Consider the following 56,076-nt stretch of genomic DNA (forward strand, 5'->3'; position numbering starts at 1 on the left):
TGGAAGAGCAATCGTTCCAAGTAACGCTCTCCTCCATGAGTGACTTCAAACCGAACAATCTGAAAAAGGTACAAAACCTACTCTTGATTGTCAGTACACACGGAGAAGGCGATCCGCCTGATAACGCGATCTCATTCTACGAATTCCTTCATAGCAAAAGAGCCCCTCAATTGGAAGAACTGCGTTATTCCGTTCTATCTTTGGGAGATACGTCTTATGAATTCTTCTGCCAAACGGGTAAAGATTTTGACAAGCGTTTGCAAGAGCTTGGCGCAAAATCATTAACTGACCGTGTCGATTGCGATGTTGACTTTGATGAGCTAGCCGCAGCTTGGGTTTCTGGTGTTCTGAATGCTCTAAATGCAGCATCTGCTACGGCTTTCGTCGGCGGAGCAACAACTGCGGTTGGAAGTGCTGCTTCCTCCGAGTCGGAGTACTCCAGAACAAACCCGTTCCAAGCAGAAGTGCTTGAGAACTTGAACTTGAATGGTCGCGGTTCCGATCGTGAAACGCGCCATGTGGAAATTTCCTTGGAAGGTTCGAACTTGCAATACGAACCAGGGGATAGCTTGGGTGTATTCCCAGAGAACCATCCGCGCCTTGTTGAAGAAGTCATTGGGGCGATGGGTTGGAATGGTGCTTCTCTTGTTGCCGTAAATAAAAATGGCGAAGAGCGTTCTTTACAAGAAGCACTTACTCGTTTTTATGAAATTTCTGTCCTAACGAAACCTTTGCTTGAGCAAGTGGCGAAGCTTACAAACAACGATAAACTGCAAGAATTAGTTGCTGTAGGTAATGAAGCTGAGTTGAAATCATACATCTCAGGTCGCGATCTGCTGGATTTGGTGCAAGATTTCTCCCTTGAGGGAGTATCAGCAAGTCAATTTGTATCGGTTCTTCGCAAATTGCCTGCTCGACTTTACTCGATCGCAAGCTCATCCAAGGCTTCACCGGATGAAGTGCACATCACGGTTCGTGCTGTACGTTACGAAGCCAATGGACGTAATCGTTATGGAGTATGCTCCGTTCACCTTGCAGAGCGCTCACCAGCGGGTACAGCATTGCCTGTGTACATTCAAAGCAATCCGAACTTCAAGCTCCCTTCGAATCCTGAAACGCCAATCATCATGATTGGGCCAGGAACAGGGGTGGCACCTTTCCGTTCTTTCCTTGCTGAGAGAGAAGAAACGGGAGCAGAAGGGAAATCCTGGTTGTTCTACGGCGACCAACATTTCTCCACGGACTTCTTATATCAAGTTGAATGGCAGCGTTGGTTGAAAGATGGCGTTCTTACGCAATTGGATGTGGCTTTCTCCCGGGATACGGATCAGAAAGTGTACGTTCAGAACCGCATGTTAGAGAAGAGCCGTGAGTTGTATCAATGGCTGCAAGAAGGCGCTGTTGTGTACATCTGTGGTGATGAGAAGAAGATGGCACATGATGTCAATGCCGCTCTGATCACAATTCTTGAGCAAGAGGGCGGATTAAGCAATGACGAGGCCTTGCAATATTTGGCTAACATGCAACAGCAAAAACGTTATCAACGGGATGTTTATTAAACCGGGATCCCCGCGATCACGAGAGGAGAAAGCTCAAGATGTCAGAAAATAATTTACTATCGAAGAATAGTGCGCCACATAGTGATGTTGAACAAATCAAAATCCGCAGTAATTATCTGCGCGGCAGCCTAGAAGAAACGCTTGAAAACCGTATCACGGGTTCCATCCCTGAGGATGATAACCGTTTGATGAAGTTTCATGGCAGCTACATGCAGGATGACCGTGACTTGCGAAACGAGCGTGCGAAACAAAAGTTAGAGCCAGCTTATCAGTTCATGCTTCGCGTACGTGCTGCGGGTGGGATTGTAACGCCGAATCAGTGGCTGATGATGGACCGCGTTGCACAGAACTATGCGAATGGAACCATTCGTTTGACGACACGTCAATCATTCCAATTGCATGGCGTGATCAAATGGAACATGAAGAAAACGATTCAAGAGGTTAACGCATCCATGCTGAGCACGCTAGCTGCTTGTGGTGACGTGAATCGTAACGTGATGTGTAACCCGAATCCATACGAATCCGAAGTTCATGGTGAAGTGTACGAATGGGCGAATCGCATTTCGAACCACTTGGATCCGCGTACGAGAGCTTATCACGAAATTTGGCTGGATGGCGAGAAAGTGATCGATAGCCGCGACGCAGAAGAGCAAGAGCCAATCTACGGACCTGTTTACTTGCCGCGGAAGTTCAAGATCGGTATTGCGGTACCTCCATCCAACGATGTAGACGTCTACTCACAGGATCTTGGTTTTATCGCAATCGTTGAAAATGGCAAATTGGTTGGCTTTAACGTATCCGTCGGCGGCGGTATGGGGATGTCCCATGGCGATGTCAAAACGTATCCGCAAGTTGCTCAAGTGATCGGTTTCATTAAGCCAGAGCAAGCTGTTGATCTTGCTGAGAAAACCGTCATGATTCAACGTGATTATGGCGATCGTTCCGTTCGTAAACATGCTCGTTTCAAATATACCATCGATGATCGCGGGATTGAGTGGTTCGTCAACGAACTACAAACGCGTCTTGGTTGGAACCTTGAGCCAGCTCGCTCCTTCCATTTCGAATCCAACGGGGATCGTTATGGTTGGGTGAAGGGAAGCAACGGGAAATGGCATTTCACCCTGTTCATTCAAAACGGCCGCGTGAAAGACGATGGCGACTATCGTTTGATGACGGGTCTTCGTGAGATTGCCAAGATTCATACAGGTGATTTCCGTCTAACGTCGAACCAGAACTTGATCATCGGTAACGTTAGCGCGCAGAAAAAGAAGAAGATTGAAGAGCTGATCAAAGATCACGGCATTACGGATGGTCTTCACTATTCCGCCCTTCGTAGAAGTTCGATGGCGTGTGTAGCGTTCCCAACTTGCGGACTTGCCATGGCGGAATCCGAGCGTTACTTGCCGTCTTTGATCGATAAAGTCGAAGCGATTCTGGAAGGTGTTGGCCTTCGTGAGCAAGAAATTACAATCCGTATGACGGGTTGTCCGAATGGCTGCGCACGACCTATGCTGGCTGAGCTTGCTTTCATCGGTAAAGCAGCAGGGAAGTACAACATGTATCTAGGCGGTGGATTCGCAGGAAACCGTTTGAATAAGTTGTACAAAGAAAACATCGGTGAATCCGAAATTTTGGATTCCTTGCAAACGATCATCCCGCACTACGCCAAAGAGCGTCAAGGGGAAGAGCACTTCGGTGACTTCGTCATTCGCGCAGGCTATGTGAAAGAAGTTCGTTCCGGTCAAGATTTCCACGCTTAACAAAGAAAACCCTGTAAGACTCTCGTGAAAGAGAGTTCTTACAGGGTTTTTATTGTAGAGAGGCTGTGGCTCGACCGGTATACATCGATGAACGAGGTACTCGGGATGTAGATAGTCGGAAAATCCGATTAAATCAACGAGAAACGAGGCCTGAAGCCGTGAGATAGTTGGAAAAGTCGATTAAATCAACGATGAAAGTGGCCCGAAGCCGTGAGATGGACGGAAAATCCGATTATCTCAAGGAGAAACGAGACCTGTAGCCGTGAGATAGTCGGAAAATCCGACTAAATCAACGAGGGAAGTGGCTCGAAGCCGTGAGCTAGTCGGAAAAGACGATTAACTCAACGAGGGAAGTGACTCGAAGCCGTCAGATAGTCGGAAAGGCCGACTATCTCAACAAGAAGCGTGGCCCGATGCCGTGAGATGGATGGAAAAGCCGATTAACTCAACGAGGGAAGTGGCCCGAAGCCGTCAGATAGTCGGAAAAGCCGATTAACTCAACGAGGGAAGTGGCTCGAAGCTGTGAGATAGTCGGAAAATCCGATTATCTCAACAAGAAGCGTGGCCCGATGCCGTGAGCTAGTCGGAAAAGACTATTAACTCAACGAGAAATGAGGCTCGAAGCCGTCAGATAGTCGGAAATGCCGACTATCTCATCAAGTGACATGGCCCACATGCCGCTGAAATGCAGCGGAATCAACATGCCACTCTGTGAGCGGGATCAAACGCGATTCAGAATCGCGAAACTAAATCAAATAAATGGAAAACATCCATCTATTTCCTTCGATTTCCCGATTCCCAATCAAATAACTGGAAAAACTCCAGCTATTATCGAGGTTTGCATGCGAAATGAGCAGAAACCTGAAAAATAGCTGGAGTTTTTCCATCTAAATGACTTATTCGACTGAATTGTTTTGAATTAACTGTAGGTTCTACAGTTAACTCACATTACGCAGGGTGGAGAGTTTGAAAGGGTCACTATTTGGAGATGTCCCCGCCTACTGCGCACCCTTACTCACCCAAAAAGTCACATTATCACCCTGCAGGCCGTTCGTACCAGCCTTGGGGTCTTGCTTCGTTACGATGCCTTTGTCAAGCGTGCTGACTTCGATCACGAAGTTGTAATGGAGCCCCGCGGCCAGTGCCAGCTGCTCCGCATCCTCTTGCGTTTGGCCTACCAAATTAGGCACAACGGTTTTCTCAGTCCCAGGATTCGTACCCGTCAAGACGGTACTCGCTGTGCTGCTGGGACTAGCTGTTGAAACAACGGTTGGCGCTGGTGAAGGTGTCACGACAACAACGGTCTCAACAATCTTCGTCTCCGGCCAGACGGCCCAAACGACGATAACGCCTGCGACTAGCGCCGTCACGGCGCCTAGCGCAATCAGTTTAGCCGAGCGAGGGTTACGCGCTTGGATTTCAGTGTCATCGTACACACGATGTGGTTCGGCTTGTGGAGCGGGCGCCTTTTCCAAGCTGGGAACCGGTTCCTCAGCAGGTGGATCTGTACGAGGAGCGGAAGGCGGTAAACTCCGCAACCCAAAAACGAGCGAAGAAAGCGATGACTGCCCATGACAAATAAATTTAATAAGCCGTATTAAAGCTAATTTTTGCTCCATGGTCGCGCTTGGAACGTTGGCGCGCTCTAATGTCGTATGCATGACCTCGAAGGTGTCAGAAACGGTTTCGCCTCCCGTGAGCAGCTGAATCATCAATCGGCATAGGCCGACAGCGCCTTGCTCCTGAGGATCATCTTCCTCCCAATAGTTGATAACCGAAAGTTTGTTATGATCGGACAACCATAAGTTGTCTGGTCGTACGGAGAAGCCTGTAATCCGTTCCTCCATGGCATCCAGCAGGGAAACGCCTAAGTCGCTAATCATCGTGACCACGTCAGCGTAGGACCATTTGCGTTTATGAATAGGATTGGCGAACAGTGAGCCTGGCTTGGCTTGCAAAATAATCGTAACGGCTTCGTCCGTAATGGACGTATCTAACATATGATGAAATCCGTCATGGATAAATGCCGCTTTATCCTGAAGAGCACTTATGTAATCGACACCGCGTTGTTTGTGAAGTACCGTTTTACGATACAGGAGTACTTTGCGTGTTAGAAAGACATCATCACCATAATGGAGAGTTCCATGAGGGAAAGAGACGATTTGTGTACTTGGCACGTATCGTGTACCTATTCGATCGGGCATGGATTAACCATCCTCTCTGGCAGCTATGATTAGTATTGACCTTATTATAAAGGATTCGAAGGCAGATAGGAATTTAGGAGCAGATCTTATGAAAAATAACATAAATGCGCGAAAATTTTGTGGAATTTTATCAAAATAGTTCGAATTGCCTGTATTTTGTTAAAATTCGTTGTAAGATGGGTCCATATCGTGTTTCGTGTTAGGAAAGCTTACGCGAATAAAGGAGTGGGCCAGGATGAAAGCGAGCAGTCTCAATAAACCTAGTGTATCAACTCTTTTTAAACCTGCTATCTATGTACTGAATAAGCTTAGGTACCCGCAAAAATTTATGATGATAGGTTGTGTGTTCGTTATTCCCATTATGTTGTTAGCGGAGCAATTGCTAGCAGGGACGACGCAAAGTATGCGTGCGGCTAAGTTAGAGATGGATGGGATTTCAGTACAGAGAGAGTTGGGTGAGCTGCTAGTTAATTTGGATCAATTCGGACAAAGCCTTCCGTCAGCAGATGGTGCTCAAGTGCCAAACGGTATGGATTCCAAGCACATTCATTCACAAATTGATGAACGCATGGTTTGGATGAAAGCGGAAGTTGAAAAGACCAAATCTCCTTTGCTGCAAGCCAAGCTTGTAGCGAGTATCCAAGAACAATGGCAATCCATTTCATCGAATGGAGAAGGTCTAAGTCAGAAGTACTATGAACTGCAGCATGAGCAAATGGAACAAAATGTGATCCAGCTCATTCACGCAGTAGAGAAAGGTGCAAAACTTAATCTGGATCCTGAAGAAGGCAGTAGTTCCCTCATAGACTTTACTGTACATCTTTTTCCGTCATTTTGGAATAATCTTGAGAAAATTGAGCGAAGCGGCATTGAAGTTGCGGTTCGTCGTCAGATCAAAAACCCGGAAGAACAAGAAGAAATCATTCATTTAAGCGGTGAAGCGCAGTCGATGTTAGCTGACATTCAAACGTCGGAGGATCAGTTCAAAGAGCAAAATCCAGATCTGGCCGCTACCCTTCTGGAGCTTCAAGTGAAAAACCATAAGACAACATTGGCTGTGATCAGTACTTTAAACGAGAAGCTAGTCAACACGGGTGTTATTCAAATTACACCGGATGAATTTGCTGCAACAGTTCGATCTGCCAAAGCATCTGCGCTTGACTTATATCATAGTCAGTTAAATCTGCTAACGGATCAGTTGCAGACGCGTGTGGATGATTATACAAGGAGTCTGACGCTAGATGCGCTTGTCGTGCTGGCTGTACTGCTGTTTGCGGCGTACTTGTTTATGGCTTTTTATGTGGCGATGAAAAAAGGTATCGAGGACCTCGCACGAGCTTCGCAGCGCCTTGTACAAGGGGATATGACCGTAAGGGTCCAATCCGACTCCAAAGATGAGTTTAGCAGCGTTGTAAATGCTTTTAATCACATTGCAGATAGCTTCACGCAAGTCATTCGTCAAAGTAGGCTCGTTGTGCAGAGGGCATTTGAATCTTCGGTGCAGCTTCAAACCAGCGTCAAGGAAACATCGGCGGATTCGAAAACGATTCAGCGGATTATGACAGACATGGCACAAGGTTCGCAAGTATTGATGAAGGGCTCCGAAGAGACGTCATCTGCGATGAATGAAGTGGCAGCGGGGGTGCAGCGCATTGCTGAAACATCATCGACCGTTGCTGAAGCGGCGAATGAAGCCGCAGTTGAGGCCAGACAAGGCTTCGAAGATATGAGTTTGGCGGTTGGACAAATGTCGTTGATCAAACACAAAGTAATGGAAACCGCATCAACGATTTCCGAACTTGTCGATTTATCCACGAAGATTGATCGCATGCTGGATGTGATTACGGATATTTCGGAGCAAACGCGGCTGCTTGCACTGAACGCTTCGATTGAAGCCGCTAGAGCGGGGGAATATGGGCGAGGCTTTCAGGTGGTAGCAACAGAAGTAAGGAAGCTGGCCGATCAATCCAGTGAGTCAGCCAAGCAAATTGTGCAGCTGATTGCAATGGTGAAAAGCAGCTCTAAGTCAGTTGTAGAGAAGGCGCAGATGGAAATTAACGAAGTAGAGAAAGGGAGCTTGCTGATAGCCAAAGTAGGCGTCGTCTTTGAATCTATTTTGAACGCGGTGGACCAGGTTGCCGAACAGATCCAAGAGGTATCCGCTGCCTCGGAGCAAATTTCTGCAAGTACGCAGGAGGTATCGGCGTCCATGGAGGACAGTGTGCAGATTTCACGCAAAGCAACCTCGTACACGCAAGATGTAACGTCATCATTACAGAAGCAGGCTGCTTCCACGATGGAAGTGGAGTCTTCGTCGACAACACTGAACCACATTTCAGAAGAATTACTCCATTCGCTAACCCATTTTCAGCTTGACTAAAATAGGACAAGGTATCTACCTTTCTATGCTGATAGACTCAGCTTATGGAAAGGTATTTTTTTTCATAGTTTGCTAGGATACTTCTATGCTTCATAAGGCCTAAATGATATTATATAGAAATCAGATAAACTTACAAAAAACACCATTATGAGGGGGAAACATGTTGAAAAAAGTCGCTATTTTAGGTGGCGGAGTTGCTGGATTAAGCGCTGCGCATGAGCTTGTTGTACGTGGGTATGAGGTATCCGTTTACGAGTTTAAGACGATTCCAGGCGGAAAGGCAAGGAGTATGCCGGTTGTGGGCAGTGGTATCGGTGGGAGAAGAGACTTGCCGGGTGAACACGGCTTTCGACTATTTCCGCGTTTCTATCGCCATGTGATAGATACCTTAAAGCATATTCCTTACGAAAATGGCACCGTTTACGATAATTTAACAGAAGTAACACGCTTAGATATCGCCACATATACAGCGCCATTGTTGCCATTGTTGGCCAAAATAGAATTTAGCCTAGACAATTTTTTGGTACTGATCAAAGATCTTTTCGATAATGGATTGGGTCTTACGATGGATGATATGGAGCAATATGGCCGCAAGTTATGGCAGGTTATGACCAGCTGCGAGGAACGTATCCGTGAGGAATACAACTTAATCGATTGGTGGGAGTTTATCCAAGCTGAGCAGCAATCGCCTGCTTTTCAGAAAATTTTTGCTGGCTTTACCAAAACATTAGTCGCATGCCAGTCCAAGATTGCCAATACACAAACAGTAGGACCTGTAGCTGTTCAGATGACGCTGGACATTACAACACCAGGCACAAGCTTCGTGCGGCTGTTGAACGGCCCGACCAATGATAAATGGATTTACCCTTGGCTGTCATTCCTACAAGATCAAGGTGTTGACTATCATCTAGCTGCTAAAGTCGAGAGCATTAACTGTGTGGATGGGATTATTCGGAGTGCAACCATTACAGAGCATGGTGAAACATTCGATATCGAAGCGGACCATTTCATCGCTGCTTTCCCTGTAGAGGTTATGGGTAAAATGATTACGGATTCTATGCTCGAAGCGGACCCATCGCTACATGGTATACAGAAGCTTGTTGACTCCGTCGCTTGGATGAATGGCATTCAGTATTACTTGAAGGAAGATGTAAAGATTACGCATGGACATGTGATTTATTTAGATGCACCATGGTCACTCACTTCGGTTTCACAGAAGCAATTCTGGCCAGACGTGAATTTAAGTGAATATGGTGATGGAACGGTCAAAGGCATTCTGTCTGTTGATATTTCAGATTGGGACACGCCGGGCATTCTATTCGGCAAAACAGCAACACATTGTACGGCAGAAGAGATTAAGGCTGAGGTTTGGGCGCAAATGAAGCTAAGTCTCAACGTAGATGGTGCCGTTATTCTGGAGGACTCAGTCTTACATTCGTGGTTCCTGGATACAGATATTCAGTTCAGTAATCCAGATGGAGCCTGCACGAATATGGAGCCGCTGCTCATTAATCGTGTTGGAACGTGGGACGATCGACCAGAAGCATTTACAGGGATTCCGAATTTATTCCTTGCTTCTGATTACGTTCGTACCAATACGAATCTCGCAACGATGGAAGGTGCCAATGAGGCGGCGCGTCGGGCTGTAAATGCTATTTTGCAACGAGATGGTTCAAAGGAAAAGCCTTGCAAAATTTGGGAGATGTACACATTTGAAGTCGCGCATGTTGATTTACTGAAATTCTATCATATCCACGATAAGCACCAATTCGAGAAGGGACTTCCATGGGATGGAAAGATGTCAAAGTTCCTGTAACTAGCAGCGAGATTTACTAGGAGGATAAGATGTTAATATTGCCGGATTATGAGATGATCAGACAAATATATCAAGGTGAGCGTAACGTGTTGTACCGCGCCGTTCATAAGCAAACAGGCGAGAAGGTAATCATTAAGACGCTGCGATCCGACTTTCCGGTTGCAAGGGATCTGACCAGATTAAAGCGCGAGTATGAAATCGGGAAGATGTTGGATTTCTCTGGTGTCGTTCAGCCTCTCTCGCTGCCGAAGTATCATAATAGCGTCGCCTTAGTGATGGAAGATTTCGATGGGGAAACCCTTTCAACCTACTTCCCGTTGTTCCGGCAATCCGTCAAGGACTTCTTGCAAGCAGCTATTCAACTAGCCAAAATTGTAGGAGAAGTCCATCAACGTTATGTGATACATAAGGATATCAAGCCTAGCAATATTATTATGAATCGTAGTAAACAGATTATGAAGCTTGGCGATTTCAGCATTTCGTCGTTCACGAGAGAGCGTCAAGAAATGCTGGATCCTTTATTACTAGAAGGAACGCTCAGCTACATGTCGCCCGAGCAGACAGGGCGCATGAATCGTATCATCGATTATCGGACGGATTATTACTCCCTGGGTGTCACGTTCTACGAAATGATTACAGGACACCTTCCCTTCCAAACGGATGATGCGGTGGAACTGCTGCATTGCCATTTTGCTGTCACGCCGGTACCGCCGCACAGCTTGCGAATGGCGATCCCGAAGCCGATATCGGATATTACCATGAAGCTGCTATCGAAAGACGCGGAGGACCGCTATCAAAGCGCCTACGGGATTATTCATGATCTGGAACACGTCTTGATGCTTAGTCAATCAGGCGAAGAGATGCAGGAATTCACAGTGGGTCGCTATGATATGACCGATATGTTCCAGATTCCCCAAGGGTTATATGGCCGATCCAAGGAAATTGAAAGACTGCTGCGTGTATATAGTCATGCCGTGCATGGGTCCTTGGAGGCGGTGTGGGTCACTGGGGAATCAGGATATGGAAAATCCTTCCTTATTGCAGAAACCATGAAGACGATCATGAAGGATAATGGCTGGTTTTTATCCGGTCGTTTCGAGCCCAATAAACAGCATATCTCGTATCATGCGATTGCGAGAGCGCTGCGAGAGCTAGTTCGTCAGCTTTTGACCGGGAAGGATCAGCAGCTTGAAGAGTATCGCACGCGGCTGCTCCAGATGCTGGGTACGAGCGGGAAAGTTTTGACGGATCTCGTGCCAGAATTGGAGATGCTGATCGGCGAACAGCCGGCTGCAAGGCCGCTTCCGCCACAAGAGACACAGAATCGTCTCCACTTTTTACTGCAGCAATTTCTATTGATTTTTTGCGCGAAGGATCGGCCGATTGTTTTGTTTTTGGATGATTTGCAATGGGCGGATGCAGCGTCACTGCAGGTATTGGATCTGCTATTGAACGATTCGCAACTGAAATATTTCTTATTCATTGGCTCTTATCGCAGTGAATATGAGAGCAACTGGCTGTCGGCTATGCACATCCAATTATTAAGCAAGCTGCCTGCGCGGCTAATCGAGGAACGTATTACACTCAAGGCGTTTGAGATTCACGATGTGAAGCAGTTGGTGGCCGAATCTTTGAAATCCGAGCAGGAGCAAGTCGCTGAATTAGCTGAACTCGTTCTGGTGAAAACCGGAGGCAATCCCTTTTTCGTCAAACAATTTCTAACCGCCTTGCACGAGCAAGATTTGCTTTCATTTAATTATGAAGTCAATCGTTGGCTTTGGGATATGAACGAGATTCAGAAGCTTCGCATTACGGATAACTTAATGTTCTTGCTCGCAGACAAGCTTGAGCGCATGCCTTCACAAACACAAGATGTCTTACGTTTGGCATCCTGCTTAGGTGTTTCCTTTGACTTAGAGGCACTGGGTATTATTATGAGTTCCTCTTTCACTGATGCACTACATAAGTTGGAGGGCACCATTCAGTCCGGTTTAATCATCCCCGTGGGTATGGATTACAAGTTTTATAACGAAACACTAGGCGAGTCCGCAGCGCGCGATATCCGATTCATGTTTGTCCACGATTCAATCCAAGAAGCGATTTATGGCTCGATTGAAGAGACTAAGCTAACAGAGATGCACTTAAGTATAGCGCAAATGCTGCTAACAACTCTGTCGGAAGCGGAGATCGAGCGCAGACTCTTTGAAATTGTCAATCACATGAATATGGGGTCCGATTTGGTCGAGGAGCGTCCAGCCCTGATCCAGCTTCTCGAATTTAATATGGGAGCAGCGCGCAAAGCGAGAGCTTCGAATGCGTATCGATCAGCGCTACAATATTACAATAAAGGCTTGTCTATGTTGAGTCAGATCACGGGGATGGAACTAGAGGAGCTAAGCTATACGCTTCGCTTGGAGAAATCAGAGGTGCTCTATTTGAACGGTCAGGCAGATGAAGCCGAAACCTCCTATGAGCAGCTTCTGCAAGAAGCCAAATCCAAGGAGCAAAGACTGGAACTCTATAATCTTCAAGTGATTCTGTACACGAATGTAGGGAAGCAGCATCAGAGCGTCAAGTTAGGCTTGAAAGCGTTGGCGGAGCATGGTATCCGATTATCAGAAGCGCCAACAAGCGCGAATATCTTAGTTGCATTTTTGGACGTGAAGCGGAAAATCGGGCGTAAAAATACGCTCCAACTCTACGATTTACCGATTATGGAAGATGATTATCGCTACAAGCTCATGAATCTGATGATGAGCGTTGCCATCTCAGCGTATTTCGTAAATACGAACTTGTTCGTTCTTTTTATGCTAAATATGACCAAGCTCGCTTTGAAATACGGGAATTCACCAGCAATGGCCTATGTGTATGGGGCGTATGGCCTTATTCTGGGTTCAGGTTTCGGGGATTATCAAAGAGGTTATCTCTATGGTCAACTGGGCAACCGTATGAACGAGCGATTCCAATCTCATCAATTTCGGAGCAAAAGTTATTTCTCGTTCGGCTTATTTGTTACCCCATGGGTGAAGCCGCTTCAAAATGCCCTTGAACTTCTGAAAGATTCGTTCCGAAGCGGGATTGAGGATGGTGACTTGGTATTCGCAGGCTATGCGCTCACGTACCAGGTTTTGGTTAAGGATTTCCAAGGGGTTGCGCTTGCGGAGGTGTACGATGATCTAACGAAGAACTACCGGATTCTGGAGCAGACGAATCATCACGATACACTTCTAATGATGGAAATGCTTCGGATGGTGATCATGAATCTGGAAGGGAAAACGCATAACTCATTGCTCATCGGTGAAGATGAGTCGGAAGAAGAAGCGTTTGTCCGCAAGCTTGACATACATTCAAACCAAGTCATCATTCATGTCTATACGGTGAAAAAGATGATGCTCTTTTACTTATTTGGCCATTATGATGAAGCGGTGAAAATGTGCAGAGAAGCAGAACGGAGACAATCCGCATCCTTTGGTTTGTTCCACATGCCAGAGCATTATTTCTATGCGGTTCTGTCCTTGACTGCTAAGTTCACTGAGGCATCGATTGAAGATCGAAAATGGTCTGCCAAGCAAGTGAAGAAAATGCTCAAAAAAATGGAGAAATGGTCAACAAATGCGCCAGAGAACTACCTACATCTTAGCCTACTGATGCGAGCTGAATGGGATCGTGTGCAAGGGCATGCTCAGAGAGCAGAGCAAGGGTATGAGAGTGCGATTCGTCAAGCGCGGGAGCAGGGTTTTATTCAGCATGAGGCGATCGCGACAGAGCTGGCGGGGAAATACTATAAGCAGGCTGGCCGCGAGAAGATTGCCAAAACCTATCTCATTGACGCCTATTTGGGTTTTGTAAGCTGGGGGGCCAAGGCTAAGGCTGATGAGCTCATTGCGCGATATCCCGGCTACCTATCCAGCCTGCATGAGTCCCCAGATTGGGCGACAACCAAAATCAGCGACTATTCGCTGCAAGCGCTGGACTTTATGACCATCATGAACACCTCGCGGTCACTGTCCAGTGAAGTGAATTTGGAGCAGTTGATCAAAAGACTGATGGAAATCGTTACGTATTCCTCGGGTGCGGAGCGAAGTATTCTTGTTTTGAAAGATAAGGATTGCTTATATGTTGAAGCGGAGATGCTGGCGAGTGAAGGCAAAGATTCCTGCACCGTGAGTCCGGTTCTATTGGAATCTCGTGATGATCTGCCGCGAGCGGTCATTCAATATGTGGCCCGCATGAAAGAAGGAATCGTGCTTGATGATGCGGAGAACGAAGGGTTCTTCACGAATGATCCGTATATTCGGCAAGCGGAAAGTAAGTCGATTTTCTGTGAGCCTATCTTACATCAGGGGAATTTAGTCGGGGTTTTCTATTTGGAAAATAATTTAATTCGAAATGCCTTCACTTCAGATCGACTGGATGTGATCAAATTATTATCTGCACAAGCTGCGATTTCGATCGAAAATGCTAGGCTCTATAATGATCTCGAGTCCAAGGTAAAGGAACGTACGAATGAATTGATTCTGATGGAGACATCGCGGCGAGATTTGTTATCGAATATCTCACATGATCTAGGAACACCGCTTACGTCTATTCAGGGATACGTTGAAGCGATCCTAGATGGTGTGATTCATGAACCTGAGGAGCAGAAAAAGTACTTGTCGGTTGTGCATATGCGCATCGTTGGTATTCAACGCTTGATCACGGATTTATATCAATTAAGTCGGCTTGAAACCAAGCAGTTCCATTTCCAATTGGCTCCAACGTCTTGTGTGACGATGGTTCGCCAGCTTTTTGCCAAGTATGAACTAGATGCGGCGAATGCAGGAATCATCTACACGTTAGATATGGGACACATCGATGGTCAACAAGAAATGCTGTTAACCGTTGATCCGGATCGGATCGAACAAGTCTATGCGAATCTGATCTATAATGCGATTAAATTCTCTACTAGCGGCGGTTTCATTGACGTTCGTGTGGAAATTAGAGATGAACCCTATGAGCTGGTTATACGGGTGTCGGATACTGGCGTTGGGATCAGTGAGGAAGATCTGCCCCATATTTTTGAACGCTTCTATAAGGCATCCAAATCGCGCAGTAATTCAGGCGGCAGTGGCTTAGGACTTGCAATCGCCAAGGAAATTATCCAATATCACGGTGGGCAAATTTGGGCGGAAAGCCGCTTAGGCCAGGGCTGCAGTATTTCGTTCTCACTCCCTTTACACCGCATATAAGTTCTCCAAACCGTACATCTTACTTAGAGGTGTACGGTTTTTGTTTGTAGTAGAATCGTGTCTACCCAAAAGGTGTTACCAATGATATTGAATACGACTTGTGATATACTTCTGTAGATATTAGTCATCGAAGGAGTTTACACACATATGCAATCATTTATTCAATGGAATCCAACGAAATTATGGTTTGGCGAAGGCCAGATCAAACAACTGCAACAAGAGCTAGGTACGACTGGCAAACGAGTGCTGCTCGTGTACGGTGGAGGAAGCATCTACAAGAATGGGGTATACGATGCTGTTCTCAAGCAGCTGCAACATATGGAAGCGACTGTGATCGAAATGTCCGGTGTAGAGCCTAATCCAAGGCTGACAACGGTTAAAAAGGGAATTGCCCTCTGCCGTCAAGAACAGATTGATCTCATTCTTGCCGTGGGTGGCGGCAGCGTGATTGATTGCGCGAAGGCGATCTCAGTTGGCGCCTATTATGAAGGTGATGTGTGGGATATCATCACCAAGAAAGCCGAGCCAGAGAAGGCCCTTCCACTAGGCACGGTACTAACACTTGCCGCGACAGGCTCTGAAATGAATAATATTTCGGTCATTACCAACTGGGAGCGTAACGAGAAGCGCGGTTGGGGCAGTCCATTAGCGTATCCGGCATTTTCAATTTTGGACCCTGCCTACACGGTGTCGGTTCCTCTTGATCAGACCGTATACGGGATTGTGGATATGATGTCCCACGTACTTGAGCAATATTTCCACCGCACGGATAATACGCCGATGATGGATCGCTTCATGGAGGCTGTCCTTCTCACAGTTATAGAAACAGCTCCTAAGCTTTTGGCTGATCTTACGAATGTGGAGCATCGCGCTACCATCATGTATGCCGGTACAACGGCATTCAATGGCTTGCTTTCCAGTGGTACGGATGGAGGCGACTGGGCTTCTCACCAAATTGAGCATGGCTTATCAGCCGTTTACGACATTCCGCATGGCGGGGGTTTAGCAATCGTATTCCCGAACTGGATGGCGCACTGTGCGGAGGAAGATCCATCGCGAATGAAAAAGCTGGCTATGACGGTTTTCGGAATCGATGCTGCTGGCAAAACAGATCATGAAGTGGCGGAGGAAGGCATTCAGGCACTGAGGCAGTTCTGGGATTCACTTGGAGCACCGAGTCGACTTGGGTATTACGGAATCGATGACCAGCGTATCGAAGAATTGGTGCATAAATCATTCATGAAACCGAGTATTGGACAATATAAAGTGATGACCAGAGATACGGTTCGAGACATTTTGCTCAGGTCATTAGCATGAAGTATTATGTGTATGTGCTAGCAGGCGCTTGCAGCTTCGGTCTTCTGTCAACTTTCGTGAAGAAAGCCTATGAATCCGGATTTCATGTAGGTGAGGTTGTTGGCAGTCAAATTTTATTTGGTCTCATCATGCTGTGGTTGATGGCTTTCGTAACAGCGAAATCTGCACGAGAAGGATCCGCTACACATTTGTTTCGTGTAACACCGCGTCAAGTGCTTCCCCTCATGCTAGTGGGAACTAGCTCAGGTCTTACCGGTATATTTTATTATGCAGCATTACAATATGTATCAGCGTCTTTTGCTATTTTATTATTATTCCAATTTACATGGATCGGTATTGTGCTAGAGGCTGTAATCGATCGTAAACGACCAAGCAAGGAAAAATTAATTGCACTTATTTTCTTATTTATAGGGATTATCATGGCTAGTGGTTATCTAAAAGGAAATCTCGAAGCGCCTTCTTGGCTCGGCGTTGGTTTAGGCCTGCTATCGGCCCTTACGTATGCTGTGTTTATCGCCATGAGTGGCAGGGTCGCTAAGCAGGTTGCTCCGATCACTCGAAGCGCTGTGATGCAAACGGGCTCGTTCCTCATTGTCATGCTGATCTTTCCGCCGCATTTTCTATGGAATGGCTCGCTGCATGAGTCGTTATTACCATGGGCGCTGCTGCTAGCCTTGTTCGGCGTTGTGATCCCACCGTTGTTTTTTGCAATCGGTGTGCCGCGAATTGGCGGCGGGATGGCAACCATTATGAGCGCTGCGGAGCTGCCGACCGCTGTTGTTATGTCGTTTGTTGTCCTGAACGAATCCGTGAATGGGCTTCAATGGATAGGTGTGATCGTTACTATGCTCGGCATAGCATTGCCGGAATTACTGAAACGAAGGAAGCGACAGCATCAGCTTCAGGTGGAATGAATAAGGTGGACTTCCCTTTTGGGGAGTCTGCCTTTTTTTTGATTTTACCCAATAAAAAAAGGCCAGTTGGCCTTTGACTTTCCATCTATGGATTTATTTCACTCATCATTCACTTACTTCACACACACTCACTCTCACGCATGTGCGAGTTCTTTCAACTCCAGCTTCACCGTAGTAAGGTGGGTCAGCTCTGGCATATTGAACATTTCAGCTAAGCGCCGAAGACGCATATAGATCGTTCGTAAAATGACCGAATCCAATTCCGTAATCATCGCCCGATTGGCGATGTAGTCGCCCATGCTCATTTTAATCAGAAAAGGGCTCTTTCTTAAGTCAGTTAGCTTATGCTGCGTGAAGTGGTCGCCACTGCTGGTGACATATTTCGTTTGCTTGAGCGCGGATTGAAACCGTTCCACACAGGTTTTGGAGACTTGCATGTGCCTTTTGACGCCGAGGGCATCAGAGACAGTAAGTATTTGGTTTTTTTCATCTAAGGAAGTACCTTTTAAGTACACAATTTCATGTGGAGCGACTCCCTCAATAAGTAGACGAATAATAATGGCATCTTGTGGGTTCATACATTGTGTCTCAATGAATTGAATTTGCTCTAGAGTAAGAATACGAAATCAACATCCCTTCAAGTTTGAACTTAGTTTTCTGTAAAATTTCACTTGGTTTTCAGAAATAAGCAACTATACATCTTATGTGAGGGGAGAAGGGAATATGCCTACTTTCAAGCTGATTAAATTGTAATTACAACAAGGTGGCGATACTAGCTTTGAGCTCCTTGGTGAATTCTTTGCAAGTCTGTGATAGATGACGACTTTTGAGACGAATAGTGCGAAATGAAACGCCGAAATCCTCTCCTGTAATCTCCAGAGCAATAATTTGGCCTGTTTCTACATAAGGGTCTTTTCTCATTCCTGTTTCGGTGTAAAAACCGATAGCGATTCCTTCGGTAATAAATCGTTTCGTCGCTTCCGAATTTCCGAGTTTGAATAAAATATTAGGTTCACCGTGTTTTTTGAAAGTTTTAATTAAATAGTCGGAGCTGACAAGTAGAGGATGTTCCAATAATTCTTTAATGGAAATGCTAGACTTGTGTGATAGTGGTGATTTTCTACTAACATAAGCCATGATGCGACAATCCATCAAATGTTCCATGATGAGTTGAGGATACTTGCATTCATGATCTCGTGAGACAGAAACAAGTCCGATATCTACTTGTCCACATAGAACTTCTTGGAGAACCTGTGGATAATCCAATTCCAACATCACAAGATCGACATCCGCGTATTTATCTTTGAAAATAGCTAACGTAGGTGGCAGTACACTTAAGCAAAGACTAGGTACTGCTGCAATCGAAAGGGAGCCAGAGAGTTGGTTGAATTGAAAATTGGCTGTTTCTCGAAGCTCTTCTACTTTATTCATGATCTCAATCGCCTTGGTAATGATGAGTTTACCGTCTTCAGTGGGAACAGCCCCGATGCGTGAACGGTTAAAAAGCTTCACGCCAAGCTCTTCCTCTAAGCTGCCAATCGCTTGAGAGATGTTTGGCTGGGAAACGTGAAGCTTTTCAGCTGCTAATGAAATAGAACCCGTCTGATTAATTTCAATGATATACAAGAGTTGTTCAATTCGCATATTTCACCTTTTCTGGAAGCCGGTTATGAAGCTACTATATCCAAATTAGGTGGAATGAACAATGAGAGAGAAGCACTATTTTAAGAGATACCCAGTTCGACATGAGGGGAATTCGACTTTTTCGTGTGTCTGTTGTCGACGACACGGGATAAGAGAATGCTGATCTCATATAAAGCAAATAAAGGGATTGCTACCATAAGATGTGAGATTAGATCAGGCGGAGAAATTAAGCTGGCGGTAATGATCAGGATGAGGTACGCATATCGGCGAACTTTATGCAGCAGTTTAGGGTTCAACAGCCTCAGTTTCGTCAGAAACATAACCACAATAGGGAGCTCAAACGCCAATGATAACGGTAATATGATGTTGAACATAAAGCTGAAATATTGAGATACGCCATACGTTTGAGTTAATCCAAGATTCTCAGTAATGCCAATCGTAAACTTCATACACATCGGGAAGACAATGAAGTAGCCGAAGGCTACACCAATCAAGAAACATAAGCATGTATAGGGGATATAGCGTAGTGTGGCCGTTTGTTCTTCCTTGGTTAATCCCTTTTTGACGAAGGCCCAAAGTTGATAGAGGATGAAGGGGAGGGTCAACGTAAGGGAGATGGCAAAGGCAATCAACATATAAATGCGAATCCCATCCATCGGTGAAAAGACGTGCCAAGTTATCGTTGTTGCAGGTGGGGTTTGCTTGAGAAAGAGTAGAATCTTCTGAGCAAAGGCGAATCCAACGAGTAAGGTGAGGATAATGGCGATAAGAATGCGAATTATGCGTGTGCGCAGCTCATCTAAATGTTCTACGAGTGACATCATTTCTTTCATTTGCATACGAGTCCTCCAATCTAGAGTAAGAGATAAATTATAAGCTTGCCAGCATTCGTCGTAATTCAACCGTATGATAGCCGTCGATTAATTTTGTGTGAATATCCATGATGGTTTGTATATCCTCGAAGGAATATTTACGAACTCCGCCCTTGCTTCGCTCTGGAAAAATAAGTTTACGATCCTCGTAGTACCGAATTTGTCTTTCAGATAGCCCTGTTAGTTCACACGCGATACCAATCTGTATCACTTTCTTTTTTGTCATCATCATTCGTTTATTCCCTCCATTTTAAATGTTAGATAATTTAACGTTAATATGACATTTATTAGAAAAACCTTATCATCATATGGAAAAATGATCAAATAACCGTTGATTATCTCGGTATAATTATTATTTATGTCAGATAGTCTCACATAAAACGATGACGAATAGCTTACTCACTGGTACGTTTAAGTAGCGGATAGCCAAACTTAAACGAGGAGTTGGAAGCATGGAGAAGACGCCGATCCAAGAAGATCAAATCACACGTAGACAATTTTTGACAACAGTCGGGAAAATAGGTGGGTCAGCTGCACTATTTAGTGTGATGGGAACATTAGGACTGCTTTCACCGGAAACGATGAAAGCGGCTGACTATACGCCGCCATCGAAATGGGATCTTACTTCGACGAACCGCAATGGAAAGAAAATTATTATCCTTGGCGCAGGGATCGCCGGAATGACAGCAGCGTATGAGCTTGGCATGGCAGGATATCAATGCACGATTCTGGAGGCAAGAGCGCGTGCCGGCGGAAGAGCATGGTCCGTACGCAGAGGAACAACAGTAACTGAAATTGGTGGTACGAAGCAGGTTGCTCGCTTTGACAATGGGATGTACTTCAACGCGGGGCCGATGCGGATTCCTCAATTTCACGTGACACTGGACTATGCTCGCAAATTTGGAGTGCCAATTGAGCCCTTTAATAATGTGAATGAGAGCGGGTATTACTACAATGAAGGTGTCGGTGAATTGTCAGGAGTGAAAATACCAAAGCGTCAGGCCAAAGCTGATGTTCGGGGCTATGTCGCTGAAATGCTGGCAAAGGCTGTTAATCAGAATGCGTTGGATCTGCCTCTAACCTCAGAAGAGAAAGCTAAGCTGGTTGCCTATCTCAAAACCGAAGGGGATTTAAGTGCTGATTTGTTCTATAAAGGATCAGAACGAGCCGGCTATGTAGAGGAACCAGGAGGTAAATTTGATGCAGGTGTCCGTAAGGATCCTTTTAGCTTAAAAGCAATTATTAATTCAGGCTTTGGGCAATTTTTTAGCAGTGAATATAGCTATGATCAGCAAATGATGATGTTCCATCCAGTAGGTGGTATGGATCAAATTGCAAAAGCTTTTGAGAAACGAGTAGGCGATCATATTGAATATCACGCGGAAGTGCAAGAGATCAAGCAATCCTCAGAAGGTGTTCGTATTCTGTATAAGGATTTGAATAGCGGTGCCAATAAGGAAGTCGCAGGTGAATTCTGCATCTGTACGATTCCACTTCCAGTGCTCAAAGACATTAAAGCTGACTTCTCGCCCGAAATGTCAACGGCCATCTCGAAAATTAGCTATGCTTCGGCGGGGAAGATTGGTCTTCAGTTTAAGCGTCGGTTCTGGGAAGAAGATGAACAGATCTACGGTGGAAGCTCTTTGACGAATATGGATATTGCCAATATCTATTACCCGCCGACAGACTATTTTGCCAAAAAAGGGATACTGCTAGGTTATTACACGTTCGGTGGCAGCGCCGATAAAATCGGTAAAATGTCATTAGCAGCGCGGGAAGATTATGCTATCAGTCAAGGGGCAAAGATTCATCCGCAATACTATAAAGAATTCGAGACTTCCTTCTCGGTCGATTGGAAGAAAATAAAGTATAATCTAGGCGGATGGGCCTCTTACACGGCAGATGATCGCAAAAACTATTACCCAACACTTTGCAAACCAGATGGCCGTATTTATTTGGCTGGGGAGCACATTAGTTATATTACCGCATGGCAAGCTGGTGCGATTGAGTCTGCGCGGAAAGTCGTCACTGAAATTCATGAGCGCGTAATGAAAGAGTAGAAAGAGAAGGAGAAGGAGTGAAATAGGATGAATGTAACGAACATAACAAGGAAGTGGAAGACCATTGTTGCTGTCACAGTGGGTTCATGCCTGATTTGTGTAAGCGCCTATGCGGCAGGGGCGGAGAAATCCAATAAATACCCAGCAGAACCGATTAATGAAGTTGAATTCTACGGAAATCCGGCCTCTTCGATTGCTACTGGTGTGTCCATTCCTGCTGGCTCATCTACGTTATTTACAAGTGGAACCGTGCCGCCAGTTCTCAATAAAGATGGGAAGACAATCTACGAGAAGTATGGCGATACGAAAGCACAAGGCGTGGGCATCCTGAAAGAAATTGAGAAGCAATTAAATGATAAAGGGTTAACACTGGCGGATGTCGCTTATCTACGTGTTTACGTTGCAGCTGATGCAGCGAAAGAGGGCAAATTTGATTATCAGGGCTGGTTTGACGCATATGCACAATTCTTCGGTACTGAAGCGAATCCTGTGAAGCCAGCTCGCTCTACCGTCGGTGTGGCAGGCCTCGTGAGCTCGGATTGGTTAATTGAAATTGAAGCTGTTGCTGTCTATCCCAAGCACCATAACCAAGACTAATGAAGGGGAGTTGATGATTGTATGCTGCAAAATATAGGTTTCCCAGGCATCATGTTAATTTTATTGGTTGTCTTAGTCTTGTTTGGACCCTCCAAGTTGCCAGAGCTTGGTCGTGCAGTTGGAAGAACGCTGCATGAATTCAAAAATTCAGCGAGAGAGCTGGTTGGGGAAGGGAAAGAGTCGCCAGAGCACCTGGAAGTCTCGGACAAGAAAGTGGATAAGGCGAACGTGTAGAGAAGTAGTAAGGTTCATAGCTGGGAAGGCAGATCCTGTATATTCTCCCTAGGGAGACATATAAGGGATCTGCTTTTTTTTTCAAAACCTATAGAAAACACAGGTTTTTCTATTTTTAATACAAGCAGGAAGCCTGAGGATGTGATAAAGTGTGCTCACGTTTAGATGATCCAACTATTTCCAATATAGGGAGGGAAGGCTGTTGAAGCTCAGCACTAATGTGGATGTGATCAAAGAACCCTTTCATCTTAATCATGAAAAGTCGAGTAGGAATCCGAATTGGGAAGTGTATCATGCGCATACCTGTATGGAGTTCCTCTATGTCTATGAAGGGTACGGACGTGTGGAAGTAAACAAAAGGTGGTTCAATATTGAGCCAGGATGTCTGCTCATTTTTCAGCCCTATCAGCTGCATCGCATTCAAATAAAAGGGCCTTTTGTCCGTTCCGTCCTCATGTTTGATCCGTATCGACTAGATGCAGGGCTTCGGGCTTTTCGCGGGATTCGCACGTGGTTTAACACCCTCTGGAAGCTTGCGCTAGTTTGTCCTGTATTGCCGCAACAACAGCACGCAGCCAAGTTATATGAGCATTTATCTAGCAAATTAAGGCGTTTGCCCCCTCATAAACAGCAAGAGGAGTTTGTTCTCTGCTTACTAGCTCTGCTTCAGCAAATCGAGCCATTCGAAGGTGATCTCCTTCAGGGTCATAAGGAATTGCGCCAAGTGAATAGCAACCATACAGCAGGACAGATCACAGAGTGGATTGAACGACACTACAGAGATAAATTCGACTTACAGCGCATGTCGGACGATTTGCACCTGTCTACCTTTTATTTATCTCATATTTTTCGTCAATCAATGGGTTGTACGATTACTGAATTCATAATTTCGCGAAGATTAAAGGAAGCTTGTCTGCTATTGGAAACGACATCGAAGACAGCGAGTTTCATTGCGCAAGAAGTGGGGTTCCAGAACGGTTCTTACTTTTCACGCGTGTTCAAAACGGTACTAGGCACCACGCCCAAAGCTTATCGCATGCAAGTATAAAAGACAGCAATACCGTGCAAGTTCTGAACAATAGCGGAAAACACGGGCTTAGGATTCTCTCCTATAATTTGAAATGTAAGCGCTAACCATAAGAATCGTAGGAGGAATAATGATGAACACATTTTTCAAGAATTTCAAAGGCAGGAAGCGTATGATTGTGCTGCTCTCATCTGTCATGGTCTTGGCGATTCCCTCAGTAGCGGGTGCAGCTACGACCACATTAGGGCCATTTGATGATTCTTATGTTCATGAAGGGAACCCAACTAGCAATTTCGGGACAGCGACATCATTATATGTCAAAAATGACCCCGGTGCCTCTCGGTATACGTACCTCAAATTTAGCCTGGCAGGCCTTTCGGGGGTTACGAGCGCGAAACTGGGGGTGTACGGCAGTGCCTCATCGTCGACTGTCTTGTCGGCCTATCAAACGACGGATAGCTGGACGCAATCCGCTATTACTTGGAACACGAAACCGACAGTGGGTACATCAGCAGGGAGTGTTGGCATCAATACGACGAACACGTACAACGAAATTGATGTTACCTCGTATGTCACCGCAGAGGCAGCTGGGGATGGTGTCGTTTCATTTGCTCTGCAGGAAAGTGTAGGTAAATACACGACTTTAAATAGTAATGAGAATGCGTCGAATAAACCGCAGCTTGTTATTGTCAGTGGCAGTGGAGGCAGCGGTGATACACAGGCGCCAACCACACCAACAGGTCTGACTGGCACAGCGGCTTCTAGTAGTCAAATTAACATCAGCTGGAGCGCTGCATCCGATAATGTGGCTGTAACGGGGTACGATGTGTATCGTAATGGTTCGCTGCTCAAAACGGTCACTGGCACTTCGACGTCAGATGCAGGATTATCGGCTTCCACGTCTTACAGCTACTATGTCAAGGCGAAGGATGCTGCGGGTAATGCCTCCAGTCAGAGCAGTACAATTAATGTGTCCACTTCAGCAGGATCAACACCAACAGGTTGTACGAATGCACTCAATACTACGGCAGCTATTCAAAATGCGCTGATTAACGCGACAGCGGGGTCCACCATTTTACTGGCACCAGGCACGTATGTGGGGAATCGGTCAACCAGCGGTGACCCTGGCGGCCAAGGTCTCTTTTATTCGGGACAAAGCGGCACAGCTTCGAATCCCATTAAGCTTAAAAGTTGTGATGCCGCCAACCCGGCTGTTCTGAAAGGAGCAAACGTGAATGATGGCTCGTATGGTATTCATTTGACAGGCGACAACTGGCAAATTCGCGATATCGAAGTTACGAATGCGCAGAAGGGCATCATCATCGACAATGGGAATAATAATCTACTGAATAATGTCAATGTTCATTACGTCGGCGACGAAGGTGTTCATTTCCGCGATGGCAGTTCGTATAATACGCTGACGTATTCCCTCATCTATGATACAGGCAAATACCAAGCCGGTTATGGAGAAGGCGCTTATGTTGGATCAGATTCCAGCTCTGACTATGAGCATGTTGTGATAGGGAATACGATCAGTCATACGAATTTTAACGGTGGGATTACCGCGGAACATATTGATGTAAAAGAAGGGGCGAGTGACACAATCATCGAATATTGCACGTTTAATGGCACGGGAATTAGCGGAGCGAACAGTGCAGACAGCTTCATCGATGTCAAAGGCGTGAATACCATAATTCGTTATAACCAAGGGTTCCGAAATGGAAACGCGAATGTGGTCGATGCTTTTCAAGTTCGTACGCATGGAACGGATTATGCCACGGGCACGAATAACGCATTTGACCATAATACGGTGAACTTGGATAACTCATCGGGCTATGTTGTCTACGCAACAAGTGCAGCTACAGGGACGACAGCAGCGAATGATACGCGGACAGGTGGAGGAAATCTGTATAATACGAACGTGAATTAGTCGACGAGCGCGTCTATGTATGTGAGGGGGCCCTGAAAGGGGCTCCTTTTGCCCTATATACAAGCTAAATATCGACATTCGGTCCTAAGTATGGGATTATGAGAAGATGAGAGTGGAGACGCCATATGGCATCTGCTCAGACAAGGGTAACTACTACGCAGGGAGTGAAAGGCATGTCACGCAAGTGGGAAAGAATGGTTAGCAAAAATTCAAAAAAGGTGAACCAGACCCGTTCTAAACAAGGGAAAGCACCGATTTCAACGGATCCGGATCGTCCAGTGGTATTCAAAGGGAGAAGCATTATGTTAGCTGCGTTTTTCATCGTAGTTTCAATCTTCTTATTGATTACGTTGACCAAAACCGAAGGGGACAAGATGTACTGGTATACAACACTCAGTTATCTGGTTGTTGGGGTGTTAATTTATTTTGTACGTAGACCTTACTTGCGCGTAACCAAAACGAATCTCTCGAAGAGAGGTTTAGCTAGGGAACTTGTGCTTGGTGCGGAAAATATTAAAGAAATTGTCCATGCACCTGGTCAAATCATTATTGAGCTGACGGGCAAATCGCCGCGTTGGGTATACAACAAAACCTTCAACCGCTTCGATATTCCTGCTATGGCAGCCAAATTGAAAAAGTTCGCTGAGCAGAATCGCATTGCTTATGTAGATAAAACCGTCTAAAACATAGAAATGGAAGATAACCTTCAGTGCCACAGTGTGGTGTTGGAGGCTTTTTTCTGTCTGCATGGCAAATGGCAGTCATTTTTCTGCTAGATTCGGAATACTAGTTTAGGAGGGAGAAAAAGGGGGAATACGCCATGCTCACATTAAAATCCTGGACAGGTTTATTTCATAGGGGAGCGGGAACCGTTGCCGCTGATATTTACCATACGGTTAAAGTGCGAGCGCCTCGCGATTATTTCAGTCGGGCTGATGCATTCTTAGAGGATATTGTGTATACCTCGCAAGAAGAGTTGGAAGGAATTAACAAAACCTTTCTCGTGAATCTGTTATTTGATAATTTTATGGATCATGTCCGCAAGGGGAAGGATCTATACAGCTATATTTTACAACTCCGGAGTAAATTCGGTGGTATCGTCGCAAGCAGTAATAGCAACGATCGTCCTTCTGGAGGCAACGTGCCTGGCTTTCAATGGGGACTCTCCTTTCAGGTAGGGAACACGGATCGAACGGGTCATTTGACACTGAACGTCCGATTACACCCGGCCGAGGTCAATCGGATGAGGGTCTTCTTCGACGATATGAATTGGAAACATCATCATCCACTCAATATGGAAATGAATGAACTCCTGTCGCTCCTCTTTATTGAATTCATTACGGAGCTCCGGAATGGATTAAGTGAGGAGACGAAGGAGGAGATCATTGCGGCTATTGTTCATAAATGGGGAGACCAATAGCTTGCTTGTCCTCCGTATGGAAATACCCACTCTCAACGGTTTGTTGGAGAGTGGGTGTTTGTGTTGTCATTTTCAATTGTCTATACGGGATTCCTCGATCCAATTGATTCTTTTGGTCAGCATGCCGGAAAGTGCTGCCTCTGCGGCAGTATGCTCCGTTTGCAGCCGATTAACGACAGGTCGAATGTGATTCAACGCGGAGAGCGTTTGGTTTTGCGAGTTGTTGATGCGTCCTTGGACAATCCAGTCGGCAATGAGTCCATCAAACCAATAGTCAGCCATTTTCAATGTGGAGCTGATATCAATCTCAATTTGGAAACTATGATGCAAGTCTTTCAGTTCGCTTTGGAAATTCAGAATCTGATGATTCGCCTGCTGAATAAACGTTTTGGCATCATCCACATGACTATGCTTGGCATGGGTACTTAACATACCACCACCCCATAAGTCCCACTTTCCCCAATTCTCAGCTTTATCCAAGCTATTGGAGGCATCCGTTAAGGAAGCTAGTACGAGCCTTCCTGCGGTTAAAGCTTCTTGAAGCTCTTTGACGAGTAGTTTCTGATCGGCGATGGATTCGTTCATAGACGCTAGCTCATGCGATGAAGCGGGGACGTGAAGGAGTGCGTCTTCCTTAAGAGCCATCAGTTTCTCGTATTCGACTTCCGCAAGTTGAAATTTAGCTAGATCATCACCTACTTGGATCAATGCGTTCTTCGTGTCTAGCAGCGCCTTCTTCGCCGCATCTAATTGCAGTGCAGAGGCAAGTACTTGTTGACGTTCCATGTCCAGTTGTTCCGCTTTACTGCGAAGTATGGTGTGAAATAGATTAACTAATGATAACCGAGTCAATTTGTCAACATCTGCTTGCTCTGATTCTAGCTGTAATTCAAGTCGTAGGATAAGGCGTTCTTGCTCGTTTACTCTGTTCAGAAGCTCTTCTCTTCTGCGCTCGGCTTTGTGCAGACGAAACATGCGTTCTTTCGCATCTCGTAATCGAAGGTTCAAATCATCCGGCATCGTAATCCCTCTTTTCCCAACATTTGTTAGATGTTCCCTTTTTCAATACGTTCGAGCTGGTTGCGGGTTTCGAAAATCGAATGATTTCCTATGCCAAATAGCACTTCTCTATGCTATAATACATTCTTTGCGAGTTTGGTTTTGCTAGAAAGAGCGGCAATACCAGAAAAAAAGATAGAGAGAAATAGGAGAAGAGATACCATATGATTACGAAACAACGATCACCACTCGTGCAAGCTTTGGATTTAAAACCTCATCCTGAAGGCGGCTGGTATAAAGAGCTATGGAAGGCCTCCTTCGAAATTCCGAAAGAGATTCTGTCTGAAGCTTACTCCGGCTCACGGTATGCAGCAACTTCGATTTATTTCCTGCTCCATCCGGAAGAGTTTTCAGAATGGCACACGGTGTTGTCTGATGAATTATGGCTGTGGCATTCAGGCAGTCCAATCTTACTTACCCTTGGCGGAACTAGTGAACAGCCTGAAGTGACACAAGAGTTCATTCTGGGGCCTGATGTGTTGAAGGGTCAGCATCCGCAAGCACTTGTTCCTGCACATGTATGGCAGATGGCGAAGCCGCTGGGTGATGAACCAGTTCTGGTATCCTGTGTGGTAGCGCCAGGTTTCCATTATGATGACTTCAAACTAATTTCGAAATAAGGATAAGTTTGGAAAAGGGTCGCTTCATGATGAAGACGGCTCTTTTTTCTTGAAGAAAGAGGATACAAGCAACCACACATTCAACACAATAAACGTAATAAAACACATATTCACGCCGATTGTTGTACAATAAAATGGAGTTAAGGCTAGTAAACTAACGAGGTGGCAGCATGGTTAATATTTTGGTCGTAGATGACGAACCGATGATTTGTAAGGGTGTTGCGACGATTTTGAAGCAGTCGAAGTTGGACATCAACGAGGTATTTATCGCGTATAACGGGTTTGAGGCGCTGGATTTTATACATTTGGAGACGATAGATCTCGTTTTCACGGATATTCAAATGGAGAAAATGAATGGCATAGAGCTCATCGAGAACATTTTCCTCGAGGATCCATCCATTCCGATCGTCATTTTATCAGCGCATGGTGAGTTTGAATACGCGCAGAAAGCGATACGTTTTGGAGCAAAGGAGTATCTGGTAAAGCCGATTACGCCGCCGCATCTCCTTTCGGTCGTGACGAAGCTGCTTAAGGAGAAGGAGGAGAAAGGACAACGCTTCGCGAACTGGGAAGGCTCTCGTTCATTGCCAGGCCATATGTCGCATGAGACGAACTATTATTTGAACGAACTGGTAACAGGGACGATCCATGAGTCCGAGGTTACTTCTATTATAGAGACATTAGGCAATCGGATGGATGGGCCCTATTTTAGCATGATGAGCATCAAATTATCGCTGGAACGCGGTGGTATCCATGATCAGGAAATAGCGACCGGGAAGGATCGCAGTCTGTTGAAGTACGCCGCATTGAACATTATGGAGGAAACGGCGAGTCAGTGGAGTCACTTCATTTTCAACAATCATAACTCTACTTTTACCCTGCTGCTGCAAGTTACGGAAGAGGAGAGCCGAGGTTCACTTCGCGTAAATCAACTACTGATGGTGGCACAAATGATTCATACCAATCTGCAGAAGTATTTGAATGTGAAAAGTCAGATCGGCATCTCTCGGATTCGAGAAGGGATTCCTCAATGGCCGGTGATGTACAAGGAAGCGCTCGAAAGCTTAGCTTGCTGTGAAACCAACAAAGGGCACTATATGTTCTATATTGAAGATAAAGACAGCCTGTCGACGAACCCTAACCTAACGGTTGCTGGCGTGGATGAAGCGAATCATCGGATCGTCTATGAGACGAAGGTATACATCGAGCAGCATTTCTGCGATAAAGGCTTGAAGCTGCAAGATATTGCGGATGCGGTGCATTTAAGTCCGAATTATTTGAGTTATTTGTTTAAAAAGGTGATGGGGACGAACATTTGGGACTATGTCACCAAGCTGCGGATGGAAGAAGGCAAGCGTCTGATTCTGACGACAGATAAGCGTCGGTACGAGATATCGGAGGAGATTGGGTACGAGTCACCGGAGCACTTTAGCAAAATATTCAAGAAGCATTTCGGGATTAATATCTCCGAAGTGAAGCAAGCAGGTACGTAAGATACGACATACTTAGCGTAATACGACACATCGCCCTTGGAATGATCTCCCTTTATAATCAAAAATGTAGCAACCACAAGTGAGAAGCGATTCGAAAGGGGAACTAAACATGAATGCAAAGAAAGCGTCTACAATGAGTGCAATTGCTTTAACGGTATTACTAGCGGGGTGTAGTTCCAGCACGGGAACAACGAGCACAGCCAGCCCAACGCCAGCTGCGAAAGAAACAGCTGCTGCAGCAACAGCAACACCTGCGGCGAAGAAAGTAACAATTACGGCAGAGAGCTTTAAATCCGATCAAAAGGAAAAGAATGATCAATTGGATCAACGTATCGCGCGTTTCAAAGCGAAAAATCCAAATGTTGATTTCAAAAAGGATGACTGGCAGTACAATCCGCTTGAAATCGGGATTAAAATGGCTTCCAACAGTGCGCCAACCGAGTATACGACGTATGCAACAGAAGGTAAAGTACTTGTCGATAAGAAATGGGTAGCTGATATTACGGATTCAATGAGCGCTTGGGCACATTCCAAGGATATGAATGATCTGCTCTCCAAACCGTTTGTTGTTAACGGTAAAACGTACGGCGTGCCAATCGATGGTTACGTGATGACAATTACATTGAATAAAAAGTTGTTCAAAGATAAAGGCGTAGCTCTTCCTCCAATGGACTGGACGTGGGATGATCTGCTTGATGCAGCTCGTAAAATCAATGATCCAGCCAAAGGTATCGCAGGCTTCATCCCGATGGGTAAAGGACCAGAAGCCGGCTGGAACTGGACGAATTTCCTTTACGCAGCAGGCGGCGATGTTCAAAAGCTAGATAATGGTAAAGTCGTTGGCACGTTCAATTCAGACGCAGGTTTGCAAGCGCTTGAATTCTACAAAAAGCTGAAGGATGAGAACCTAATCCCGCAAAACTGGGCGCTTGGCTATGGCGATGCATTGAATGCGTTCGCACAAGGACGTGGCGCAATGGTTATGTGCGGAAGCGGTAACGCAGCAGATACGGCAATCAATGAAGGCGGAATCAGCAAGGATGATGTCGTTGTTTACCCAATGCCTTCCTTCACAAAAGGTGGAAAACATACAGGCGTATTAGGCGGTAACTACCGTGTTATCAATCCGAAGAGCGACAAAGATCAACAAGAAGTGGCGTTCAAATGGATCACTGATGAGTATTTCACTGACGATTTCTTGAACTCAACTCAAAAAGAAATCGAAGATCGTAAAGGTAAAAACCGTGTGTACATTCCACAACCGATCAACTACTGGAAAGATTCTTCCGATTTCGGTAAAAAATACACGGATCTATTAACGAAGTATGACAACGTATTCAAATATGATCCGCAATTGCTAGCTTTATGGGATGGCAAACCGGAAGCACAATACGAAGCTCAAAAGTTCTACACAGAAATGGCAAACGTGATTCAAAAAGTATTCACAACGAAAGATGTGGATTTGAAAAAAGCACTGTCTGATGCCGCGGCCAAAGTGCAAACGGAAACGTTTGACAAAGTGAAGGTCGAATAGGTAAGCCTAAACTTACTTCTACACGCGGCCGCTTGCTAAGTAGGAAGTGGCCGTGGGTAGAGGTTTTCTCAAAATATTAGAATATATATGTTTCACTTAATAAATCGGCTAATTTTCTCCATAAACGCAATCGTCCTAAGAGGACAATGTAGCCGTTTATTTTGCTAAGGAGTGTATCGGATGGATGCAGAGCTAAGCGTACAACCTGTTGTTGGAAACAGAGTAGCGAAAAAGAAAATGAACTGGTATTTATGGGGTACGTTGTTTATTTTACCTGAAGTGGTGTTATTCATTATCTTTTTATGGGTGCCTATTTTCAAAGGGATTTTCTATAGCTTCTACACGGTTGATTTTGTAGAAGGCAATCATTTCACTGGATTAGCAAATTATGTGAGTATTCTTAAAGACGATCTGCTTTGGATTTCAATCAAGAATACGTTGATGTATATGGCTTTAGGTATTATTCTTGGCTTTTGGATCCCGCCTCTGGTGGCGATAGCCGTGTCAGAGCTGCGCAGGTTCCAGGGTGCGGCACGCATCATCAGTTATTTGCCAAGCGCTGTTCCAGCGATCGTTTTGTATGGGATGTGGATGTGGTTCTATGATGCAGTAGGCCCAATTAACAGCTTTTTACAGAAATTTGGGATTCCCCAAGTGTCCTTCTTCAGTCCCAAAATGGCGATGGTCTCGATTGTTATTCTAGAAACATGGCAAAGCTTTGGCGCAGCAACGCTCATTTATATCGCGGCGATCGTAGGCATTCCGAAGGATTTATACGAAGCGGCCGAAATTGATGGTGCCAGTGTCTGGCAGCGTGTGCGCTATATTATTTTGCCAAGTATCAAAACCTTAATGATGTTGTTATTGCTTCTGCAATTGATCACAACTTCACAAGGGTTCCAAGCGCAATTATCGATGACGGACGGTGGTCCTGATAATGCAACGCTGACGTACTTATTATGGCTCAACCACACAGCGTTCCGCGATTTGGATTTCGGGAAAGCAAGCGCAATGGGCAGCCTGATGTTCTTCGTTCTGATTTTAATGTCCATTGTATACAACGTCATGCAGCGTAGGAGTGAGAAAGCATGAAGCAGGGTGAACGCGGATTAATATCCACACATGATTTCAAAAAAGGATCCGTCAAATTTGGCTACGCGCTTATTGTGCTGCTCATTGTAGGGATTGCGGTTACGACGATTTATCCGTTCTTGAATACATTCTTTGGTTCCTTGAAGACACGCGAAGAATTTTTCACCTTTCCACCGACGTTTTTTCCGAAGCATTGGATTTGGAAAAACTATAATGATGCATTCACAGCTTTCGATCTACCACTTTTGACCTTTTTGAAAAATACGATCTTCATCTATGTCGGTAATGTCGTATGTTCCCTATTATTTATCGGGCTCGCCGCGTATGCCTTATCGCATTTGAGAGTGCCGTTCAAGAGATTGATTACCCTATTCTTCTTCTCGACACTGTTGATACCGCCGGCCACATACATCGTTCCGAACTTTTTGAATTTGAAAAGCTTAGGCTTGATCAACACGTACTGGGCGTTCTGGCTGCCTGCTGCGGCCAATGCGTATTTCATGCTGCTGCTCAAAAATTTCTTCGATGGCATTCACAAGGAAGTGTTGGAAGCTGCACGAATTGATGGCGCTAGTGAATTCAAATCCTTCATTCGGATTGCCGTACCACTATCGACACCGATTATTGGAACGTTGCTGATGCTGTCGTTCTCGACGACGTGGAATGATTTCTACTGGCCGAACATCGTGATGACGGATAAAAGCATGTATCCGCTCGCGACGGGAATTTACCGTTATGTCGTGTATTACAACTCGGTCATCCCATGGAGTGTACGATTCGCTGTCTTGACGATGGCCATGCTGCCGCCGGTACTGTTCTTCCTGATTTTCCAAAAGTTTATGGTTCGTGGTTTATCCGTGTCTAGCGTGAAAGGCTAGAGGGAAACGCCCATCAGAATGCGAATTCTGGAGGCGTTTTCTTTTTGCTTAGAGGAGATTGCCTCTGATTTAGCGAACCTACTGATAGTTTAGATTACAGAGGTGCTTTACATGGAGCGGTGCTGGTGGGGTGGCAAGCTTTTGAAAGGATGGTAAGCTGGAATGCGTAAGATGCTGCAAAATATGAACTTGATGAAAAAATTGATCCTGCTGCTCATCGTTTTTGTAGTGATTCCGATTCTCGTACTGGATCTGGTCGTTGCGAAGAAGCTGGAATCCATTACAGAAGAACAGGTGGGGAATGCCCTGCTTCAATTAGTACGTGGCAGCCACTTGACCCTTGATCGGGAGAGCAGTGATTTTGAAGAAAAAACCGAGAAAATTATGATTTCGCAAGAAATCCAACAATTGGTTAGCGTGCCATCCTCGTCTGAGTATGAGCGTTTTGAGATCTTTAAAGCGCTAGACAAATATTTGAATAATTATTCCACGAATTCCGTGCGGTATTCCCTATTTTTCTCTGACAAAGATAAGCTCTATTCGTTCGTTCCGAATTCGGATTTGCTGAATAACGGAGTGTTCTATTCGACGGATATGACGGATCTCTCTTGGTATAAAGCGGTCTCCACGGCCAAAGGCAAGGGCATTATTCGGGTTATGGATAAGTTCGGCTTTAACCCGAATAACACACAAACTGTGGCATATTTACGGCAATTAAACAGCATTTATAATGGGGAAACCGTGATCGGTTACTTGGTTGTGTCGGGTATCGAGACGCCGCTGCAGATGGATTTCGTCCCCTTTGATAAGTACAAAGATGCGGAATTACTGCTGTTGGACGAAGAAAATACGGTGTTGGCAACGAATACCCAAGCCTTCCCCATCGGTTCGAAGGTCGCAGTACCTGCTGACAAAGTGGATGGCGTGTATAAGCAACATGAGAACGGAAACGAGATCATGTCTGTTATTCATACCAGTGAATATTCGACGACGAAGCTGTTGATGCGCGTGCCGGTGCAGTCGATCATTGTGGATCATATTAGTGTCCAGCGGCTAGTAGATTGGATTATGTTGATTTACTTCTTGATTCTCATTTTGGCGAGCATGTACTTCATTCAATCGATCCTAAAGCCGATCTCCCGGTTAGCTCGGATCACGAATTCCTACCATCCAGGCAGGCCGCTCGCGATTACGCTGCATGCAGAGAGTAAAAATGAGATCGTGTTGCTTAACAATCATTTCATTCACATGACGAATCGGTTGAATCAGACGATTTATGATCAATACGAGCTTGAATTGAAGCACAAGGAAGTCGAATTATCGATTTTGCATACCCAAATCAATCCGCATCTGCTCTATAACACCTTGGAGTCTGTCTACTGGCATACGTTGATGGAGGGGGCAGCCGAGTCGGCTGAAATGATCAAAGATTTGTCGCTTATTATGCGTATCGGGCTTAGCAAGGGCAAGCTGCTCATTCCGATTATGGAAGAAATCAATCATGCCGAGGCCTATGTAAGGCTTCAGCTTTTCCGCTATGAATATAGCTTCCAGGCGCATTGGGAAATCGAAGAAGAGGCCAAACGATTCTTGATGCCTAAAGTCGTGCTGCAGCCGATTATCGAGAATGCAATTCTACACGGGATCAAAAACATGGAGCAAGACGGTGAGTTATGGATTAAAGTGAAGCAGGCGAACGGCAAAGTCATCATCAGCGTAGAAGATAATGGATATCGCTCCGCGGATATCGGGATGTTGAACGCCATTTTGCATGGGAAAGAGAATAATAAAGGGTTTGGAATTATTAATGTGCAGAAGCGGATTCAGCTGCATTTTGGTGAGGGTTATGGGCTGCAGTATGCACTCAGGGAAGATCAGGGCGTTCGTGCTTGGATTGAGATTCCGGCTGTGTTGGATGAGACGGAGTGGAAGTAGCAGTCCCCCTCAGCGGGGGCGCTGCCATTTCTTGCGATAGACCAGTGGCGTGTCGCCTGTACGGTCCTTGAATAGGTTGATGAAGTGACTGACATTGTCTATGCCCACTGCTGCGGCGATCTCGGATATGGGCATATCCGAGTATTTCAAACGCTCCTTTGCATGGCTCATTCGAATACCGATTAGGAACTCGTGCGGAGAGAAGCCGGTATATTGCTTGAAGCGTTTGGCTAAATGAAACTTGCTAACGGCGTGCTCATGAGCTAGCTGATCGAGTGAAATGGACTCTGTATATCGCAATTCAAGTGTTTGGCAAATGTCTTCAATGTAACGAGGCTTGTCCACTTCGGACAAGTCTCCTTGCTGTGCGGAGAGGACGATTGTTGTCAGCAGTTCAACTAGTAATTTGGAGGTCAGCAGTTCACTTGCTGCGCTTCTTTGTTGTTGAATTTGGAGGGCTTGTCTCACTAACGCAGGCACTGGCGTTTCATGCGGCAGTTGCAGGACAGGCTCATGCATCGCTGTATAATGCTCATAATAGGCTGCCGTCGAGCTGCCTGTTAAATGAACCCATAGCAGCTCTAGAGGCTCGCTGGGATCAGATGCATAATGATGATAATCCTGACAATGGATAAAGAATACTAGATGGGCTTGTAAAGCGTAAGTTTTACTCCGATAGGTTAGATTGCCGGATCCCTTTAAGATATAGACGATGAGATAGGAATCCAGCCCTTCTCGTTCCGTGTAGTAACCAGGAAGCGTATGGAAGTGACCTATTTCCTGCACGTAATACAAGTTTGCTTTCGCAAATGCGGAAGGACTTGAGATGAAGCGAATGGAGTCCTCAGACCATGCGGTAGTGAAATTCTCTTTCATACGGGATAACCAACTCCGAGCAAGATTCTATTATTTTTAACCAAGATACTTGGATGTTATCTGTATTGTAAGCCATTACAATGAGTTTATAAAGTTATTATTTATGAATGAATGGAGTGGTGAACATGTCGATATATCCCGCTATTAAAGCAAGTCTTAAACCACGGATTGGTTTATATTCGGTTGGGCTTCGCGCCTATTGGGAGCAGTTTCCTGGACTTAAAGAGCGTCTGGAAGAATACGGACGATTCATCGAACGCAAAATGTCCGCATGGGCGGATGTGTATTACTATGGTCTTGTTGATACAGAAGGAGAGGGACGGAAGGCTGGCGAGTGGCTGAATGAACGTCATGTTGACCTTGTTTTCTGTCACGCGGCAACTTATTCGACGAGCTCAACCGTGTTGCCTGTGCATCAAATTTGTAAAGCGCCGGTTGTGTTTCTCAACTTGCAGCCAACGGCTAGACTCAACTACGAGCAATCCACGACGGGGGAATGGTTAGCGCATTGCGGAGCTTGTCCTGTACCGGAGTTTGCTAACGTATTCAATCGCGCAGGTATTCCGTTTCGTGTGGTGAACGGAGTTCTAGGACTTGATTACACGCCAGCGATTTCCCTAACGGACGAGGTGACGCATGAGCGCCGTGAAGCGATCCGTGCATGGAAGGAGATCGAAGAGTGGGTTCGCGCCGCAGCTGTGCCTAGAACGCTTCAGCAGAGCCGTTTCGGCTTCCTTGGCAATACGTACAGCGGCATGCTGGATATGTATAGTGATTTTACCATGATTTCCGCGCAGACAGGTTTGCATGTCGAAGTGTTGGAAATGTGTGATTTGGACCGCATGCTGCGTGAGGTGACTCCGCAGGATGTGAAACGGAAGTTGGATGAGCTGCATGAGATGTTCCAAATTAGCGGAGACTCGCCATCAGATCCGATTGCGAAAAAGCCGACAGAGGAGCAGCTCGCATGGTCCTGCAAGGTTGCTGCTGCGCAGGAGAAGCTGGTGCGCGCTTATGATTTAGACGCCTTGTCGTACTATTACCACGGTGCGCCTGGTGGTGAATACGAGAAGCTGCAAGGCGGCTTCATCGTGGGGCACTCGCTGCTGACTGCGCGAGGAATTCCTTGTTCTGGCGAAGGCGACCTGAAGACAGCTGTCGCGATGAAAATCAGCGACATTCTCGGCGTCGGCGGCTCCTTCTCCGAAATCGTCGTAGTCGATTACATCGACGAGACGATTCTGCTGGGCCATGACGGACCGTTCCACATCGCGATTTCCGAAGGAAAGCCGATTCTACGCGGCATGGGGCTGTATCACGGGAAGCAGGGCACCGGCGTTTCCGTCGAGGCGAAGGTAAAAACCGGAGCGATCACGACCTTGAACGTGACGCAGACTGGCGACGGCAGGCTGAAGCTGATCTCTAGTGAAGGCGAGTCGACGAACGGGCCTATCATGAAGATCGGCAACACGCAGACGCCGGTGAAATTCCGTGAGCATCCAGACGCGTACATGTCGCGCTGGTTCGCTGAGGCTCCGACGCATCATTGCGCGATGTCGATTGGGCACAATGCGTCTCAGTTTCAGAAGGTCGCGGAGCTGATGAACGTGAAGCATGTGATGTTGTAAGTGGTAATTGGAGATCGTTAGTCCGAAATCGTCGAATTAACTACTCGATTCGCGGCATTGATACTTGAATAGTCCGAATTTGCAGAACTAAATCGTCCCGTTCAACTTGTCGTATCGAAAAGGGGGGATTTAGTTCGATAGAAGCTGACTATTTGATAATACTGAAAAGGAATCATCCTTTTAATTCGGATATTTCGGGTTAAATCAGAGTCAGACGGTCAAATCGACTTGGCATGTGCAGCAGAGTCGATGAGGGTGTTGCAAGTCGATAAAGTCGACTTGCCGTGTGTGAAAGAGACGATAGGGCACTGCAAGTCGATAAAATCGACTTGTCCTGTCTGAAAGGGACGAAGAGGGCGTTGCAAGTCGATTAAATCGACTTGCCCTGTCTGAAAGAGACGAAGAGGGAGCTGCAAGTCGATAAAGTCAACTTATAAAATGACGAGAGTTCGACCATAGAAGCAAAAAAACGCAGCCGTCCAAATGGGGACGGTTGCGTTTTTCTTTCATACACGTACACAGCGCCGAAGAGCTGCCACGATTTCAATTTACTTTTCAACCACCTGCTAGTGGTGCAGGAGTTATATGTGTAGGGTGCGCCATTTTAATCGTATCCATCGGATTGGGAAATGCGTTATCCGTTAATTTTGCGGAAAAGTGGACAGATCGTCAGATGATTCTGAGCTCGCCGTCATGTCGATGTAATGATCGATTGCATCCAGAACCGTACTTAGCGGCGATTGGGCAAACATAATTCGATCAGCGTGAATAGCGTTATAGGTAGCGTCCTCTTTGCTAATTTTGAAACCTCTATAATTCTCGTAAATGGTCTTCATATTAATCTCTCCCTCGCTAGGATGTATATTCTAAAATATCACCAAATGTATAAAAATGGTAGAGGTGTAAATTGAGAGATTCTGTCGCAAGCTGACTAATTGGATGAGAATTTTATTAAAATGGGGGGATAGGAGAAGATACTACATAAGGGGAAGTGTTTTTTGCTATTCTGTGCTTAATTATGTTACAGTTGAGATGAGGTGATTGTAAATGTTGAAATTAAGTATTCTAGATCAATCGCAAATTGGGGAAGGTCGTAATGCCGCGCAAACGTTGGCAGAGACAACCGAACTGGCACAAGAAGCAGATCGAATTGGCTATAACCGATTCTGGGTGTCGGAGCATCATGCTTCACAGGCGCTAGCACACTCAAGTCCTGAAGTGCTAATCGCACACTTGGCTGCCAAAACAGAACGTATACGCTTGGGCTCTGGCGGCATTATGATGCCTCATTACAGTGCCTATAAAGTGGCAGAAAACTTCCGGTTGCTGGAAGCCTTACACCCTGGACGTATTGACGTTGGTTTGGGGCGAGCACCTGGCGGTATGCCCATTTCTACACGTGCTTTGCAAGAAGGAAAGTATACAAGCGTTGATCAGTACCCGCAGCAGATTGCTGATTTGACGGGTTATTTATATGATTCACTACCGGCGGGACACAGGTTTGCGGCGCTGCACGCATCTCCGATTATTCAGACAGCACCTGAAATTTGGTTGCTCGGTTCCTCGTATGATAGTGCAAGAATTGCTGCAGATCAAGGGGCAGCTTTTGGTTTTGCGCAGTTTTTTGGTAATGCGGACTGTGAGCAAGCACTTCGTATTTATCGGGAGCATTTCACACTGTCGATCTTAAATGAGAAGCCTCATTCCCTTGCCGCTGTTTTGGTGATTTGTGCGGATACGGAGGAGGAAGCGAATCAGCTGGCGTTGAGCACAGACTTATTTTTCCTATCATTAGGACGCGGAATGCTGCTGCCTTCGTTCCCTTCTGTGAATACGGCGCTCAATTACCCGTACACAGAAAATGATTATGCTATGATTCGAAACGGACGCCATAGAAGAATTGTCGGCACACCACAACAGGTGAAAGAGCAAATTCTGAAGCTGAATGAAGCCTATCAAGCAGATGAATTTATGGTGGTTTCACCGATCCACAACATTGAGGCGCGTTTGCACTCGTATCGATTACTGGCGAAGGCATTTGAGCTGTAAAGAGTGCTAAGTGGGTAGGCTATGGGAAAAGAATACATGTTCACTTTGATTTCTATGAATCGGATCGAACTATGGCTCCAAGTACAGATAATGTACTTTTCTTATCTCCTAGTAAGACGTTAACTGGAAAACCTACAGTTAAATTCACGCTATTTGGTCTATATTTTGAAATAACTGGATTTCTTGCAGTTAATTTTAGACAATTGGTCAGATTTTGATCAAATGTTGAGAATTAGCTGGAGGTATTCCAGTTATTCGTGCTTGATAATGCAAATGGCGGAAATTAGCTGGAGGTTTTACAGGTATTACTGGCGTGTGAGGAATCGCACTATAGCTAAGTAGCTGGATGTAGCTGTGACTATTAACTATGTTGTCATTCAATCCAAGTTAGCTATCCAATCTACTGGTTGATTTGATCTACCTTGATCTTTCCGTATCATTCCTTTCACACTATATATCTCCTTTTTATGCAACCAACATTTGCGTTTTTTGACGTCTGCCATTACACTTAAACAAAAAATGGTGGAGTGGTGTCATGAGTAAGGGTCGTGTGTGGAACAAAGGAAAACGGAATGGTGGAGGCGGGCCTGCACCTGGAACGGGGTATAAGGAAAAGCTTGCAGCGGAGCAGCCATTTAAAGCGGAAGTTATTGATCTGTCTAACCCGATTAATCAGGTGAAACGCATGAGCCGTGAGAATTGGGTAGAGAGACCGACAAGACCAGTCCGCGGGCAGCAGCCTGATAAGTAACATCAAGTAACGCGTTAAGTAATGCGTCAAGTGAAGTCTGATTCGTCCTTTTAAGGGGACGGGTTGGGCTTTTTTAGTTTATCGAAGACAAGAGGTGTCACGACTTATTTCGCCAAGAGCCCCATATAATTGGGAAATGTGCGAAAAATGGGTTCGAATTGTATGGATAAGGGATCACAAAGGAGGAAAAGCAACGTGAGATCCGTGTTAAAGCTGGAAGTAGAGGAAGCGAAGGTGATGATCGCAGCGGGGATACAGGCTGCAGAAGAGGCGCAAGCTGCGGAGACAATCTGTATTGTCGACGACGGGGGCTATTTGATCGCACTGGAACGTATGAATGGGGCACGCAACACAAGTCCAGAGATGGCGATGGCGAAGGCGTTTACGGCGAGTGGGCATCGCAGGTCGACCCATCTGTTCAATCAGCCAGGTGGCCCTGCAACGATCCATGGGGAGGCGTTTGGGATCCATGCGATGATGCCGGGAAAGTTTGCGATCTTCGTAGGCGGATTTCCCATCGTGGTGAACGGTCAGGTGATTGGCGGGGTTGGGGTCAGCGGCGGAGCAGGCGAAGAGGATATCGCCGTTGGTGTGGCGACGTTGAAGGCGTTGCAAAAGCATCTCGGCCCTGCCTTCGAGGTGCTAACAGAGGCAGATATTAAGAAATAGCCATGGCCAAGGGCCAAACAAAACCCCGCCACATCTCCTAAGAGAAGCGACGGGGTCAATTTTTTTACCTATGCATAAGTGCTCTAACATATTGAAAAGTTTCCTCGATTGTACCATCTTCTAATCGTTCCAAGGAAATATCCACGCCAGGCTTATACGAGTGAAGCTTCTTCAAGAAAGCCGCAGTTTCAAACAATCCCTTGCCTGATTCTACGGCTTCAACTTCACCGTTCTTCACGACGAAATCCTTCAGATGGGTGAGGACGATGCGGCTGCCGAAGGTTTCGAACGCATGGTCCAGGAAAGCGATCTGATCTTGCGGTTCAACCGCCGTCGGCGGAAGCAAATTCACAGGATCGAAGACGACGCCGAGGGTACTAGAAGGCACTTGTTCTAGGATGCGGGCCATTTTCTCCGTACTGGACAGCGTATGGGTGAAAACAGGCTCTAAGCCGATGTGAACACCCCAGTGTTCCGCTTCCTCAGCTAATTCTTCAACGGTTTGTTGGAGAATGGACCATCCTTTTGCCTCATAACCTTTAGGATCTTCGGATAGATACGTCGTTAAATCGCCTGTTTCTGTGGCCACAATAGATGTGCCGAAGTCTCTGGCGTAGCGCAGATGCTCCTTAAACCGGTCAATTTCGTAGCGCCGCTGCTGCGGATCGGGATGAATGGGATTAATATAACAGCCGAGTACACCGATTCGCACGCCTGCGCGATGAAACTGCTCGCCAATATGGTTAGCGAGAGCTGGACTTAGCTTACCCAGACTTAAATCATAATCGCTGATCGCCTTACTGAGCGCAAGTTGAACGAAGTCGATCCCTCGACCGCTTAACTTCGCAGTGAGTTCCGTAAGTGGCAAATGTCCGACCGTATGAGCAAGCGTACCAATGCCCATTTATCTCGCCATCCATCCGCCGTCCACGCATAGTACGTGTCCGTTCATATAATCCGATGCACTTGAAGACAAGAATACAACAGGACCTTTCAAATCTTCCGGTGATCCCCAACGTCCAGCTGGAATACGCTCCGTGATGGACTTTGTACGATTCTCATCTTTCAAAATTGGAGCCGTATTATTGGTTGTCATATAACCTGGCGCAATGGCGTTGATTTGAATGCCTTTACCAGCCCATTCGTTCGCTAATGCTTTCGTTACACCGGCAATCGCATGTTTGCTTGCGGTGTAGCCAGGGACGTTAATGCCGCCTTGATACGTCAACATCGAAGCGATATTCACGATTTTGCCGCTGCCGCGCTCAATCATGTGACGGCCGATCAATTGGCATAGGAAGAAAGCCGAGTTCAAATTCAAATCAATGACATCATGCCAATCTTGGCGCGCATGATCAACCGCTGGTGTACGGCGGATGATGCCCGCGTTATTGACCAAAATATCGATGCCGCCATAAATACCGATTGCTCTAGTAACCACATCCTCAAGGATGTCTTCATTGCTAAGATCTGCTGCAATTAGCTCGGCTTTACCGCCTAAAGCACGGATCGTTTCAACGGTTTCTACGCTTTCGGAAGAGGATACCGCGATGACATTCGCGCCTGCTTCCGCAAGCCCGATGGCCATAGCTTGGCCAAGACCGCCTGAAGCGCCTGTAACGAATGCTGTTTTACCTGCAAGATTAAAAAGTGTCATAACGTACTCCTTTTCAGAACAGTAATGGATATGCCTTTCACACTCGTAGCGATAAAGTCATCTAAAGTGTTTCAATCTGTATGCCTGTCGCACGAAATTGTTGGGCCGTTTCTTCCGTCAAACCGCTATCCGTCAAGATCATGGCAACCTCGGACAGCGACGCGAATGTACGTAAGGCACATTGCCCGAATTTGAAATGATCAATAACGCCATAGACCGTTGCGCTGGAAGAGATCAATGCCCGCTTATAGTCGACAAGGTCATTGGTATAAATCGTAAAGCCGTGCTGTAAATGCACACCCGTGGCAGAAATAAACGATTTCTGAATGTTAAGTCCACGCACATAGTCGACCGCTTCAGGTCCCGCCAGCATGTTGCGCAGACGGTAACCGCCAGGAACGACAAGGCGAATTTCATCCTTATGGACGAGTTCAGAGATAATGTAAAGATCATTAGTTACAACCGTAAGCGGCTGATTATCCAGCCGCTTAGCGATTTCGAGCGTTGTACTGCCCCCGTCCAGCGCGATAATATCGCGTGGTTGGATGTATCGAAGTGCGAGCGTCGCGATCTCCGATTTTTTATCTGTATGCTTGATATTGGGTTCTTTCGCAGAAAGAATGCCTAACTGATCGCTTTGAGCCAGCATAGCACCGCCATGAATGCGGATGAGCAGTCCTTTTTCCTCAAGTTTGGCTAAATCTTCGCGAATGGTTTTTCCTGTGACTTGGAGTCGCTCGCTTAGCTCATTAACGGTTACTTCTTTCTGAGCGAGAAGAACTTCCATGATCGTTTCATATCTTCGTAAAGGATTCATCGGTTGTCATCCGTTCTTCTAATGGGATTACCGATTATTTTAAATCTTTCATAGCCACGGCGTCCATATCGTCGAACATTTGATTTTCGCCAGCCATACCCCAGATGAATGTATAGTTGTTTGTGCCTACACCGCTATGAATGGACCAGCTTGGTGAGATAACCGCTTGCTCATTACGCATAACAACGTGGCGCGTTTGTTGCGGCTCACCCATCATGTGGAAGACAACAGCATCTTCTGGCATGTCAAAATAGAAATAAACTTCAGAACGGCGGTTGTGCGTATGCGTTGGCATTGTGTTCCACATGTTGCCTGGCTTCAATAAAGTCATACCCATGACGAGTTGGCAGCTTTGGATGCCGTCTAAGTGGATGTATTTATAAATCGTACGCTCATTGGACGTATTAATGCTGCCCAGGTGAGCAGGAGTCGCTTCACTAATAGCAACTTTAACAGTCGGATACGTTTTGTGCGCTGGTGTGGAGTTGAAGTAGAATTTAGCAGGGTTTGCTGCATCATCACTGGCAAATGTAATTTCTTTGGAGCCAAGTCCGATGTAGATACAATCTTTGGAGTCCATGTTGTAGACGGTGCCATCCACGGTAATTGTTCCTCTTGCGCCAACATTGATAATTCCGATTTCGCGGCGCTCTAGGAAGTAATCAGCAGCCATTTCTTTGCGGTCAGCTTCTAATTTAAGTGTTTCTGTTGTTGGTAGTACACCACCAATAATAAAACGGTCAACGTGGGAGTACACTAATGTCACTTGGTTCGCAGTGAAAAGGGATTCAATTTGAAACTCAGCTTGCAAGCGTTCTGTGTCAAACTTCTTAACTTCATTCGGGTGTGAGGCATAGCGGATATCCATCGGTTAATCTCTCCTTAGAGTTGGTTTATTTGTGTTGATATACGTTCATATAGGTTTAATTTACTCCATAACATGGATTTAGGCAAGGAGTTCTTCAAACCTGTTTCAGAATTAGCGGAAGTGGTGAATAAAGAGTAACGAATCTGTACAAAACAAACAAACGAGTGTTATTAAAGAAAGTGAGGCGTGTTCGTATGGATAAAAGCCACTATTTTGACCATGTATGCAATGATACAATTCCAACAAAGGCTGATGAGGAAGATACGACGCCAACCGATATGGTAAGCGAAGCAGTTGAAGAGATTATGGATAATTTAAGTCATCCGTTCTCCGAAGACGAGTCCGAGAAGCAAGATTAGCTCGCGTTTTCCTTCAATAAGCAGCAGAAACAATAGTGAATCCCTTCCTAAGGAAGGGATTTTCTTTTCGTTCGCGTGGGAGTACAATGTCCATAAGAATGGAAGATAAGGAGCTCCGTATGCCGCATCGTGCAAGTCTTTTCCCAGATCTTTTATCCGATCCGCCGAGTCTGCCTCAGGTGGTTGCTTATTATTTTAAACAATGGCAAGGCTTTTATATGCCCTTTCACCGTCATGATGCGACGGAAATTATGTATACGATTCAAGGGTTTTGCAATGTGGAGATTGTGCTTTCGCCTACGAACACAGCCAGGGTCCGCTTGAAAAAAGGGGAGTTCATTCTGCTGAATGCGAATATCGCGCATCGGCTTATCGTGGAGGATGAGGAACCTTGCCGTATGCTGAATGTAGAATTCCGCTTCACGGCACATCAAGGGGATCTTCCTTCTATACAACAGTTAGCATTTGCAGAGAAACAGCTCGCCTCCTTATTAGAAGTACAGACGTCTTACTTGGTGCTTCGCGATCCAGATGAAGTCTATCACGTCATGAAAAGCCTAGTACTTGAGCTAGATAGGACGGCCGACAAAAGCGAAACGATGATTCAACTATTGATCTCTCAGCTGCTGATTCGTATTGCTCGTTTGCGACGAGAAACCGTAAGCAGCAGCTTGGTGCAAAGTGAATGGTATGCCAAAGTAAGTATGGACTACATGCACCAAAATTATGACCGAGAGATCCAAGTCAAGGATATTGCTGCCGCTGTGAATTTACATCCAGGTTATTTGCAGCGGATCTTTAAAACAGTGACAGGACAAACCTTAATGGCCTACTTAACGAACATTCGGATGGAGAAAGCGCAAATGCTCCTGCTGGAAACGGATGTCCCCATTGCAGACATTTCTGATTATATCGGGATTGGCAGCAGGCAGTATTTCCACATGTTATTTAAAACACATACGAATCTAACTCCGACGGATTATCGCAAATCCATGAATAAACACAAGTTTGATCATCCTGAAGGAAGTTAGGATTTTTGACAATTGGACAGCGATGAAGTTAGAAATTTGATAACGTTTTCTCTTCTCTACTTGGTACAATGTGAAACATAGACGAAGTGATAGAGAGGGCGATGAACATGTCATTTAAGGTAGCATTCATTGGTGCAGGCAGTATTGGATTCACACGCGGACTTCTGAGGGATTTATTGGCGGTACCTGAATTTCATAATATTCAAGTGGCTTTTACGGACATTAATCCCCACAATCTAGACATGGTAACTGAACTCTGCCAACGCGATATTCATGAGAATGGGTTAGCCATCCAAATACAAGCAACAACGGATCGCAGAGAAGCTTTAGAAGGTGCTAAGTACGTCCTTTGTACGATTCGGGTTGGCGGGTTAGAAGCTTTTGCTACGGATGTTGACATTCCATTGAAATATGGCGTCGATCAATGTGTAGGCGACACGTTATGTGCCGGTGGAATCATGTATGGACAGCGTGGCATTTCCGAAATGCTGCGAATTTGCCAAGACATCCGCGAGGTTGCTGCGCCTGACGTAACGCTTTTGAATTATGCGAACCCGATGGCGATGCTGACTTGGGCTTGTAATAAATATGGCGGCGTACGCACGATTGGCCTCTGCCATGGTGTTCAACATGGACATCATCAAATCGCGGATGTGTATGGCTTGGACAAGAAAGACGTCGATATCATCTGTGCCGGCATTAATCATCAAACGTGGTATATCCAAGCTACGCATAACGGGAAAGATTTGACGGCTGGGCTGCTTGAAGCTTTCGAAAACCATGAAGAGTTTGCACGAACGGAGAAGGTTCGTATCGATATGCTGCGTCGCTTTGGGTACTATAGTACCGAATCTAACGGACATTTGAGCGAGTATGTGCCTTGGTACCGTAAACGTGCCAGTGAAATCACCGATTGGATTGACATGGGTTCGTGGATTAATGGTGAAACGGGTGGTTACTTACGTGTCTGCACGGAAGGCAGAAGCTGGTTCGAGACGGATTTCCCTAACTGGATGAAGGATCCGGCGTTCGTTTATGCAGCGGAGAAACGCAGCGAAGAGCATGGTTCTTATATCATCGAGGGACTAGAAACAGGTCGCGTCTACCGTGGGCATTTTAACCTTGTGAATCAAGGTGTTATTTCAAATCTGCCTGATGATGCCGTCATTGAAGCGCCAGGTTATGTCGATCGTAATGGGATCTCCATGCCGCGTGTAGGCGATCTGCCTTTAGGACCTGCAGCTGTCTGTAATGTGAGTATTTCCGTTCAACGCTTAGCTGTGGAAGCCGCCGTTCATGGGGATGATAAGCTGCTGCGCCAGGCCTTTATGATGGATCCGCTCGTAGGTGCTGTATGTAATCCGAAGGAAATCTGGCAAATGGTTGATGAAATGCTCGTGGCACAAGAAGCTTGGCTGCCACAGTATGGAGCAGCGATTGCGGATGCGAAGCAGCGTTTGGCTGCTGGTAACCTCATTCCGACACGTGACTACGAAGGTGCAGCACGGGTGAAAGTAAAGTCCGTCGCGGATATGCAGCAAGATCGTGAAGCGGCGAATAAGAACGCTGGAGAAGCTGATAAAGGGAAAGATCGCGCAGCAACGAATGTCTAAATGTTCATTTGTTATCAAGTATGTTCATATGGGTTCTTTTCAGATATACTGAGAAGAGTAAGTGAAGGGTCGCTTGCGCGGCCCTTCTTGTGTTGCTCATTTGGAAGCGCTTAATGACGAAAGGGGACATTCGTATGTCAAATATTGGTGTATGGGAAGCAGCAGAGCCAGGCGTGACCCGCTGCATTTTAAAAGCTGAAGTAGGATTAATGATGATGGAGGTTCACTTCGAGCCTGGTGCTGAGGGGTATCAGCATAGCCATGTTCATGAACAAATGTCCTATTGCTTAAAGGGGAAAATCCAGTTTACAATCGATGGTGTAGTGACCGTCATTGAGCAAGGCCAAACGGTTTACATACCTAGTGGAGCTCAGCACGGAGTTACGGCTTTGGAAGCCTCTGCGCTATTAGATGTCTTTACCCCCATTCGTGAAGATTTGGTGAAACGATAGAGAAAATGCCTTTAAAGGTGTAGAAGATGCACACCCATGAAAAGCGCAACGACCCAGATTAAACAAGCGGAAACCTTATTTAATTTGGCCATAAAGATACCTTTGGAATCGCGAGCACCCATGAAATGACCTGCAAACGCCAAACCAAAGAACCATATCCAAGAAACAAGGATGATACAGATCGTAAACACCCATTTCTCAGTACCCGCGTACTCAATGGAATTTGTTCCGATAACGCCGATTGTGTCCAGGATCGCATGTGGGTTCAATAGGGAAACGGACGCCGCGAAGAGGATCTGCTTCTTAGGCGAACTTTTCTCGCGGGCAACAGGACTTTGAGGTGTAGGTTTACTTTTCCAAAGCATCCAGCCGATATACATCAGAAAGAAAAAACCAATCGTGTAGAGCACAGCTTGCAGCCACGAGAACGTTAAAACGATGAGTGAAACGCCAAAAACCGCAGCCAGGATTAGAATGGTGTCACAAAGGGCTGCTGTAAGAATGACAGGCAGTGCTTGCAGGTAAGAACGATGAGACGCTCCTTGGTTAAAAACAAAAACATTTTGTACGCCTAAGGGTAAAATGAGCCCAAAGCCCAAAATAAAGGCGTGAAGTATGGTGCTTAGCAAAATAGTCCGCTCCAATCATGATGTAAGTATGCGCTGTGGACATCTTCTAAGGATTATAAGGCTTTCGAAGTGAAATGGAAATATACGAACTTTTTGTGAAAAGGAAGGGTGATCCCTATGCAAACTAGTGGTAAATTCGCATGGACGTGGACGATACGCGAGGAAGATTTGGAAGAGTACGTTGAGATGCACTTGGCTCCTTGGCCAGAAATTATGGAAGAACATAGTAAAGCAGGTTTCCGAGACTACTCTATTTTTCAAAATGGCACGCAATTCTTCTATTGTTTTCAATGTGATGATGTCGAAGCTGCTTTTGCTTATTTGGCCGAAAGCGATGCGTGCAACCGTTGGAATGCCATTACTTCGAAAATGGTTGTCGGATCATTCGATTTCCGCGAAGCAGTACCGATTCAGCCGATGCGTGAGGTTTTCTACTTAAAATAATGGAATAATCATAGATTCATATTGAAGAGGATAGCTAGTGCATAATCTAGCATCCTCTTTTTGCGCTTTCTCGTATTTTCCAAAGCTGGTAGACGGTGGATCTAAGGGAATTCAAACGTACTTGAAGTCATAGTAGGATTGGGATAGTATGAGGAGCATAGTGATTTTTACCGAAAGGAATGTGGAAGATGAATAACCTTACTTTATTTATGAAAGCCTCTAGATTTCAGGTTATTCCAGTCATGGTCATTCCAGTTATACTAGGTGGACTAGGCGCAATTGTGTGGAACGATACGTTTCATCCTCTATTATTTGTGCTGACTTTCATAGGCTCTATTGCCGCGCATTTATTTTCCAATATGATTAATGATTTATGGGATTTTCGGAATGGGATTGATACCGCGGAGAAAGAAACGGCATCTACCATTGCGACGAATTCGGGCTTTTTAGCCAATGGGACGATTCCCGAACGAACGTTTAGCTTGTTAACGTGGTCGTTATTTGCCCTGGCCCTTATTTGCGGTCTTATTTTGAGTGTGACCAGTGGATGGTTAGTCCTAGTTTTTGGCGGGTTAGGTGCCTTAATTGCTTACTTCTATGTGGCTCCACCTATTAAATTTGGCTATCGGGGCAAAGGCTATAGTGAGATAGCGATTCTACTTTCCTTTGGTATTTTGCCAACCTTGGGCAGTTATTATGTTCAAACGATGACTATTGATTATCGGCCTATTCTACTTTCTCTGCCTGTTGGGTTGTTGACGACGTTGATTCTATTTAATCATCATTTCTTACATTGGCAAGCAGATCGTACGGCAGGGAAACGTACTTTAGTCGTTGTTTGGGGTGAAAAAAGAGCTTTAGTTTTCTCCAAGTTTCTATTCGTTCTTTCGTATGCTGCGCTCATTTATTGCGTGATTGATGGTGTATTTCCTTACTATACGCTTCTCGCTTTACTTACTGCTGTCCCTTTCTATCGTGTTTACAGCAATTTGAAGGCGGAGAATCCTTCGCATGCTTATTTGCCTTTGATGGGGGCCTCTCTCAAAGCAACCAAAAATGGAGGCATCATTATGATGCTGGCCTTAGTTGTTCAAGCGATTATACAAGCTTTCTAACAAACACAATCTACTAACAAAGTGAGGTCATACGATATGAGTAGACAATTTACGATTGGCGATTTTCATACGATACTTTCTGAAGGCGAAGTTTGGAAAATCGGCGGATTCCCCATGCCAGATGGTTCCTTCTGGGAGTTTAGGGAGCCGAATGCTACGATTATTGTACGCAATGGCATTTTATACGCACGTGCTCAATTAAGCCGCTCGAACAATTATGTTCAGTTTCTAGATAACGCGAAACATATGTATTACTCTGCAAAGGATGTTGAAGTGCCAGAAGATGGCGAGATTTCGTTCGAATTGCAAATTCGTGCACGTACGACGAATACGGAGCCTAACGATCTCTATGATGGCTTTGTCTCCTTGAATTTACTGGACTTCACAACAGGTGCAGCACTGGATTTCTTTGCTGGTAATGACAAATACGCGAGCGTGTATGCTGTTCTTCCTTTCCCAGGCGTACAAGTGCCTGAAACCGACAAAACACGGTTCTTCTGTATTTTCAAAGAGGAAACGAACTTCCAGCCACGCGAATTTAACACGTACAAAATTACGTACCACCGCGGCAAGGATGAAGTCATTTTCTACGTAAATGGGGAAGAAGTTCGACGCGAAACTCAGGTGCCGATCAAATTCAATCGCTTCACTGTCGCATTAGGTATGATGACGGAGAAAGATTTAACACCGCAAGGCAGCGTTTCGCTGCATGGACAAACGATTATTGCTGAATGGTCCCCTGTGACGGTGACAGTAACCGAATAAGAGATTACATCTTAAGAGCTCTGACTTCATGCAAGTGAAGTCGAGCTCTTTTTTTGCACGCTCCTGCCTATGGGTGAATACACTGGAGTACTCTGCAGTTGATCAACTAGGAGGTACGAATATGCGGAAGTATACAGTTAAACAGGATCCTCGCGATTTTCGGGATTTGACATACAGGAGCGTCAATTTTATCCGTGAATCCGATCTGCCTAAGCACATCGATTTACGTAACCGACTTTCACCTGTGGTGAACCAAGGCGCATTGGGTTCATGTACGTCGAATGCGATTGTAAGCGGACTGCGTGAATTTTGGCTGCGTACAGAAGAGCAGAATCCGCCGCGGTTATCCCGCTTGTTTCATTATTGGCATGAGCGTGAGCTGGAAAATACGGTTGAAACCGATTCTGGAGCAACCATTCGTGATGGTTTAAAAGTATTGCAGAAGACGGGCGTATGCCCAGAAGAAGTATGGCCCTATGAGATCAATAATTTCAGGAGTACGCCCAATTATGAAGCAGAAGCACTTGCTCGTTATTATCGGATCGAGGGGTATCACCGAATTCACGACCTTGCGGGCATAAAGGCTTCGTTGGCCGACGGTTCACCTGTCGTGTTTGGCATCTGGATTTATTCTTCTTTTGAAAGTAAGAAAGCAACAACGACTGGGATCATTCCTTATCCGAATCGAAAAAAAGAGAAGCTGTTAGGCGGCCACGCTTTACTGGCTGTTGGCTATAAGGATGGAAAAGAAAAGGGGCAAGGCGTTGTCATTGTCCGAAATTCTTGGGGGAGCAAATGGGGCGATGGAGGCTATTGCTACATACCCTATTCTTTTTTCAGAAATAAATCACTTACCTTTGATTTTTGGACTGGGAAATAATAGGAATCCAGAGGGGGCCTAATCGATGTTAACGGTAGAAGATGCGAATAAAATTATTGCTTTTTTATCAGCAGGCTATTTTGCAACCGAAGATCCGGAAGCTAGAAAAGAATTTAACCGCCTAGCCAATGAAGTCAGGAAAGCATCAGGTCAACCTGTGCAATAAACGAAGGGGTAAGATCTTGAATCTCATTCGAATCGAGGGGCGGCGCTCATGTCCAAAAAACAGCTGCAAGGGCTAATACTTTTGTTATTCATTCTGTTAGTTATCCTTTTAAGTATTTTATTATGAACAGTTATAAAAGTAAAAACAGCCGTTTGCGTTTTTCTCGCAGCGGCTGTTTTGTTTGTTATCGTCACTTAAAACCCTTTGTATTGCGGCTCTTCACTTTCAAGTTGCTGAACCCGGGTACTGACCTGATCCACGATACTTTGCGTAGATTGGGCGGCGGTTTCAAATAGTTGTTTGGCTTCTTGATTCTGCGTGCTTAGAGCAAAGGATTCAAGACTGGCCTGAGCGCTTTTGAGGGAAGCTAGAGTGGTCTTAACTTGTGATGCTACTGTCATGTGGTTGCACTCCTTTTAATTGAGAAATGGATGAGAACAAATGAAACACAGTGCTCTCTTGTTTGCGGTTGTTAATATGCCCGTAATAATTGAAGTTAATATACCAATTATATCCATTTTAGACGAATGATAGTTAAGGCGGAAATGACACATAATGAGAATGAAGAGAATGGGTGAAGGAGGGTTCATGCTGTGCCAGAATGGCTAACGATTGTGATTAGAGCCTTAGGAACATTGGTGTTTTTGTTCGTATTAACACGGATTTTAGGTAAGAAACAAATATCTCAGCTTACTTTTTTTGAATATGTGATTGGGATTACGCTCGGTGATTTGGCAGGGAATATATCGACCGAAGTGGAGTCCAATTACTGGCACGGGGTTATTGCCATTCTCGTGTGGTGTCTGGTGCCATTATTGCTGGAAATTTTAACGTTAAAAAGTAAGACGCTTCGAATTTGGTTCGAAGGCCGAGGCCGAGTCATGATTAAAGATGGCAAAATCCTTGAGGATAATTTAAAAAAAGAACGGTATACAGCTGACGAATTGCTGGAGCAATTACGTACGAAGAGTATTTTTCGCGTGGCTGACGTGGAGTTTGCGTTGCTGGAGCCGAGTGGAGATCTCAGTGTTTTACTCAAAAGTGAGAATCAACCATTAACCCCTAAGCATTTGGGTATGAAGCTAGTTACGGAGAAGCCCACGCAAGCTGTCATGGTAGATGGTGTTGTTCAAAACGAGCCCTTGGCCGCAGCGGGTAGAGGACCTGGTTGGCTTCAAACTGAACTGGAAAAGCTGGGCGTAATCAAAGAAAATGTTTTCCTCGGTCAAGTGAACACGCATGGTGAATTAACCGTTGACCTGTACGATGATAAGCTGAAAGTGCCTGAACCGAGCGAACGACCAGCATTACTGGCAACTTTGAAAAAATGTGAAGCCGATCTAGAGTTGTACTCCTTAACAACACAAAATGAAGAAGCGAAAATGATGTATGAAGCGTGTTCCGTTCAATTAACTAAGGCGATCCAGCAAGTACATACGCTTCTCAGAATGTAGATTAACGGAAAAGGAGTGTGAACAATATGGCTAATAATAAGAAAAAGAATATGACAATGACACAGGAAGAGTATCAAAAACTAGCCAAGCAGCAAGAGCCTAAACGACCTGTTCTCAAAAACTGCAGCAGAGCGTTTCTAGTCGGCGGTACGATTTGTTTAATCGGTGAATGCTTTATGCAAATGTTTATCAAATGGTTCGGATTTACTGAGAAAACAGCGGGGAATCCCACGGTTGCTGTGTTGATCATTATCTCCGTTATTTTAACGAGCTTCGGCATTTACGATAAAATCGCCCAGTGGGCGGGAGGGGGAAGCTCCGTGCCTGTCACAGGGTTCGCGAACTCCTTATGCTCTGCGGCAATTGAGCATCGTGCAGAAGGGCTTGTGCTTGGTGTCGGCGGCAATATGTTCAAATTAGCAGGTTCTGTTATCGTTTTTGGTACTGTAGCAGCCTTCGTGGTAGGGATTGTACATCTGATCATCATGGGTGGGAGCTGAAAGGAATGCTAAGAGGACATCAAAGCTGGGTGTTTAAGAATCGGCCTGTGATTCTTTCGACGGGCACTGTGGTTGGACCTGATGAGGGCAAAGGGCCGCTGAGCGAGGAATTTGATATCGTTCACGATGATTTGACCATTGGACAAAAAACGTGGGAAAAAGCGGAGAAAGCGCTGCTTGAAGAAGCCGCGCAGCGTGCTCTCGCGAAGGCCGGTCTGACCGACGGCCAGATTCAGTTCTATATTGGAGGCGATCTGATGAATCAGATCATCTCCAATACATTCGCTGTGCGCACGCTGAATATGCCGTATATCGGCATATTTGGCGCTTGTTCTACATCGATGGAAGGGCTGGCGCTAGCCGCGCAGCTGCTGGATTCAGGTGCGGCCAATTACGTGATGGCCGGGACCTGCAGCCATAACTGCACGGCGGAGAAGCAGTTCCGTTATCCAACGGAGTACGGTTCACAGAAGCCGCCGACGGCGCAATATACGGTGACTGGCGCTGGCGTCGCCGTGCTCGGGAGAAAGGGTGATGGCCCTGTCATCACCTCGGCGACGATCGGTCGGATCGTGGATATGGGCATCACGGATCCGTTCAATATGGGCGCGGCGATGGCGCCAGCTGCCGTCGATACGATCCAAACGCATTGTCGTGAGCTGGACCGCGACCCATCATACTACGACCTCATCGTGACGGGAGATTTGGCCTCCGTTGGGACGAGCATTGCGCGGGAGCTCTTTCAGAAGCATAATTTCCCGATTGAACAAACCACCTATAGCGATTGTGGATTGATGATTTTCGATCGCGAGAAACAAACGGTCCAAGCAGGCGGCAGTGGCTGCGGTTGCTCTGCAACGGTGACATACGGTCATTTGCTTAATCGAATCGCAAAAGGGGAATTGAAGCGCATCCTCGTTGTAGCAACGGGCGCTTTGCTTTCACCGTTGTCCTTTCAGCAAGGGGAGAGCATTCCCTGTATTGCCCATGCTGTTTCCATAGAGTCTGGAGGGTTGTACGTATGAGCTTTGTATGGGCTTTTATCATCGGAGGAGCCATTTGTGTGATTGGTCAGCTTTTGATGGATGTGGGTAAACTTACGCCTGCACACACGATGAGCACGTTAGTCGTGCTTGGCGCCATCGCGGATGGCTGTAATCTGTATGAGCCGCTGATTGATTTTGCTGGAGCGGGGGCGACGGTACCGATTACGAGCTTCGGCAATGCGCTTGTGCACGGTGCGTTAGAGGAACTGCACAAAGATGGTTACATCGGCATCATCACGGGGATTTTCAAAGTGACGAGTGCGGGGATTTCATCCGCGATCATTTTCTCGTTTTTGGCCGCGTTATTTGTCAAACCGAAAGGTTGATTGGTTAGCGGAAGGAAGATTTCGTTAATTCGGAAGAAATTCATCACGGCATGTTGTGTGCGTTATGAACAACGTGAACAACGTGAATAACGTGAATATCGTCTAAGACGCCGGAAGGCGTCTTTTTGCGTGATAGTATCCACTTATTCCATTAAGCTCGTTAACCTCACTCGTTCGGCGCAATCCACGGATCCAACTCTTACGACTCATTCAACCCGTCTAACTCAACTAACTTGTCAAACCCGGCTAACCTGTCTAACTTATCTAACTTATCTAACTTATCTAACTCATCTAACCCGGCTAACCCATCTAACCCATCTAACCCATCTAACGCATCTAACGCATCTAACTCAACTAACTCAACTAACTCAACTAACTCAACTAACTCAACTAACTCAACTAACTCAA

Annotated in this window: 52 protein-coding genes (1 of these 52 running past the window's edge); 37 read left to right on the plus strand and 15 right to left on the minus strand. The window is 45.7% G+C overall.

Annotation, left to right across the window (positions count from 1 at the left end; genetic code table 11):
- Together A8709_RS11905 and cysI are read left to right on the plus strand one after the other, a co-directional pair.
- Positions 1 to 1,559, plus strand: the 3' portion of a protein-coding gene (locus A8709_RS11905) for an assimilatory sulfite reductase (NADPH) flavoprotein subunit (RefSeq protein WP_065852668.1). The gene continues 268 nt to the left of window position 1, outside the view; 1,559 of the gene's 1,827 nt are visible here — the last part of the coding sequence; the start codon falls outside the window, past its left edge; its stop codon occupies positions 1,557 to 1,559.
- 38 nt (positions 1,560 to 1,597) lie between these two features.
- Positions 1,598 to 3,319 (plus strand): assimilatory sulfite reductase (NADPH) hemoprotein subunit, encoded by a 1,722-nt coding sequence (gene cysI / locus A8709_RS11910; RefSeq protein WP_065852552.1) that lies wholly within the window; start codon positions 1,598 to 1,600, stop codon positions 3,317 to 3,319.
- A 998-nt stretch (positions 3,320 to 4,317) separates the two neighbouring features.
- On the opposite strand, the gene A8709_RS11915 is transcribed toward cysI, so the two are convergent.
- Positions 4,318 to 5,523, minus strand: coding sequence for a PASTA domain-containing protein (locus A8709_RS11915; protein WP_065852553.1), 1,206 nt, complete (start codon positions 5,521 to 5,523; stop codon positions 4,318 to 4,320).
- Positions 5,524 to 5,758: 235 nt separating this feature from the next.
- On the opposite strand from A8709_RS11915, the gene A8709_RS11920 reads away from it, so the two are divergent.
- From A8709_RS11920 to A8709_RS11940, 5 genes are all read left to right on the plus strand, one after another.
- Positions 5,759 to 7,903, plus strand: coding sequence for a methyl-accepting chemotaxis protein (locus tag A8709_RS11920; RefSeq protein WP_065852554.1), 2,145 nt, complete (start codon positions 5,759 to 5,761; stop codon positions 7,901 to 7,903).
- 160 nt (positions 7,904 to 8,063) lie between these two features.
- A complete protein-coding gene (locus A8709_RS11925) occupies positions 8,064 to 9,719 on the plus strand; it encodes a hydroxysqualene dehydroxylase (RefSeq protein ID WP_065852555.1) in 1,656 nt (551 codons plus the stop codon).
- 29 nt (positions 9,720 to 9,748) lie between these two features.
- A complete protein-coding gene (locus A8709_RS11930; RefSeq protein WP_065852556.1) occupies positions 9,749 to 14,947 on the plus strand; it encodes an AAA family ATPase in 5,199 nt (1,732 codons plus the stop codon).
- A 147-nt stretch (positions 14,948 to 15,094) separates the two neighbouring features.
- Positions 15,095 to 16,264, plus strand: a complete 1,170-nt coding sequence (locus tag A8709_RS11935; protein WP_065852557.1) for an iron-containing alcohol dehydrogenase — start codon at positions 15,095 to 15,097, stop codon at positions 16,262 to 16,264.
- Positions 16,261 to 17,178, plus strand: a complete 918-nt coding sequence (locus A8709_RS11940; protein ID WP_065852558.1) for an EamA family transporter — start codon at positions 16,261 to 16,263, stop codon at positions 17,176 to 17,178. The genes A8709_RS11935 and A8709_RS11940 overlap by 4 nt, the downstream gene beginning before the upstream one ends.
- A gap of 134 nt (positions 17,179 to 17,312) precedes the next feature.
- Here A8709_RS11940 and A8709_RS11945 read toward each other — a convergent pair whose 3' ends face one another.
- From A8709_RS11945 to A8709_RS11960, 4 genes are all read right to left on the minus strand, one after another.
- On the minus strand, positions 17,313 to 17,756 hold the full coding sequence (locus A8709_RS11945) for a hypothetical protein (RefSeq protein ID WP_065852559.1): 444 nt from the start codon (positions 17,754 to 17,756) through the stop codon (positions 17,313 to 17,315).
- 175 nt (positions 17,757 to 17,931) lie between these two features.
- A complete protein-coding gene (locus A8709_RS11950; protein ID WP_065852560.1) occupies positions 17,932 to 18,822 on the minus strand; it encodes a LysR family transcriptional regulator in 891 nt (296 codons plus the stop codon).
- A gap of 80 nt (positions 18,823 to 18,902) precedes the next feature.
- Complete coding sequence (tatC, locus tag A8709_RS11955) at positions 18,903 to 19,661, minus strand: twin-arginine translocase subunit TatC (RefSeq protein WP_065852561.1); 759 nt, start codon at positions 19,659 to 19,661, stop codon at positions 18,903 to 18,905.
- A 31-nt stretch (positions 19,662 to 19,692) separates the two neighbouring features.
- Positions 19,693 to 19,926, minus strand: a complete 234-nt coding sequence (locus tag A8709_RS11960) for a MerR family transcriptional regulator (protein WP_084224849.1) — start codon at positions 19,924 to 19,926, stop codon at positions 19,693 to 19,695.
- Positions 19,927 to 20,146: 220 nt separating this feature from the next.
- Between A8709_RS11960 and A8709_RS11965 the strand changes: the two genes are divergently transcribed.
- The 7 genes from A8709_RS11965 to A8709_RS11995 all read left to right on the plus strand — a co-directional run bounded on the left by A8709_RS11965 (position 20,147) and on the right by A8709_RS11995 (position 26,962).
- Positions 20,147 to 21,754 carry a flavin monoamine oxidase family protein gene (locus A8709_RS11965; protein ID WP_065852562.1) on the plus strand — a complete coding sequence of 536 codons (1,608 nt, stop codon included), beginning with the start codon at positions 20,147 to 20,149 and terminating at the stop codon, positions 21,752 to 21,754.
- A gap of 27 nt (positions 21,755 to 21,781) precedes the next feature.
- Positions 21,782 to 22,351 (plus strand): RidA family protein, encoded by a 570-nt coding sequence (locus A8709_RS11970; protein ID WP_065852563.1) that lies wholly within the window; start codon positions 21,782 to 21,784, stop codon positions 22,349 to 22,351.
- Between the two features lie 21 nt (positions 22,352 to 22,372).
- Positions 22,373 to 22,585 carry a twin-arginine translocase TatA/TatE family subunit gene (tatA, locus tag A8709_RS11975; protein ID WP_065852564.1) on the plus strand — a complete coding sequence of 71 codons (213 nt, stop codon included), beginning with the start codon at positions 22,373 to 22,375 and terminating at the stop codon, positions 22,583 to 22,585.
- Between the two features lie 202 nt (positions 22,586 to 22,787).
- On the plus strand, positions 22,788 to 23,633 hold the full coding sequence (locus A8709_RS11980) for a helix-turn-helix domain-containing protein (protein ID WP_065852565.1): 846 nt from the start codon (positions 22,788 to 22,790) through the stop codon (positions 23,631 to 23,633).
- Between the two features lie 112 nt (positions 23,634 to 23,745).
- Positions 23,746 to 25,542 (plus strand): CBM96 family carbohydrate-binding protein, encoded by a 1,797-nt coding sequence (locus tag A8709_RS33660; RefSeq protein WP_084224850.1) that lies wholly within the window; start codon positions 23,746 to 23,748, stop codon positions 25,540 to 25,542.
- Positions 25,543 to 25,715: 173 nt separating this feature from the next.
- Positions 25,716 to 26,225, plus strand: a complete 510-nt coding sequence (locus A8709_RS11990) for a hypothetical protein (RefSeq protein ID WP_065852566.1) — start codon at positions 25,716 to 25,718, stop codon at positions 26,223 to 26,225.
- A gap of 137 nt (positions 26,226 to 26,362) precedes the next feature.
- Positions 26,363 to 26,962 (plus strand): hypothetical protein, encoded by a 600-nt coding sequence (locus A8709_RS11995; protein WP_065852567.1) that lies wholly within the window; start codon positions 26,363 to 26,365, stop codon positions 26,960 to 26,962.
- 72 nt (positions 26,963 to 27,034) lie between these two features.
- Here the strand turns inward: A8709_RS11995 and A8709_RS12000 are convergent, their stop codons facing one another.
- Positions 27,035 to 27,982, minus strand: coding sequence for a hypothetical protein (locus tag A8709_RS12000; RefSeq protein ID WP_065852568.1), 948 nt, complete (start codon positions 27,980 to 27,982; stop codon positions 27,035 to 27,037).
- Positions 27,983 to 28,188: 206 nt separating this feature from the next.
- Here A8709_RS12000 and A8709_RS12005 point away from each other — a divergent pair, with 206 nt between their 5' ends.
- The 6 genes from A8709_RS12005 to A8709_RS12030 all read left to right on the plus strand — a co-directional run bounded on the left by A8709_RS12005 (position 28,189) and on the right by A8709_RS12030 (position 35,573).
- Complete coding sequence (locus tag A8709_RS12005) at positions 28,189 to 28,641, plus strand: cupin domain-containing protein (RefSeq protein ID WP_065852671.1); 453 nt, start codon at positions 28,189 to 28,191, stop codon at positions 28,639 to 28,641.
- A gap of 170 nt (positions 28,642 to 28,811) precedes the next feature.
- On the plus strand, positions 28,812 to 30,134 hold the full coding sequence (locus tag A8709_RS12010; RefSeq protein WP_065852569.1) for a response regulator: 1,323 nt from the start codon (positions 28,812 to 28,814) through the stop codon (positions 30,132 to 30,134).
- A 109-nt stretch (positions 30,135 to 30,243) separates the two neighbouring features.
- A complete protein-coding gene (locus tag A8709_RS12015; protein WP_065852570.1) occupies positions 30,244 to 31,668 on the plus strand; it encodes an ABC transporter substrate-binding protein in 1,425 nt (474 codons plus the stop codon).
- A 180-nt stretch (positions 31,669 to 31,848) separates the two neighbouring features.
- Positions 31,849 to 32,760 carry a carbohydrate ABC transporter permease gene (locus tag A8709_RS12020; protein WP_244163160.1) on the plus strand — a complete coding sequence of 304 codons (912 nt, stop codon included), beginning with the start codon at positions 31,849 to 31,851 and terminating at the stop codon, positions 32,758 to 32,760.
- On the plus strand, positions 32,757 to 33,638 hold the full coding sequence (locus A8709_RS12025; RefSeq protein WP_065852571.1) for a carbohydrate ABC transporter permease: 882 nt from the start codon (positions 32,757 to 32,759) through the stop codon (positions 33,636 to 33,638). The genes A8709_RS12020 and A8709_RS12025 overlap by 4 nt, the downstream gene beginning before the upstream one ends.
- Positions 33,639 to 33,800: 162 nt before the next feature.
- Entirely contained in the window at positions 33,801 to 35,573 is a 1,773-nt protein-coding gene (locus tag A8709_RS12030) for a sensor histidine kinase (RefSeq protein WP_065852572.1), read from the plus strand.
- 9 nt (positions 35,574 to 35,582) lie between these two features.
- Here the strand turns inward: A8709_RS12030 and A8709_RS12035 are convergent, their stop codons facing one another.
- Positions 35,583 to 36,449, minus strand: coding sequence for an AraC family transcriptional regulator (locus A8709_RS12035; RefSeq protein ID WP_065852573.1), 867 nt, complete (start codon positions 36,447 to 36,449; stop codon positions 35,583 to 35,585).
- A gap of 125 nt (positions 36,450 to 36,574) precedes the next feature.
- Here A8709_RS12035 and A8709_RS12040 point away from each other — a divergent pair, with 125 nt between their 5' ends.
- The gene (locus A8709_RS12040) at positions 36,575 to 38,077 is read left to right on the plus strand and encodes an L-fucose/L-arabinose isomerase family protein (RefSeq protein WP_065852574.1); all 1,503 of its coding nucleotides are present in this window, start codon (positions 36,575 to 36,577) and stop codon (positions 38,075 to 38,077) included.
- A 641-nt stretch (positions 38,078 to 38,718) separates the two neighbouring features.
- Here A8709_RS12040 and A8709_RS12045 read toward each other — a convergent pair.
- Positions 38,719 to 38,913, minus strand: a complete 195-nt coding sequence (locus tag A8709_RS12045) for a hypothetical protein (RefSeq protein ID WP_065852575.1) — start codon at positions 38,911 to 38,913, stop codon at positions 38,719 to 38,721.
- Positions 38,914 to 39,124: 211 nt separating this feature from the next.
- Here A8709_RS12045 and A8709_RS12050 point away from each other — a divergent pair, with 211 nt between their 5' ends.
- The 3 genes from A8709_RS12050 to A8709_RS12060 all read left to right on the plus strand — a co-directional run bounded on the left by A8709_RS12050 (position 39,125) and on the right by A8709_RS12060 (position 41,546).
- Complete coding sequence (locus A8709_RS12050) at positions 39,125 to 40,126, plus strand: LLM class flavin-dependent oxidoreductase (protein WP_065852576.1); 1,002 nt, start codon at positions 39,125 to 39,127, stop codon at positions 40,124 to 40,126.
- Between the two features lie 535 nt (positions 40,127 to 40,661).
- Positions 40,662 to 40,877 carry a hypothetical protein gene (locus A8709_RS12055; protein WP_065852577.1) on the plus strand — a complete coding sequence of 72 codons (216 nt, stop codon included), beginning with the start codon at positions 40,662 to 40,664 and terminating at the stop codon, positions 40,875 to 40,877.
- Positions 40,878 to 41,072: 195 nt separating this feature from the next.
- Positions 41,073 to 41,546: a GlcG/HbpS family heme-binding protein gene (locus A8709_RS12060; RefSeq protein ID WP_065852578.1), complete on the plus strand. Its 474-nt coding sequence runs from the start codon at positions 41,073 to 41,075 to the stop codon at positions 41,544 to 41,546.
- 64 nt (positions 41,547 to 41,610) lie between these two features.
- Here A8709_RS12060 and A8709_RS12065 read toward each other — a convergent pair whose 3' ends face one another.
- The 4 genes from A8709_RS12065 to kduI form a co-directional block, all read right to left on the minus strand.
- On the minus strand, positions 41,611 to 42,450 hold the full coding sequence (locus A8709_RS12065) for a sugar phosphate isomerase/epimerase family protein (RefSeq protein WP_065852579.1): 840 nt from the start codon (positions 42,448 to 42,450) through the stop codon (positions 41,611 to 41,613).
- Positions 42,451 to 43,203 carry a 2-dehydro-3-deoxy-D-gluconate 5-dehydrogenase KduD gene (kduD, locus tag A8709_RS12070; RefSeq protein WP_065852580.1) on the minus strand — a complete coding sequence of 251 codons (753 nt, stop codon included), beginning with the start codon at positions 43,201 to 43,203 and terminating at the stop codon, positions 42,451 to 42,453.
- Between the two features lie 61 nt (positions 43,204 to 43,264).
- Positions 43,265 to 44,020 (minus strand): DeoR/GlpR family DNA-binding transcription regulator, encoded by a 756-nt coding sequence (locus tag A8709_RS12075; RefSeq protein WP_065852581.1) that lies wholly within the window; start codon positions 44,018 to 44,020, stop codon positions 43,265 to 43,267.
- 34 nt (positions 44,021 to 44,054) lie between these two features.
- Complete coding sequence (gene kduI, locus A8709_RS12080) at positions 44,055 to 44,888, minus strand: 5-dehydro-4-deoxy-D-glucuronate isomerase (protein WP_065852582.1); 834 nt, start codon at positions 44,886 to 44,888, stop codon at positions 44,055 to 44,057.
- Between the two features lie 194 nt (positions 44,889 to 45,082).
- Between kduI and A8709_RS34505 the strand changes: the two genes are divergently transcribed.
- From A8709_RS34505 to A8709_RS12095, 4 genes are all read left to right on the plus strand, one after another.
- Complete coding sequence (locus tag A8709_RS34505) at positions 45,083 to 45,247, plus strand: hypothetical protein (protein WP_167357062.1); 165 nt, start codon at positions 45,083 to 45,085, stop codon at positions 45,245 to 45,247.
- A gap of 86 nt (positions 45,248 to 45,333) precedes the next feature.
- A complete protein-coding gene (locus A8709_RS12085; protein ID WP_341833421.1) occupies positions 45,334 to 46,278 on the plus strand; it encodes an AraC family transcriptional regulator in 945 nt (314 codons plus the stop codon).
- Between the two features lie 107 nt (positions 46,279 to 46,385).
- Positions 46,386 to 47,891, plus strand: coding sequence for an alpha-glucosidase/alpha-galactosidase (melA, locus tag A8709_RS12090; RefSeq protein ID WP_065852583.1), 1,506 nt, complete (start codon positions 46,386 to 46,388; stop codon positions 47,889 to 47,891).
- Positions 47,892 to 48,025: 134 nt separating this feature from the next.
- Complete coding sequence (locus tag A8709_RS12095) at positions 48,026 to 48,343, plus strand: cupin domain-containing protein (RefSeq protein ID WP_065852674.1); 318 nt, start codon at positions 48,026 to 48,028, stop codon at positions 48,341 to 48,343.
- An 11-nt stretch (positions 48,344 to 48,354) separates the two neighbouring features.
- Here A8709_RS12095 and A8709_RS12100 read toward each other — a convergent pair whose 3' ends face one another.
- On the minus strand, positions 48,355 to 48,972 hold the full coding sequence (locus tag A8709_RS12100; protein WP_065852584.1) for a LysE/ArgO family amino acid transporter: 618 nt from the start codon (positions 48,970 to 48,972) through the stop codon (positions 48,355 to 48,357).
- Positions 48,973 to 49,089: 117 nt separating this feature from the next.
- On the opposite strand from A8709_RS12100, the gene A8709_RS12105 reads away from it, so the two are divergent.
- The 5 genes from A8709_RS12105 to A8709_RS12125 all read left to right on the plus strand — a co-directional run bounded on the left by A8709_RS12105 (position 49,090) and on the right by A8709_RS12125 (position 52,342).
- Complete coding sequence (locus tag A8709_RS12105; protein WP_065852585.1) at positions 49,090 to 49,416, plus strand: L-rhamnose mutarotase; 327 nt, start codon at positions 49,090 to 49,092, stop codon at positions 49,414 to 49,416.
- Between the two features lie 209 nt (positions 49,417 to 49,625).
- Positions 49,626 to 50,531, plus strand: a complete 906-nt coding sequence (locus A8709_RS12110) for a prenyltransferase (protein ID WP_244163161.1) — start codon at positions 49,626 to 49,628, stop codon at positions 50,529 to 50,531.
- Positions 50,532 to 50,567: 36 nt separating this feature from the next.
- A complete protein-coding gene (locus A8709_RS12115) occupies positions 50,568 to 51,296 on the plus strand; it encodes a DUF6081 family protein (RefSeq protein WP_065852587.1) in 729 nt (242 codons plus the stop codon).
- A gap of 121 nt (positions 51,297 to 51,417) precedes the next feature.
- Positions 51,418 to 52,176, plus strand: a complete 759-nt coding sequence (locus A8709_RS12120; RefSeq protein WP_065852588.1) for a C1 family peptidase — start codon at positions 51,418 to 51,420, stop codon at positions 52,174 to 52,176.
- A gap of 25 nt (positions 52,177 to 52,201) precedes the next feature.
- The gene (locus A8709_RS12125; RefSeq protein ID WP_065852589.1) at positions 52,202 to 52,342 is read left to right on the plus strand and encodes an N-acetylmuramoyl-L-alanine amidase; all 141 of its coding nucleotides are present in this window, start codon (positions 52,202 to 52,204) and stop codon (positions 52,340 to 52,342) included.
- 194 nt (positions 52,343 to 52,536) lie between these two features.
- Here A8709_RS12125 and A8709_RS12130 read toward each other — a convergent pair whose 3' ends face one another.
- On the minus strand, positions 52,537 to 52,743 hold the full coding sequence (locus tag A8709_RS12130; RefSeq protein WP_065852590.1) for a DUF1657 domain-containing protein: 207 nt from the start codon (positions 52,741 to 52,743) through the stop codon (positions 52,537 to 52,539).
- A 192-nt stretch (positions 52,744 to 52,935) separates the two neighbouring features.
- On the opposite strand from A8709_RS12130, the gene A8709_RS12135 reads away from it, so the two are divergent.
- Genes A8709_RS12135 through spoVAE form a run of 4 tightly spaced genes read left to right on the plus strand, consistent with a single transcriptional unit; the run spans position 52,936 to position 55,668 of the window.
- Entirely contained in the window at positions 52,936 to 53,796 is an 861-nt protein-coding gene (locus A8709_RS12135) for a DUF421 domain-containing protein (RefSeq protein ID WP_065852591.1), read from the plus strand.
- Positions 53,797 to 53,822: 26 nt separating this feature from the next.
- On the plus strand, positions 53,823 to 54,296 hold the full coding sequence (gene spoVAC / locus A8709_RS12140) for a stage V sporulation protein AC (protein WP_065852592.1): 474 nt from the start codon (positions 53,823 to 53,825) through the stop codon (positions 54,294 to 54,296).
- 5 nt (positions 54,297 to 54,301) lie between these two features.
- Positions 54,302 to 55,321 (plus strand): stage V sporulation protein AD, encoded by a 1,020-nt coding sequence (gene spoVAD / locus A8709_RS12145; RefSeq protein ID WP_065852593.1) that lies wholly within the window; start codon positions 54,302 to 54,304, stop codon positions 55,319 to 55,321.
- Complete coding sequence (spoVAE, locus tag A8709_RS12150) at positions 55,318 to 55,668, plus strand: stage V sporulation protein AE (RefSeq protein WP_065852594.1); 351 nt, start codon at positions 55,318 to 55,320, stop codon at positions 55,666 to 55,668. The genes spoVAD and spoVAE overlap by 4 nt, the downstream gene beginning before the upstream one ends.
- A gap of 199 nt (positions 55,669 to 55,867) precedes the next feature.
- On the opposite strand, the gene A8709_RS34510 is transcribed toward spoVAE, so the two are convergent.
- On the minus strand, positions 55,868 to 56,076 hold a 209-nt coding region (locus tag A8709_RS34510; RefSeq protein WP_208607670.1), incomplete at its 5' end, for a hypothetical protein.

The sequence above is a fragment of the Paenibacillus pectinilyticus genome (genome assembly GCF_001700435.1).
GTDB classification, from domain to species: Bacteria; Bacillota; Bacilli; order Paenibacillales; family NBRC-103111; genus Paenibacillus_E; species Paenibacillus_E pectinilyticus.

Coding starts and splice junctions, on each gene's coding strand:
- cysI (WP_065852552.1), top strand. CDS start 1,598: ATGTCAGAAAATAATTTACTATCGAAGAATAGTGCGCCACATAGTGAT.
- A8709_RS11915 (WP_065852553.1), bottom strand. CDS start 5,523: ATGCCCGATCGAATAGGTACACGATACGTGCCAAGTACACAAATCGTC.
- A8709_RS11920 (WP_065852554.1), top strand. CDS start 5,759: ATGAAAGCGAGCAGTCTCAATAAACCTAGTGTATCAACTCTTTTTAAA.
- A8709_RS11925 (WP_065852555.1), top strand. CDS start 8,064: ATGTTGAAAAAAGTCGCTATTTTAGGTGGCGGAGTTGCTGGATTAAGC.
- A8709_RS11930 (WP_065852556.1), top strand. CDS start 9,749: ATGTTAATATTGCCGGATTATGAGATGATCAGACAAATATATCAAGGT.
- A8709_RS11935 (WP_065852557.1), top strand. CDS start 15,095: ATGCAATCATTTATTCAATGGAATCCAACGAAATTATGGTTTGGCGAA.
- A8709_RS11940 (WP_065852558.1), top strand. CDS start 16,261: ATGAAGTATTATGTGTATGTGCTAGCAGGCGCTTGCAGCTTCGGTCTT.
- A8709_RS11945 (WP_065852559.1), bottom strand. CDS start 17,756: ATGAACCCACAAGATGCCATTATTATTCGTCTACTTATTGAGGGAGTC.
- A8709_RS11950 (WP_065852560.1), bottom strand. CDS start 18,822: ATGCGAATTGAACAACTCTTGTATATCATTGAAATTAATCAGACGGGT.
- tatC (WP_065852561.1), bottom strand. CDS start 19,661: ATGCAAATGAAAGAAATGATGTCACTCGTAGAACATTTAGATGAGCTG.
- A8709_RS11960 (WP_084224849.1), bottom strand. CDS start 19,926: ATGATGATGACAAAAAAGAAAGTGATACAGATTGGTATCGCGTGTGAA.
- A8709_RS11965 (WP_065852562.1), top strand. CDS start 20,147: ATGGAGAAGACGCCGATCCAAGAAGATCAAATCACACGTAGACAATTT.
- A8709_RS11970 (WP_065852563.1), top strand. CDS start 21,782: ATGAATGTAACGAACATAACAAGGAAGTGGAAGACCATTGTTGCTGTC.
- tatA (WP_065852564.1), top strand. CDS start 22,373: ATGCTGCAAAATATAGGTTTCCCAGGCATCATGTTAATTTTATTGGTT.
- A8709_RS33660 (WP_084224850.1), top strand. CDS start 23,746: ATGAACACATTTTTCAAGAATTTCAAAGGCAGGAAGCGTATGATTGTG.
- A8709_RS11990 (WP_065852566.1), top strand. CDS start 25,716: ATGTCACGCAAGTGGGAAAGAATGGTTAGCAAAAATTCAAAAAAGGTG.
- A8709_RS11995 (WP_065852567.1), top strand. CDS start 26,363: ATGCTCACATTAAAATCCTGGACAGGTTTATTTCATAGGGGAGCGGGA.
- A8709_RS12000 (WP_065852568.1), bottom strand. CDS start 27,982: ATGCCGGATGATTTGAACCTTCGATTACGAGATGCGAAAGAACGCATG.
- A8709_RS12010 (WP_065852569.1), top strand. CDS start 28,812: ATGGTTAATATTTTGGTCGTAGATGACGAACCGATGATTTGTAAGGGT.
- A8709_RS12015 (WP_065852570.1), top strand. CDS start 30,244: ATGAATGCAAAGAAAGCGTCTACAATGAGTGCAATTGCTTTAACGGTA.
- A8709_RS12020 (WP_244163160.1), top strand. CDS start 31,849: ATGGATGCAGAGCTAAGCGTACAACCTGTTGTTGGAAACAGAGTAGCG.
- A8709_RS12025 (WP_065852571.1), top strand. CDS start 32,757: ATGAAGCAGGGTGAACGCGGATTAATATCCACACATGATTTCAAAAAA.
- A8709_RS12030 (WP_065852572.1), top strand. CDS start 33,801: ATGCGTAAGATGCTGCAAAATATGAACTTGATGAAAAAATTGATCCTG.
- A8709_RS12035 (WP_065852573.1), bottom strand. CDS start 36,449: ATGAAAGAGAATTTCACTACCGCATGGTCTGAGGACTCCATTCGCTTC.
- A8709_RS12040 (WP_065852574.1), top strand. CDS start 36,575: ATGTCGATATATCCCGCTATTAAAGCAAGTCTTAAACCACGGATTGGT.
- A8709_RS12045 (WP_065852575.1), bottom strand. CDS start 38,913: ATGAAGACCATTTACGAGAATTATAGAGGTTTCAAAATTAGCAAAGAG.
- A8709_RS12050 (WP_065852576.1), top strand. CDS start 39,125: ATGTTGAAATTAAGTATTCTAGATCAATCGCAAATTGGGGAAGGTCGT.
- A8709_RS12055 (WP_065852577.1), top strand. CDS start 40,662: ATGAGTAAGGGTCGTGTGTGGAACAAAGGAAAACGGAATGGTGGAGGC.
- A8709_RS12065 (WP_065852579.1), bottom strand. CDS start 42,450: ATGGGCATTGGTACGCTTGCTCATACGGTCGGACATTTGCCACTTACG.
- kduD (WP_065852580.1), bottom strand. CDS start 43,203: ATGACACTTTTTAATCTTGCAGGTAAAACAGCATTCGTTACAGGCGCT.
- A8709_RS12075 (WP_065852581.1), bottom strand. CDS start 44,020: ATGAATCCTTTACGAAGATATGAAACGATCATGGAAGTTCTTCTCGCT.
- kduI (WP_065852582.1), bottom strand. CDS start 44,888: ATGGATATCCGCTATGCCTCACACCCGAATGAAGTTAAGAAGTTTGAC.
- A8709_RS34505 (WP_167357062.1), top strand. CDS start 45,083: ATGGATAAAAGCCACTATTTTGACCATGTATGCAATGATACAATTCCA.
- A8709_RS12085 (WP_341833421.1), top strand. CDS start 45,334: ATGTCCATAAGAATGGAAGATAAGGAGCTCCGTATGCCGCATCGTGCA.
- melA (WP_065852583.1), top strand. CDS start 46,386: ATGTCATTTAAGGTAGCATTCATTGGTGCAGGCAGTATTGGATTCACA.
- A8709_RS12095 (WP_065852674.1), top strand. CDS start 48,026: ATGTCAAATATTGGTGTATGGGAAGCAGCAGAGCCAGGCGTGACCCGC.
- A8709_RS12105 (WP_065852585.1), top strand. CDS start 49,090: ATGCAAACTAGTGGTAAATTCGCATGGACGTGGACGATACGCGAGGAA.
- A8709_RS12110 (WP_244163161.1), top strand. CDS start 49,626: ATGAAAGCCTCTAGATTTCAGGTTATTCCAGTCATGGTCATTCCAGTT.
- A8709_RS12115 (WP_065852587.1), top strand. CDS start 50,568: ATGAGTAGACAATTTACGATTGGCGATTTTCATACGATACTTTCTGAA.
- A8709_RS12120 (WP_065852588.1), top strand. CDS start 51,418: ATGCGGAAGTATACAGTTAAACAGGATCCTCGCGATTTTCGGGATTTG.
- A8709_RS12125 (WP_065852589.1), top strand. CDS start 52,202: ATGTTAACGGTAGAAGATGCGAATAAAATTATTGCTTTTTTATCAGCA.
- A8709_RS12130 (WP_065852590.1), bottom strand. CDS start 52,743: ATGACAGTAGCATCACAAGTTAAGACCACTCTAGCTTCCCTCAAAAGC.
- spoVAC (WP_065852592.1), top strand. CDS start 53,823: ATGGCTAATAATAAGAAAAAGAATATGACAATGACACAGGAAGAGTAT.
- spoVAD (WP_065852593.1), top strand. CDS start 54,302: ATGCTAAGAGGACATCAAAGCTGGGTGTTTAAGAATCGGCCTGTGATT.
- spoVAE (WP_065852594.1), top strand. CDS start 55,318: ATGAGCTTTGTATGGGCTTTTATCATCGGAGGAGCCATTTGTGTGATT.